This is a genomic window from Maridesulfovibrio sp. (genome assembly GCF_965230075.1).
In the GTDB taxonomy this organism is placed as follows: Bacteria; Desulfobacterota; Desulfovibrionia; order Desulfovibrionales; family Desulfovibrionaceae; genus Maridesulfovibrio.
On the sequence record NZ_OZ245945.1, the window covers coordinates 4,461,702 to 4,518,263 of the forward strand.

General features: G+C 48.8%; 54 protein-coding genes, 2 tRNA genes and 3 pseudogenes (1 of these 59 cut by a window edge). 35 read left to right on the forward strand and 24 right to left on the reverse strand.

Annotated elements, in window-relative coordinates; genetic code table 11:
• Positions 1–13, forward strand: the end of a protein-coding gene (locus tag ACO05Z_RS20100) for an NAD-dependent epimerase (RefSeq protein ID WP_421903972.1). It extends 995 nt beyond the left edge of the window; 13 of the gene's 1,008 nt are visible here — the last part of the coding sequence; the start codon falls outside the window, past its left edge; it ends in the stop codon at positions 11–13.
• Between the two features lie 288 nt (positions 14–301).
• Positions 302–1,072: a ParA family protein gene (locus tag ACO05Z_RS20105; protein ID WP_421903973.1), complete on the forward strand. Its 771-nt coding sequence runs from the start codon at positions 302–304 to the stop codon at positions 1,070–1,072.
• Positions 1,073–1,131: 59 nt separating this feature from the next.
• Here the strand turns inward: ACO05Z_RS20105 and ACO05Z_RS20110 are convergent, their stop codons facing one another.
• Positions 1,132–1,557: a hypothetical protein gene (locus ACO05Z_RS20110; RefSeq protein WP_421903974.1), complete on the reverse strand. Its 426-nt coding sequence runs from the start codon at positions 1,555–1,557 to the stop codon at positions 1,132–1,134.
• 120 nt (positions 1,558–1,677) lie between these two features.
• Here ACO05Z_RS20110 and ACO05Z_RS20115 point away from each other — a divergent pair, with 120 nt between their 5' ends.
• The 12 genes from ACO05Z_RS20115 to ACO05Z_RS20170 all read left to right on the forward strand — a co-directional run bounded on the left by ACO05Z_RS20115 (position 1,678) and on the right by ACO05Z_RS20170 (position 12,231).
• The gene (locus tag ACO05Z_RS20115; RefSeq protein ID WP_421903975.1) at positions 1,678–2,604 is read left to right on the forward strand and encodes a ParB/RepB/Spo0J family partition protein; all 927 of its coding nucleotides are present in this window, start codon (positions 1,678–1,680) and stop codon (positions 2,602–2,604) included.
• Between the two features lie 14 nt (positions 2,605–2,618).
• Positions 2,619–3,629 (forward strand): D-glycero-beta-D-manno-heptose-7-phosphate kinase, encoded by a 1,011-nt coding sequence (gene rfaE1 / locus ACO05Z_RS20120; RefSeq protein ID WP_421903976.1) that lies wholly within the window; start codon positions 2,619–2,621, stop codon positions 3,627–3,629.
• An 85-nt stretch (positions 3,630–3,714) separates the two neighbouring features.
• Positions 3,715–4,974, forward strand: a complete 1,260-nt coding sequence (locus ACO05Z_RS20125; protein WP_421903977.1) for a SpoIIE family protein phosphatase — start codon at positions 3,715–3,717, stop codon at positions 4,972–4,974.
• Positions 4,975–5,005: 31 nt separating this feature from the next.
• Entirely contained in the window at positions 5,006–5,314 is a 309-nt protein-coding gene (locus tag ACO05Z_RS20130; protein WP_421903978.1) for an STAS domain-containing protein, read from the forward strand.
• Positions 5,315–5,354: 40 nt separating this feature from the next.
• The gene (locus ACO05Z_RS20135; RefSeq protein ID WP_421903979.1) at positions 5,355–6,104 is read left to right on the forward strand and encodes an MlaE family ABC transporter permease; all 750 of its coding nucleotides are present in this window, start codon (positions 5,355–5,357) and stop codon (positions 6,102–6,104) included.
• Positions 6,105–6,110: 6 nt separating this feature from the next.
• The gene (locus tag ACO05Z_RS20140; protein WP_421903980.1) at positions 6,111–6,914 is read left to right on the forward strand and encodes an ABC transporter ATP-binding protein; all 804 of its coding nucleotides are present in this window, start codon (positions 6,111–6,113) and stop codon (positions 6,912–6,914) included.
• A 14-nt stretch (positions 6,915–6,928) separates the two neighbouring features.
• Entirely contained in the window at positions 6,929–7,891 is a 963-nt protein-coding gene (locus tag ACO05Z_RS20145; protein ID WP_421903981.1) for an MlaD family protein, read from the forward strand.
• Positions 7,884–8,510: an ABC-type transport auxiliary lipoprotein family protein gene (locus ACO05Z_RS20150; RefSeq protein WP_421903982.1), complete on the forward strand. Its 627-nt coding sequence runs from the start codon at positions 7,884–7,886 to the stop codon at positions 8,508–8,510. Before ACO05Z_RS20145 ends, ACO05Z_RS20150 begins: the two co-directional genes overlap by 8 nt.
• Positions 8,510–8,908, forward strand: coding sequence for a DnaJ family domain-containing protein (locus ACO05Z_RS20155; protein ID WP_421903983.1), 399 nt, complete (start codon positions 8,510–8,512; stop codon positions 8,906–8,908). Before ACO05Z_RS20150 ends, ACO05Z_RS20155 begins: the two co-directional genes overlap by 1 nt.
• Positions 8,905–10,278: a WD40 repeat domain-containing protein gene (locus ACO05Z_RS20160; protein ID WP_421903984.1), complete on the forward strand. Its 1,374-nt coding sequence runs from the start codon at positions 8,905–8,907 to the stop codon at positions 10,276–10,278. The genes ACO05Z_RS20155 and ACO05Z_RS20160 overlap by 4 nt, the downstream gene beginning before the upstream one ends.
• Positions 10,279–10,324: 46 nt before the next feature.
• Complete coding sequence (locus tag ACO05Z_RS20165) at positions 10,325–11,662, forward strand: ATP-dependent 6-phosphofructokinase (RefSeq protein WP_421903985.1); 1,338 nt, start codon at positions 10,325–10,327, stop codon at positions 11,660–11,662.
• Between the two features lie 59 nt (positions 11,663–11,721).
• Complete coding sequence (locus ACO05Z_RS20170; RefSeq protein WP_421903986.1) at positions 11,722–12,231, forward strand: hypothetical protein; 510 nt, start codon at positions 11,722–11,724, stop codon at positions 12,229–12,231.
• Positions 12,232–12,288: 57 nt separating this feature from the next.
• On the opposite strand, the gene ACO05Z_RS20175 is transcribed toward ACO05Z_RS20170, so the two are convergent.
• The 11 genes from ACO05Z_RS20175 to ACO05Z_RS20225 form a co-directional block, all read right to left on the reverse strand.
• Positions 12,289–13,614, reverse strand: coding sequence for an HD domain-containing protein (locus ACO05Z_RS20175; protein WP_421903987.1), 1,326 nt, complete (start codon positions 13,612–13,614; stop codon positions 12,289–12,291).
• Between the two features lie 119 nt (positions 13,615–13,733).
• Positions 13,734–15,005 (reverse strand): dihydroorotase, encoded by a 1,272-nt coding sequence (locus ACO05Z_RS20180; RefSeq protein ID WP_421903988.1) that lies wholly within the window; start codon positions 15,003–15,005, stop codon positions 13,734–13,736.
• A 12-nt stretch (positions 15,006–15,017) separates the two neighbouring features.
• A complete protein-coding gene (locus ACO05Z_RS20185; protein WP_421903989.1) occupies positions 15,018–15,941 on the reverse strand; it encodes an aspartate carbamoyltransferase catalytic subunit in 924 nt (307 codons plus the stop codon).
• Positions 15,942–15,974: 33 nt separating this feature from the next.
• The gene (locus ACO05Z_RS20190; RefSeq protein WP_421903990.1) at positions 15,975–17,117 is read right to left on the reverse strand and encodes an amidohydrolase family protein; all 1,143 of its coding nucleotides are present in this window, start codon (positions 17,115–17,117) and stop codon (positions 15,975–15,977) included.
• A gap of 41 nt (positions 17,118–17,158) precedes the next feature.
• The gene (locus ACO05Z_RS20195; RefSeq protein WP_421903991.1) at positions 17,159–17,518 is read right to left on the reverse strand and encodes a hypothetical protein; all 360 of its coding nucleotides are present in this window, start codon (positions 17,516–17,518) and stop codon (positions 17,159–17,161) included.
• A 90-nt stretch (positions 17,519–17,608) separates the two neighbouring features.
• Positions 17,609–18,577, reverse strand: coding sequence for a signal peptide peptidase SppA (gene sppA, locus ACO05Z_RS20200; RefSeq protein ID WP_421903992.1), 969 nt, complete (start codon positions 18,575–18,577; stop codon positions 17,609–17,611).
• 129 nt (positions 18,578–18,706) lie between these two features.
• A complete protein-coding gene (locus ACO05Z_RS20205; protein WP_421903993.1) occupies positions 18,707–19,186 on the reverse strand; it encodes a hypothetical protein in 480 nt (159 codons plus the stop codon).
• A gap of 150 nt (positions 19,187–19,336) precedes the next feature.
• Positions 19,337–19,972: a LysE family translocator gene (locus ACO05Z_RS20210; protein WP_421903994.1), complete on the reverse strand. Its 636-nt coding sequence runs from the start codon at positions 19,970–19,972 to the stop codon at positions 19,337–19,339.
• Between the two features lie 284 nt (positions 19,973–20,256).
• Entirely contained in the window at positions 20,257–20,508 is a 252-nt protein-coding gene (locus ACO05Z_RS20215) for a hypothetical protein (protein ID WP_421903995.1), read from the reverse strand.
• A gap of 672 nt (positions 20,509–21,180) precedes the next feature.
• Positions 21,181–22,107 (reverse strand): zinc dependent phospholipase C family protein, encoded by a 927-nt coding sequence (locus ACO05Z_RS20220; protein ID WP_421903996.1) that lies wholly within the window; start codon positions 22,105–22,107, stop codon positions 21,181–21,183.
• A gap of 45 nt (positions 22,108–22,152) precedes the next feature.
• Positions 22,153–23,538, reverse strand: coding sequence for a phospholipase D-like domain-containing protein (locus ACO05Z_RS20225; protein ID WP_421903997.1), 1,386 nt, complete (start codon positions 23,536–23,538; stop codon positions 22,153–22,155).
• 350 nt (positions 23,539–23,888) lie between these two features.
• On the opposite strand from ACO05Z_RS20225, the gene ACO05Z_RS20230 reads away from it, so the two are divergent.
• From ACO05Z_RS20230 to ACO05Z_RS20240, 3 genes are read left to right on the forward strand one after another with little or no spacing between them, the layout of a single operon-like run.
• Positions 23,889–25,058 (forward strand): cyclic nucleotide-binding domain-containing protein, encoded by a 1,170-nt coding sequence (locus ACO05Z_RS20230; RefSeq protein ID WP_421903998.1) that lies wholly within the window; start codon positions 23,889–23,891, stop codon positions 25,056–25,058.
• On the forward strand, positions 25,055–25,831 hold the full coding sequence (locus tag ACO05Z_RS20235; RefSeq protein WP_421903999.1) for a motility protein A: 777 nt from the start codon (positions 25,055–25,057) through the stop codon (positions 25,829–25,831). The genes ACO05Z_RS20230 and ACO05Z_RS20235 overlap by 4 nt, the downstream gene beginning before the upstream one ends.
• A 12-nt stretch (positions 25,832–25,843) precedes the next feature.
• A complete protein-coding gene (locus tag ACO05Z_RS20240) occupies positions 25,844–26,569 on the forward strand; it encodes an OmpA/MotB family protein (RefSeq protein ID WP_421904000.1) in 726 nt (241 codons plus the stop codon).
• Between the two features lie 32 nt (positions 26,570–26,601).
• Here the strand turns inward: ACO05Z_RS20240 and ACO05Z_RS20245 are convergent, their stop codons facing one another.
• From ACO05Z_RS20245 to ACO05Z_RS20260, 4 genes are all read right to left on the reverse strand, one after another.
• A complete protein-coding gene (locus ACO05Z_RS20245; RefSeq protein WP_421904001.1) occupies positions 26,602–27,573 on the reverse strand; it encodes a glycosyltransferase in 972 nt (323 codons plus the stop codon).
• The gene (locus ACO05Z_RS20250) at positions 27,573–28,439 is read right to left on the reverse strand and encodes a ChbG/HpnK family deacetylase (protein WP_421904002.1); all 867 of its coding nucleotides are present in this window, start codon (positions 28,437–28,439) and stop codon (positions 27,573–27,575) included. The genes ACO05Z_RS20245 and ACO05Z_RS20250 overlap by 1 nt, the downstream gene beginning before the upstream one ends.
• A gap of 80 nt (positions 28,440–28,519) precedes the next feature.
• A complete protein-coding gene (locus ACO05Z_RS20255) occupies positions 28,520–28,738 on the reverse strand; it encodes a hypothetical protein (RefSeq protein WP_421904003.1) in 219 nt (72 codons plus the stop codon).
• A 261-nt stretch (positions 28,739–28,999) separates the two neighbouring features.
• Positions 29,000–31,885, reverse strand: a complete 2,886-nt coding sequence (locus ACO05Z_RS20260; protein WP_421904004.1) for an insulinase family protein — start codon at positions 31,883–31,885, stop codon at positions 29,000–29,002.
• A gap of 242 nt (positions 31,886–32,127) precedes the next feature.
• Between ACO05Z_RS20260 and ACO05Z_RS20265 the strand changes: the two genes are divergently transcribed.
• From ACO05Z_RS20265 to ACO05Z_RS20275, 3 genes are all read left to right on the forward strand, one after another.
• Entirely contained in the window at positions 32,128–32,760 is a 633-nt protein-coding gene (locus tag ACO05Z_RS20265; RefSeq protein ID WP_421904006.1) for a peroxiredoxin, read from the forward strand.
• Positions 32,761–33,040: 280 nt separating this feature from the next.
• Positions 33,041–33,829 carry a class I SAM-dependent methyltransferase gene (locus ACO05Z_RS20270; RefSeq protein WP_421904007.1) on the forward strand — a complete coding sequence of 263 codons (789 nt, stop codon included), beginning with the start codon at positions 33,041–33,043 and terminating at the stop codon, positions 33,827–33,829.
• Positions 33,830–33,850: 21 nt separating this feature from the next.
• Positions 33,851–34,282: an RT0821/Lpp0805 family surface protein gene (locus ACO05Z_RS20275; protein WP_421904008.1), complete on the forward strand. Its 432-nt coding sequence runs from the start codon at positions 33,851–33,853 to the stop codon at positions 34,280–34,282.
• A gap of 74 nt (positions 34,283–34,356) precedes the next feature.
• Here ACO05Z_RS20275 and ACO05Z_RS20280 read toward each other — a convergent pair whose 3' ends face one another.
• The 3 genes from ACO05Z_RS20280 to ACO05Z_RS20290 form a co-directional block, all read right to left on the reverse strand.
• Entirely contained in the window at positions 34,357–36,459 is a 2,103-nt protein-coding gene (locus tag ACO05Z_RS20280) for a HAMP domain-containing methyl-accepting chemotaxis protein (RefSeq protein WP_421904009.1), read from the reverse strand.
• Between the two features lie 292 nt (positions 36,460–36,751).
• A complete protein-coding gene (locus ACO05Z_RS20285) occupies positions 36,752–38,125 on the reverse strand; it encodes a glycerate kinase type-2 family protein (protein WP_421904010.1) in 1,374 nt (457 codons plus the stop codon).
• A 120-nt stretch (positions 38,126–38,245) separates the two neighbouring features.
• On the reverse strand, positions 38,246–38,947 hold the full coding sequence (locus ACO05Z_RS20290) for a FadR/GntR family transcriptional regulator (RefSeq protein ID WP_421904011.1): 702 nt from the start codon (positions 38,945–38,947) through the stop codon (positions 38,246–38,248).
• Positions 38,948–39,214: 267 nt separating this feature from the next.
• Between ACO05Z_RS20290 and ACO05Z_RS20295 the strand changes: the two are divergent.
• Positions 39,215–39,868, forward strand: a pseudogene (locus ACO05Z_RS20295) (CZB domain-containing protein); the annotation flags it as partial.
• 357 nt (positions 39,869–40,225) lie between these two features.
• Positions 40,226–41,089, forward strand: a pseudogene (locus ACO05Z_RS20300) (methyl-accepting chemotaxis protein); the annotation flags it as partial.
• Positions 41,090–41,212: 123 nt separating this feature from the next.
• Here ACO05Z_RS20300 and ACO05Z_RS20305 read toward each other — a convergent pair.
• The 3 genes from ACO05Z_RS20305 to ACO05Z_RS20315 all read right to left on the reverse strand — a co-directional run bounded on the left by ACO05Z_RS20305 (position 41,213) and on the right by ACO05Z_RS20315 (position 42,448).
• Positions 41,213–42,001: a methyltransferase domain-containing protein gene (locus tag ACO05Z_RS20305; protein WP_421904013.1), complete on the reverse strand. Its 789-nt coding sequence runs from the start codon at positions 41,999–42,001 to the stop codon at positions 41,213–41,215.
• 172 nt (positions 42,002–42,173) lie between these two features.
• Positions 42,174–42,249 (reverse strand) — tRNA-Lys (locus ACO05Z_RS20310).
• A gap of 123 nt (positions 42,250–42,372) precedes the next feature.
• A tRNA-Lys gene (locus ACO05Z_RS20315) sits at positions 42,373–42,448 on the reverse strand.
• A gap of 272 nt (positions 42,449–42,720) precedes the next feature.
• Here ACO05Z_RS20315 and ACO05Z_RS20320 point away from each other — a divergent pair.
• From ACO05Z_RS20320 to ACO05Z_RS20380, 13 genes and pseudogenes are all read left to right on the forward strand, one after another.
• Positions 42,721–43,986 carry a phenylacetate--CoA ligase family protein gene (locus tag ACO05Z_RS20320; protein ID WP_421904014.1) on the forward strand — a complete coding sequence of 422 codons (1,266 nt, stop codon included), beginning with the start codon at positions 42,721–42,723 and terminating at the stop codon, positions 43,984–43,986.
• 7 nt (positions 43,987–43,993) lie between these two features.
• Complete coding sequence (locus ACO05Z_RS20325) at positions 43,994–45,172, forward strand: ChaN family lipoprotein (protein WP_421904015.1); 1,179 nt, start codon at positions 43,994–43,996, stop codon at positions 45,170–45,172.
• Positions 45,173–45,192: 20 nt separating this feature from the next.
• Positions 45,193–46,017, forward strand: coding sequence for a bifunctional DNA-formamidopyrimidine glycosylase/DNA-(apurinic or apyrimidinic site) lyase (mutM, locus tag ACO05Z_RS20330; RefSeq protein WP_421904016.1), 825 nt, complete (start codon positions 45,193–45,195; stop codon positions 46,015–46,017).
• A gap of 201 nt (positions 46,018–46,218) precedes the next feature.
• Positions 46,219–47,739: a murein biosynthesis integral membrane protein MurJ gene (gene murJ / locus ACO05Z_RS20335; protein ID WP_421904017.1), complete on the forward strand. Its 1,521-nt coding sequence runs from the start codon at positions 46,219–46,221 to the stop codon at positions 47,737–47,739.
• A 205-nt stretch (positions 47,740–47,944) separates the two neighbouring features.
• Positions 47,945–48,589, forward strand: a complete 645-nt coding sequence (locus ACO05Z_RS20340) for a tRNA1(Val) (adenine(37)-N6)-methyltransferase (protein ID WP_421904018.1) — start codon at positions 47,945–47,947, stop codon at positions 48,587–48,589.
• A 27-nt stretch (positions 48,590–48,616) separates the two neighbouring features.
• Positions 48,617–49,957 carry an AAA family ATPase gene (locus ACO05Z_RS20345; RefSeq protein WP_421904019.1) on the forward strand — a complete coding sequence of 447 codons (1,341 nt, stop codon included), beginning with the start codon at positions 48,617–48,619 and terminating at the stop codon, positions 49,955–49,957.
• On the forward strand, positions 49,947–50,900 hold the full coding sequence (locus tag ACO05Z_RS20350; RefSeq protein WP_421904020.1) for a metallophosphoesterase: 954 nt from the start codon (positions 49,947–49,949) through the stop codon (positions 50,898–50,900). The genes ACO05Z_RS20345 and ACO05Z_RS20350 overlap by 11 nt, the downstream gene beginning before the upstream one ends.
• The gene (locus ACO05Z_RS20355) at positions 50,887–51,204 is read left to right on the forward strand and encodes a hypothetical protein (protein WP_421904021.1); all 318 of its coding nucleotides are present in this window, start codon (positions 50,887–50,889) and stop codon (positions 51,202–51,204) included. The genes ACO05Z_RS20350 and ACO05Z_RS20355 overlap by 14 nt, the downstream gene beginning before the upstream one ends.
• A gap of 79 nt (positions 51,205–51,283) precedes the next feature.
• Positions 51,284–51,934 carry a hypothetical protein gene (locus ACO05Z_RS20360; protein WP_421904022.1) on the forward strand — a complete coding sequence of 217 codons (651 nt, stop codon included), beginning with the start codon at positions 51,284–51,286 and terminating at the stop codon, positions 51,932–51,934.
• A gap of 113 nt (positions 51,935–52,047) precedes the next feature.
• Positions 52,048–52,302 (forward strand): annotated as a pseudogene (gene fliN / locus ACO05Z_RS20365) (flagellar motor switch protein FliN); the annotation flags it as partial.
• Between the two features lie 162 nt (positions 52,303–52,464).
• Complete coding sequence (locus ACO05Z_RS20370; protein ID WP_421904023.1) at positions 52,465–54,057, forward strand: ArnT family glycosyltransferase; 1,593 nt, start codon at positions 52,465–52,467, stop codon at positions 54,055–54,057.
• A gap of 264 nt (positions 54,058–54,321) precedes the next feature.
• Positions 54,322–54,579: a helix-turn-helix domain-containing protein gene (locus ACO05Z_RS20375; RefSeq protein ID WP_421904024.1), complete on the forward strand. Its 258-nt coding sequence runs from the start codon at positions 54,322–54,324 to the stop codon at positions 54,577–54,579.
• A gap of 22 nt (positions 54,580–54,601) precedes the next feature.
• Positions 54,602–54,985: a hypothetical protein gene (locus ACO05Z_RS20380; RefSeq protein WP_421904025.1), complete on the forward strand. Its 384-nt coding sequence runs from the start codon at positions 54,602–54,604 to the stop codon at positions 54,983–54,985.
• Positions 54,986–55,127: 142 nt separating this feature from the next.
• On the opposite strand, the gene ACO05Z_RS20385 is transcribed toward ACO05Z_RS20380, so the two are convergent.
• Together ACO05Z_RS20385 and ACO05Z_RS20390 are read right to left on the reverse strand one after the other, a co-directional pair.
• The gene (locus ACO05Z_RS20385) at positions 55,128–55,784 is read right to left on the reverse strand and encodes a DUF2959 domain-containing protein (protein WP_421904026.1); all 657 of its coding nucleotides are present in this window, start codon (positions 55,782–55,784) and stop codon (positions 55,128–55,130) included.
• A 129-nt stretch (positions 55,785–55,913) separates the two neighbouring features.
• The gene (locus tag ACO05Z_RS20390) at positions 55,914–56,498 is read right to left on the reverse strand and encodes a peptidylprolyl isomerase (RefSeq protein ID WP_421904027.1); all 585 of its coding nucleotides are present in this window, start codon (positions 56,496–56,498) and stop codon (positions 55,914–55,916) included.
• Between the last annotated feature and the right edge of the window lie 64 nt (positions 56,499–56,562).

Genomic DNA, 56,562 nt, shown 5'->3' on the forward strand with positions numbered 1-56,562 from the left:
CTACAACGTATAGTTTCTCGACCCATATCGAATTTATTAAGGCCGCTTTTTAAGCGGCCTTTTTTTGTGATGATCAATTAAATTGTATTTTTTTTAGTTTGCTGAAATATTTTATTAATTCATTTTTTGGCGGCAACAATCAGCTGATATTCCGGTTTTAACTATCCATTTTTTCCTCCCCTTTTCTTGATTTAAAGTTTTTTTCAGACTAGCTTTGGCTCTGTTGTTTTTGTGTCAACTTGGTTGAGATGTTTCACGTGAAACATGAAAAATTGAAATCTCATTAACAAGGTGGTTTCAAGTGGCAAAGAGAATTGTTGTAGCCAACCAGAAGGGTGGAGTAGGTAAAACCACTACCTCTATCAATCTTTCCGCTTCCCTTGCTGTGATGGAAAAGAAAGTCCTGCTTATTGATTGTGACCCGCAGGGGAACGGATCAAGCGGACTCGGCTTTTATCCCGGTGACTCCAGAGAAAACGTTTACTCTGTGCTTTTTGAGCCAGAGAGGGCAACGGACGCTATATATCAGACAGACATTCCCTATCTTTCACTCATGCCCGCAAGTCAGGATCTGGTCGGGGCTGAGATTGAACTCATCGATAAGATGGGGCGCGAATATTATCTAAAAGACCTCGTGGAGACAGTCGATGATGAGTACGATTATATCATTTTCGACTGCCCGCCATCGCTTGGGCTTCTGACCGTAAACGCTCTTTGTGCTGCAAAGGAGCTCTTGGTTCCGTTGCAGACAGAGTACTACGCACTTGAAGGTGTGGCTCAGCTGCTGATGACTTTTGAGCTGGTTAAGAAGAGGTTAAACCCGGATCTTTCCGTATTGGGTGTGGTTCTGACCATGTACGACAAGCGCAACAGGCTTGCCCGTCAGGTTAAAAATGAAGTGCGTAAGGCTTTTCCGGACAGTCTTTTTGAAACCATTGTTCCGCGAAATGTGCGTCTTTCTGAGGCTCCGAGTTTCGGAAAACCTGCAATATCCTATGATGCAAAATCAAATGGAGCCATGGCCTACTTAAGTCTGGCGCAGGAAGTGGTTAAGCGTCACAAAGAAGAATAGAATAAAAAAAGGCCGACATTGCTGTCGGCCTTGAATTGTGCGTATGGTGAAAAGAAAGATTAATAGCGAGCTTCAAAATTCGTATCTTTTTCTTCAACGTAAGGCGTACATTCAACGGTAATTTCATCTTTGAAATGTTTTTTGACAATGCGTGCTTGGCACTGGGTGCACTTAAATGAAACAAGTCCGCCGAGGTTACAGGACATGAGCCTGAACTTGCGGGGATCATCTTTTTCCCAGTCCTCGGTTCTACTACCGCAGAGTTCACAGTGTACATCGGTATCCACAGGGTAGGGGAAGTCCCAATACTCTTTCAAAGTTTCCCATTCACCGATGGGCTCCGGGCGTTCCGCCGGTGCTTCTTTAGGGAGTAGGTCTTTGATCATTGGTTTGACTTTTGCCCAGAGATCCGCGGTGAGCAGGGCACCAATCAGGTTGCCGTTTTTATCAAAAAGTTCGGTGAGATTATCATCGTGTTTAGACATGTAGCCTCCGACGTCATTGTTATTGATGAGTTCGGGATACAATAATCACGGTTTCGATCAAGTCAAAGGAAATATTATCAGGCTCTGCATGGCGGAGCTGAAAACATAAGGAGAAAATCCATGGCAGGTGTCACTGGCGGTTTAGGAAGGGGACTGGATGCCCTTCTCGGAGGCGGCAAGGGCGTAGATGAAAACTCAACTTCCGAAGTTTCAATAGATGCGCGGAAGATTGATATTGATATGGTTATTGCCAACCCGAACCAGCCGCGTAAGGAGTTTTCTCCTGAAGCGCTCAAGGATCTCTCCGAATCCATTCGCGCAAAAGGCGTCCTGCAGCCTATTCTGGTCCGTCCTATCGCTGGCCGCAAAGATCGTTTCGAGTTGGTTGCAGGTGAGCGCCGTCTGCGGGCATCCAAGCTGGCCGGACTAGGAGAGATTCCTGCTTTGGTTAAGGAGATGACCGATCTTGAGAGCATGGCCATTGCCCTGATCGAAAACCTGCAGCGTGAAGATCTGAACCCCATTGAAGAGGCCAAAGGTTATCAGGAATTGATCACCAAGTTCGGACTCAGTCAGGAGCAGCTCTCCGGTCAGGTGGGCAAAAGCCGTTCAGCTCTTTCCAACTCAATGCGCCTGTTGACCCTTTCCGAGCCTGTCCAAAACGCCATCGGAGATGGTAAAATCTCTGCCGGTCATGGACGGGCACTCATGGCTGTGGCTGATGATGATGCCCGTGATGAACTCTTCGACAGACTGATGAGCAGCGGTATGTCTGTGCGTCAGTGTGAAGGTGCGGCGACATATTTCAAGGAACATGGAGAGCTTCCCGAAGGTGAAGTTGTTGCCAAGCCTAAATCAAAAAGAAGCAAGAACAAGGAACCCAAAAAGGTTGATGAAAACCTTGAGCGCATCAAGGGCCGTCTTGAGTCCGCCCTTGAGACTAAAATCAGTTTCAGCGGTTCCCCCAAAAAAGGTAAAATGACCATCAGCTACGCTAATGAAGAAGAGCTTGAGCGTCTGGTGGCTATCCTCGAACTTCGTTCTTAAAGGAAAAGAAAGGAATGGATAATAAAATTTTAAGCATTCTCCCGGAATTAAAAGACCGTAAGGTGCTCATCATCGGGGACGTGATGCTTGATCATTATGTGATTGGCTCAGTTGAACGCATCTCGCCTGAAGCCCCGGTTCCAGTGGTGCAGGTTACCGAAGAAAAGTATCTGCTTGGCGGGGCCGGAAACGTGGCCCGCAATATAGCGGCTCTCGGCGGAGAACCTCATTTGACCGGATTTGTCGGCCATGACGGCGAAGGGCGGGTTTTTGAGAAGCTTTGCTACGAGTCCAATATTCCCTATTCCCTGTATGAAGCTGATGATCGCCCGACAACCAAGAAGACACGGGTCATGGCCCATAATCAGCAGATGGTCCGTGTTGACCGGGAAAAAACTGTTGATTTTGCCGATTCGCTTATGGATCAGCTTTTTGAATTTCTTGAGCGGGAAATTTGTGATTACAAGGTGGTTATCCTTTCTGATTATGGAAAGGGGCTGCTTTCGGATTCCTTCTTTGAGCGTTTCTGGAAACTTCTGGAAGAAAAGAGTCACAAGCCGCATATTCTGGTCGATCCTAAGACTGTTAACTACGATCGCTACCAGTCTGTCAGCATGCTTACCCCCAACTCCAAGGAAGCCGGGGAGGGGGCCAATATGCAGGTCAAAACCAGAGAAGATGTTCTGGAAGCAGGACGCAGGCTTTTTGACCGTATCGATCCAACCCATCTGTTGATCACCCTCGGCGGTGACGGTATGGCTCTTTTTGAATCAAGGGATGTGGTCAAGCATGTACCCACATTCGCTCGCAAGGTTTTTGATGTAACCGGTGCCGGTGATACAGTTATCGCGACTCTCGGACTCGGTCTTGCCGCAGGTTTTGATCCTCTTACTTCTGCGGTACTGGCGAACTATGCTGCCGGGATCGTTGTTGGGCAGGTTGGTGCGGCCACTGCTTCCGTTGATGAACTGGCTGAAGCTGTGCGCAATTGGCCCAAGCCGGAAGTGAATGTCTGGAACGAATAGGATTTGTATAATTTAAAAATAAGGCAAAGTAGTGTATACTGCTTTGTCTGAATTAAATTATAAAAGGATGTTTCGGGGAGGAGTTTTGAATACACAGGTTAACAGGCTAAAGAAGTTGATTCAGGCCAATGAGGTTTTGGCCAGTATAGAGTCATTGGTTGATCTGCTGCCTCAATTGCTAAGGCTGGCTCAGGATGTGACCGGTGCTGAAGCTTCCTCGATCATGCTTTACAATGAAAAAAAGAATGTCCTTGAATTCGCTTGGGCCATGAATGATGTACTCGGTGATAAGGCCATGAAGAATCTCAAAACCGGATTTGAATTGCCCATGGGGCAGGGCATTGCCGGATGGGTAGCTGATCATCGGGAAGCCCTGAATGTATTTGATGCCCAGAATGATGACCGCTTCTCCAAGGTAGCGGACAAAAAAACCGGTTTTGTTACCAAATGTATTCTCTGCACCCCCATTATTCATCAGGGTAAGCTCCTGGGGGTTGTGCAGGTCCTTAATTCAATCGATAAGGAATGTTTTGGCAAAGAAGACGAGGAGCTTCTCGAAAGCTTCGGTCATTTGGCCGGGGTTGCCCTTGTCCGCTCCGAACTCATGTTGCAGCGGTTGAATCAACAAAAGTTCGAAACACAGCTGGAGGCCGCAGCCCGTATTCAGAAACAGTTCAATCCCCGCCAGCCGGAATTGAAAGGCGAAAATCTCATTTGGGGCAGTTCCATTCCAGCCCAATTTGTTGGTGGGGATTTGTACGATTTTATACCCAATTCCGACGGAAGCTGGTATATTTATGTGGCTGACGTTTCCGGTAAGGGGTTGCCTGCGGCATTAATCATGTCCGCCCTGTGGACCAGAATCAGGGCCGAAGCGCTGGTTGAAAGGACTCCCGGTGAAATGCTCAAGGCGGTCAATGCCGGTGCCTATGAATTCATGAACGGTGAAGTCTTCGCGACCATGGTTCTTTTGCGGTACTTTCCGGAAAGTGGAAAATGTGAATTTGCTTTGGCAGGGCATCCTGCTCCCTTACTGGTGGCTGACGGTAAAGCTGAGTCTCTTGAAAGGCCTTTTGGCTTGCCGGTGGGTATTCTCGATGAAGGGGATTTCGGGACCAGCGAATTTGTGCTTGATAAAGGAGAATCCTTGATCATCGTTACAGACGGGGTTGATGAAGCCAGGGCCGGTGATGGTGAATTTTTCGGAGAAGAGCGTATGGAAAAAATTCTCAGGCAGGGGGGAACGCCCAGAGCCGGGGAGAAACTTCTTAAGGCTGTTGCTGACTGGAGAGGGGAGACTCCCCCCAATGATGACACGACCGTTGTTGAAATATATCGGGCTTAATGTTGCCTGATTGGGTAGCAAGGAGATTTTTATGGGTACAGTCTGGAAAATGGAATCCTCAGTGGAGGAAGTCCTGATCAAAATCAGCGGTGAAGTTGATTTTACCGGGACCCCTGATCTCCGGAAAAAAATGCATGACTTTGTTGAACAGACTTCCGGTGAGGTACGGGTCGACCTTTCCGAGCTGGAGTATCTGGACAGTTCCGGTTTGGCTTCATTGATTGAGCTGCGCAGAATACTGGACAAGGACAGCCGTACAGTGAAGATCATTGCCGTTACGGATCAGGTGGACAGGCTCTTAAACCTTACGCAGGTAAAGTCCTTGTTCGGAATGGACTAATTAAGCTGTTCCGGCATGGCAGGAAAGGGAGTTGTTCAGGATGAATGGATTGCAGGTTCTTGCATGGATGGTTTCCAGACTCCTTGGCAGCCTGCGCCTTTCGCCCGGAAATAAAAAATCATTTTACCGCAAAAGACTCCTTCGTGATCTTGCCTCTGTCGGGGCGGATTCCATCCCCATCGTCAGTGTTATCGCCGCCTGTACAGGCATCATTCTCGCCTTACAGTCCGCCCAGCAATTGGAAAAGGTCGGCGCCATCAGTTATGTGGCCAACCTCGTGGGCGTGACCATTATTCGTGAGCTGGGTCCTTTGCTCACCGCCATCATTGTTACCGGCCGTTCCGGAGCCGCCTTTACCGCAGAAATCGCTACCATGCAGATTTCCGAGGAAATAGATGCCCTTGAAGTTATGGGCATAGAACCAGTCCGATTCCTTGTCGTCCCCAAGATGATTGCCATGCTGATCATGGTGCCCTGCCTGACTGTTTGGGCCGATTTTGTGGGTATCTTTTCCGGTGGGGCCTTTTCCGCCATTGCCCTTGGCATTAATGAAGTCACTTACTTCAATAATTCCGTAGAATTTCTCAAATTACGCGACGTGCTGGCCGGATTGGTCAAGGCCGGGGGGTTTGCCGTGGCTATTACTATTATCGGTTGCTGGCAGGGGTTCCTTGCCCGTGAAGGGGCAGCTGATGTAGGGCGCAAGACAACCAATTCTGTCGTTATCTCCATATTTATGATAATCTTGCTGGACCTGTTCTTTACAGCACTTAACTTTATTTTCAGGTAGCAGATCATGAAATTATCAAGGGTTGCACAGGACATAACGCTGAAGAAGCTCAGCCTTGGTTATCCGGGTAAAGTGCTCATGGAGGACCTGAATGCTGTACTGCCTGCCGGAAAGATCAGCGTGATCCTAGGTGGTTCCGGGTGCGGCAAGTCGACCTTGCTGCGTCATATTCTCGGTTTGAACACTCCGGTATCCGGAGAAATATTTTTGGGGGATACGAACCTGACCGCTCTGGAGGATGAGCGGGAATACAAGCAGATACGTACTCGTATGGGCGTGCTTTTTCAGGATGGTGCCATGCTCGGTTCGCTGACTCTTGGTGAGAATGTTGCCCTGCCCTTGCAGGAGCATACTGAGCTTCCGGATACCATTATTGAGGAAGTTGTGCAGATGAAATTGCGCATGGTCGGCTTGGGGGATTTTATGCATTTCTTCCCCAGCCAGCTTTCCGGCGGCATGCGTAAGAGGGCAGGGCTGGCAAGGGCCATGGTCATGGACCCCACCACATTGCTTTGCGATGAACCGTCCTCGGGGTTGGACCCCATTACTGCCGCAGACCTTGATCAGCTGATCCTCAAGCTCAAGGAAACTTTCCATGTGACCACTGTTGTGGTGACCCATGATCTGGACAGCCTCTTCAACATTGCCGATCACGTGGTGGTTCTGCATAAGGGGCGCTGTTTATATCAGGGTGATATTGAAGGGCTGAAGCAGTCCGATGATGAATATATAATAGACTTTCTGGAACGTAGACCCACGGATCTTGATCCCAGCATGGAAAGGGCTGTTAAGTTCCGCAGCAGGTTCTGATTAGGAGATATGTGATGGTTCTCAATCCGCGCAGCTCGGCTGCCGATATGATCAAAGCTGCTTTGGCTGTTCTTGCCGGACTGACAGTCCTCGGCTTGTTCATTGTGTTTTTGGGCGGGCATGATTTCTTTTCCGACTATTCGCAGTACAAAATTCTTTTCCGCAATGTGAAAGACCTGACTCCCGGACGTCCGGTCAAGTATGCCGGCTTAAGCGTGGGCAAGGTGGACACAATCAACGTAGACGCTGAAAACCCCGGACGCATTTCCGTGATCATCAATGTGGATCGTGATTTCCCTCTCTACCGTGGTACTACGGCCATGGTTACCCAGAAGGGGTTGGTTGGTGATAACTATATCCTTTTGGAGTTGCGCGGGGATGCCGGAAGTAAGTTGTCTGAAGGCGACTCAATCCCTTCGACAGTGAAAATGAGTATGAACGAAGTGGCTGCTGAAATGGGCCGCTCGGTCGCCGCGCTTACCCCTCAGCTGGAAAAGGCCGTAAATGCCTTTGAGATGCTTTTTTCCCCTGAGAATATGTCCAACATCGGAAAAAGTCTGAAAATGGCTCCTGAGGTGCTTGCTGAAACCAATGCAACACTGGTCACTTTCCGTAATGAATGGAAAAAGTTGGCCGGAGCCGGTGCCGGGGCCATGAATAACGGTTCCAAAAATATTACCGTACTGACCAATGAGCTTATCGATACCCTGCAGAAAGTCGAAACAGCGATCGCTACCCTGCAGGGCGATATGAGTGACACCCTTGGCGGTGTCGGCAATGATGTAACGCGCGCGGTGGACGGTATCGAGGGGTTGACCGCGGACTTGCGGCGTAATGTTGAGTACGATCAGGAAGAACTGGAAATAATTTTAATGAACATCAACCGTCTTTCCCGGGAAATGAACCGCTTGGCCCGGTCACTGCGTGAACGTCCGTGGCAGGTTTTAAATCCTCCGCAGGGGGCTGAAAATGAGTAGTAGATTTTTACCCATCGCAATTTTGATTTTTGCACTATCCTGTACTGGGTGTATAGGCGGAAAATCAGTGGAATCATCCTATCTGCGGGTCGACGGTTACCGCTCTATCGGTGAATGTGAGAGGGTGAACCCGGATATGCCCCGTCTGGCCCTGAAAAGATTCAGCAGTCTGCCAGCGTTGGATCGCGAGACTGTGATCGTCGCTAAAGGGCAGGTCATGAAGCCTGATTACCGTTGGAGCTGGGAAGGAACTCCGGCGGAAATTTTCGACCTTGTGGCCGGACCTGCGCTGAATTGTATGAACAGTTACGAAGTTATTAGCCCGTATCGTCCGGGAATTGAAAAAGACCTTGTCCTTTCAGGAGTGATTACCTCATTTGAGATTCAGCGTCGCGGGGGGGATGCTTTTAAGGTCGCGGTGCGTTATTCACTCTGGGACGGAAGCAGCAAGAATCTGCTGGCCAGAAAGCTGGTAGAGGCTGAAGCCCCGGTTAAGTCCATGCGCGGTGAAGCCATTGCTCAGGCTGCGCAGGAGGCTGTTGACGGGCTCATGAAGAACACCATTCTCTGGATTGATGGACTGGGAGGGGAGATGCTCTCCCGGACCGCGGGGCGTTAATGTATTTTATTGCGGCCATAGCCGAATCACGGATTAAGGAAGCTGAGCGCAAAGGAGAATTTGAGGATCTTCCCGGCAAAGGCAAGCCCCTTGAGCTGGAAGATGACTCCATGGTTCCCCCTGAACTGCGTATGGCGTATAAGGCTTTGAAAAATGGCGGCTATCTGCCACCAGAGATGCAGCTTAGAAAAGATATTCATTCTGCGCTTGATTTGCTTGAATATATGGAAGATGAAAAGGAACGCTATACTCAGATGCAGAAGGTAAATCTGCTTTTTGAACGCATCAAGAATATGCGTGGAAAGGAAATAGCCATTGACGAGGAAGATGAATATTACAAAAGCATAGTTGAGCGCATCACCCTACAGAGCAGGATAACCAAGGAAAACGAGGGATGATTTCTAAAAATTTCAAAGTCGGGCTTACCGGTCTGGCTTTATTGTTTGTTACAGCCGGAATGCCCATGCAGGGAAATGCGGCGTCCAAAGAAAGAGTGGGGCAGTCATATATTGAGGTGCCCTCCCAGTTGCGGAAGGGGACCACAAGATCCCTGAAAAGCTATGTTTCCCAGTTGCTGAGTAAAAAATATGTTAGCGCGACCAAACTGTACGAACCGCCTTTTGAAGGGATTGAAGATAAGCTTTATATTTCTGTAAAAAGGGAAAAGGCCATGCCGATCATCGCCGGGGGAGTTTCCTCCTATGCCGGGAATGAAGAAGGACTGGCCGCTGCTCTTTATGACGGCACAGTACGGATCTGGAGCAAGCATCAATGCCGTAAAGTTCGTTTGCCCGGTGGTGGCGGTGCCCTGCAGACCGGGTACGGCCCCGGCAGCCCGACCCTTGCGGCCACAGGCCGTGACGGTGACCAGATTTATGTTTTTGATCTTGATGAGTGTTCAAGAATACCGGGTGAGATCCCTATTAAGCACGGTCCGGTCAGGATGATGGCCCTTGCCCGTACCGGGGAATGGCTCGGAGTCATCGATAGTTTCAATACCTTGCTTTGCGGTCCTGTTTCCGGACCGCTTCAGGAAATATCGGTTCTCGAAGGAACCCCGCTTTACCTCGGCTACACACCGGGGCAGGGTGTTCTGGTAGCTGTGGAAGCTTCCGGCAGGATCATCAAGCAGGGGATGAAGACGCAGACCCGTATGGATTCTGATGAAGTCCCCGGAGGGCCCTTTGTAGACGCCCGCATGGCCGGATATGTGGTCTGCTTGACCCGTGATAACGGCAGCGAGGTCTTCTGGGACCTGAGTAAAAGGGCAACAGTCAAGAAATCTGAAGCCCTGCAACAGGAACCGGCCTGGATATATAAACGCAACGGCGGGTTGGTTTATTCCACAGGTGTGGACCGCTGGAAAATTACTGAGCATCTGGGCATGCCCATGTTCATTGTTTCCTATTCTGCCACTGAAAAGTTACTCAGGGTTCGTGACCTCGACCGCGAAACCCGTTACTATAGTGTATTGGATGGTAAGGAAATTACCGGATCTGTCGCTGAAGACTGGAAATTGATTTCACCGAGCAAAGGCGTATATACGATAGGTGGAAAGCAATTTCGTCTCTATGATATAGTCTGCCAGAAAGGAACAATGCGTCTTTACGGCAGGCATATTGAGGATAAGGGGTTTTATCTTTGGTGGGAAAATGTCGGGGCTCCGAAGAATTTGAATCCCCATCCCATGGAATTGCCCGTACGTGAATCTATGTTGGCTGATAAGCCGGTCATGTGGGTACCCCTTGTTGAAGGTGAAGTAAGATAACTGCTATTCTCTACTGGCGGTCCATTAGGTCCGCAGGAGGTTTGAAATGGTTAAAAAAGCTAACAAAGCAGAGCAGATAGATACTGAAATTCCGGTACTGGGCAAGGCCAAGATACCTTCTCCGCTTAAGCGGTGTGTCTTTATCGAAGATAAGGAACGGACCTTGGTCAACCTTGCAGAAGAGGAGATGGATTCATCTGCCGGCAATGATGTTTATCAGGAATTCGAAAAAGCCGGACCAAGGGCTTTTACCTATTTCGATCCTTCAAAGACCAAATGTGCAGTGGTGACCTGCGGTGGCCTTTGTCCCGGCTTGAACGATGTTATCCGTTCCATCGTTCTTGAGGCTCACTACCTGTATAAAGTTCCGTCCGTGCTGGGTATCAAGTTCGGTTTGCAGGGATTTATCCCCAAGTATGGACATGATGTTGTAGAACTTACAGCCGATACAGTAGCAAATATTCATCAGTTCGGCGGAACCATCCTTGGTTCTTCCCGTGGTCCGCAGGACCCGGAAGAGGTAGTTGATGCCCTTGAACGGATGAATATTTCAGTGCTGTTCATGATCGGCGGTGACGGTACCATGCGGGCTGCCCAGAAGATTGTGGAAGAGATTGAGAAAAGGAAGATCAGGATTTCCGTTATCGGTGTTCCCAAGACCATTGATAATGACATCAGCTTTGTCACCAAGTCCTTCGGCTTCGACACTGCTGTAGATAAGGCCACCGAAGCTATTCAGTCCGCACATGTTGAATCCGTGGGTGTGGTCAACGGTATTGGGCTGGTTAAGCTTATGGGCCGTGAGTCCGGCTTTATTGCCGCTCAGGCCACCTTGGCACTCAAGGATGTGAACTTTGTGCTCGTTCCCGAGCACCCCTTTGAATTTGACGGGGAGTACGGTTTGCTCCGTTCCCTTGAAAAGCGTCTGGATGAACGCCAGCATGCAGTTATTGTCTGCGCTGAGGGAGCCGGTCAGGAACAATGCGAATACACCGGGGAAAAGGATGCATCCGGTAACCCGGTGCTCTGCGATGTCTGCACCCTGATCATCCGCCGTATCAAGGACTACTTCAAGGATGTGGGCAAGGACATTACCCTTAAATTTATCGATCCCAGTTACATAATCCGTTCTGTTCCGGCTAATGCCAACGACTGCGTTTATTGCGGTTTCTTGGGTCAGCATGCGGTCCACGCGGCCATGGCCGGGAAGACCGGAATGGTTGTCAGCCGCTTGCAGGCCCGCTACGTGCATCTGCCGCTGAATCTGGTAACCATCAAGCGCAAGAAGTTGAACATCAAGTCCGACTATTGGCGTGCCGTCCTTGAATCCACCGGTCAGGGACATCTGCGCAATGACATGGAGAAGGATATTTGTGAAGTATAGTTCACTTTTTAAGTTATTAAATTTGATCCGACCTGAGTAATCAGGTCGGATTTTTTATTGTGTATGTTCCAGAAAGAAAACGCAGTCTTGTTCTGTTAAATCTTCTTAAGGATAAATCTTATGGATTTAAATCTGAATGTATTAATCAGTTTTTAAATTCAGACTCAGAGTTAAGTGTGTATGGATGTGACCCTGATAATGTAAAAAAATTACTAGATGTTAAAACTTTCAGAGTGTTCTTTAAGGAGCCATTTGATAGCTCTCGGTCGAGATGGGATGTTGTTTTTGGTTCTTTTTATGGGGATAGCTCTCGTAGGGAGCAACTTGCAATAGAGATTAGTTACTTCTTAAAAGAAATCGAATTTGCTTTGGTTAAGTTAGATTTTGACGAAGACAAGGAGTTAATTTTTTTTAAGAATGTATATGAAAATTTGAATCGGTATCGCTATGGGGTAGAGGATGAACTAAATACATTGTTTAGCCTTTTGTGGGGATTGTTTGCCGCATGGTCGTGGATAGACGGCTATTCAGATGATGACTTCGTCTGTAAGAGAATTGATTCGTGTTAATGAAAGCCTCTGGAACATATTATTCCAGAGGCTTTCATTAATTGTAGAAGCTAAGCTTTAGGCGTTCTTAGCCTGATCAATAACGTACTCAATGGCTTCTTCCATGTTTGTTACGTCACCGGCAATCTGGGCCTTGAGCAGTGATTCGCGGATGATACCGACACCGGGACCGGGTTTGAGTCCGGTGTGCTGCATGATCTCGTTACCGTTAAGGAAGGGATCAAGTGCTTCTTCGGGGATATCAGCACGCTCAAGCATTTTGATGTTGTGGTTGAATTCCTTGTAGGTGGTATCGCGGGCTTTGATGTCAGCGCGAACCATCTCGATGAGACGGGGATATTCATCCAGAGCCTTGAACTTGCGGATACCCTTGTCAGTGAGCATGAAGTGAAAACGCATGTGGTTGCGTACCAGATCGCAGATCAGGTCCACATCTTCTTGAGGGAAGTTGAGGCGGGTCAGGATTTTTCTGGTCACTTTTGCGCCAACGCGGTGGTGCTGCAGGAACTGCCAGCGTCCGTCCACTTCTTCTGCGGTGTAAAGTTTACCCACATCGTGGAACATGCAGGCTACCACGCCGAACCAGTCATAAGGAAGTTCTTCGGGGTAGAGGCGCATGACGTCGAGGGTGTGGGTGAAAACGTCTTCAGTCTCACCGGTCTTGCTGTTCTTAACCTGAGTCAGGCGGGAGAGAGCGGCAAGTTCGGGAATCAGGCCGTGCAGGAGCATGGTTTCAAAGAGCAGGGAAACGAAAACGTACATGTTTTCAGCTTCGACCTTGCGCCATTCGTCCATGATTTCAGGCACGGGCACGTAATCGAGAATACGCTTGCAGGAGCGGATAATCGCGATTTTAGTATTGGTTTCAATGGGCAGGTTGTAGTTCGCTGCAAAACGCAACGCCCTGATACCCATGAGGTAATCTTTTTTGAGGGTCTGGTCCGGGATACCCAGAAGGCGGACTTCACCGCTGCTGAGTTCAGCGAATCCTTCATAGGGGTCCTGCGCCTTGGGGATGTAAGGGCAGGCAGCGGACATGGGGATCTGGTGCTGTTTTTCCAGAGCCTTGAGCAGCCTTGGAGTCATGCGGGATACGCATTCTTCAGGATGCGAAGAGTTGCTGGTTTCAGAAGTGTAGAAATAAAAGGTGTTGCCACCTTCTTTCAGTACTGCAGTGACACCTTGCTGTTCTGTTGTCTGAACGTTGGGAAAAAGCTTGGCCAGCCTTTTGAAATCAAGCTCGGTGGAAATATCCAGTTCAATTTCTTCGCCTTTATCTTCGATGGTCAGCTTCTGAAGTCTTTCATTAATAATGTAAGCATCATAGCCGTTACGCATGATGGTTTTACAAATCCCCACCGCGTCCTTGAAAGGTTCGCTCATTAAAATCTCCTTATCAAAAATAAACCGTCTGTTGTCTTAGCAGCAGATGCAGATCAACTATATAAAATTATTAGTTTTTACCTTTGCACAACAGACTTATTCACTGTCTGTTAAAGAGGTCATACTATTTTTTTGCCACTAAGGAAATGGCTTATAACCCGTCCTTTCAAGGTTTGTCCGCGGAAAGGAGTGTTTTTACCTTTGGAGTGCATTGTGCTGGAATCCAGCACCCATTCCTCGCTGGGATCAAAGAGGAAAAAGTCAGCGGGATCACCTTCCTTGAAGCTGTTCAAGGGCAGGTCGAAAGTCTCGCAGGGGGCGGTGGTCCACATGCGGATGAAATCATCAAAGGTGATTTTTCCAGAGGCTACCAGCGACCAGGTCAGGGCAAGGGCGGAATCCAAGCCTGAGATACCGCAGGGCGCGTGCATGAATTCCACTTCCTTTTCATGGGCCGCGTGAGGCGCATGGTCGGTGGCAAACATATCGATGGTTCCGTCTTTGATGCCTGCCAGCAGGGCTTCCACATCATCTGCAGTGCGCAGGGGCGGGTTAACCTTGGTGTCCGAGCTGTAGCCGTGCAGGGCATCTTCGGTGAGCAGCAGGTAGTGGGGGCAGGTTTCAGCGGTGACGTTGACTCCGCGTTTTTTGGCCCAGGCAATGAGGTCCACGGATTTACGGCAGGAGATATGGGCCAGATGAATGTGCAAATCAAGATATTCAGCCATGAGCAGGTCCCGGGCCACCTGTGATGCCTCGGCAACATCAGGCTGTCCGGCAAGGCCGAGCACGGATGAAACTTCACCTTCATTCACCCCGGCAGCAGGTGCAAGGTAGGGATCTTCGCAATGGTCGATGATGGGCTTTCCGGTGTCGGAAGCATATTCCATAGCCCTGCGGAAAAGCTCACTGCTTTTGACTGGAAGACCGTCATTGGAAAAAGCTGCACATCCGGCCTCAGCCATCTCATGCATGGGAGTAAGTTCTTTGCCTTCCAGCCCTTTGGTCAGAGCACCGATGGGAAAGAGACGCGGTCCGCCTTCAGGAAAAGCGGCTTTGGCTTTACGCAGCATTTCATCGGTAACAACAGCGTTATCGTTGACCGGATCGGTATTCGCCATGCACATGATATTGGAAAAACCGCCGTGCACGGCAGCTTTCAGACCGGAAGCGATGTCTTCCTTGTATTCAAAACCCGGTTCACGCAGATGGACATGGACATCGGTCATGGAAGGCATGAGCAGCAACCCTTTAGCTGCTACAACTTCCGCACCCTCGTACATGGTATCGGAAGAGGGGATTACATCTAAAATTTTACCGTCAGCAACAAGGAGATCGACTTCTTCGCCTTTCCATACTGCCTTGCGGATGACAAGTTCAGGATGAGTCATGTTTAATTCTCCTTATTTTTTACGGGTGAGGTAGAGGAAGAGCAGAGCCATGCGTGTGGCGACGCCGGATGCGACCTGATCAAGCACGAGGCTGGCTTCGCAGTCGGCAAGCTCGGAGTTGATTTCAACCCCACGGTTCATGGGGCCGGGGTGCATGATCTTTACTTCCGGCTTGGCCAGTTCGATCTGCTTGTGTCCCAGACCGAAGTAATTGGAGTATTCGCGGAGGTCAGGCAGCAGGCCGTCCTGCTGGCGTTCCAGCTGGAGGCGCAGGCACATGATGGCATCCACGCCTTTGCATGCTTCGTTGATGTCGGTGTAGACCTCGGCATCCCATTTTTTGATGGAAGGCGGCAGCAGGGTCCGCGGACCGCAGAAGCGGATCTTGGCGCCCATTTTGTTCATCAGGATCAGGTTGGAACGGGCTACACGGCTGTGAGCAATGTCGCCAAGGATGAGTATAGTTTTGCCTTCAAGGGAACCCCATTCCTGATAGAGGGTGAAGCCGTCCAGCAGGGCCTGAGTAGGGTGGGCGTGGCGGCCGTCACCTGCGTTGATGATGCTGCAATCGAGGCGCTCGGCCAGAAATTGTGCGGCACCGCTGGCCCAATGTCGGATGACAATGCCGTCTGGATTCATGGCCTGCAGGGTCAGGGCAGTATCCTTCAGAGTTTCGCCTTTGGTCAGGCTGCTCCCGCTTTTGGCAAGGGAGAAGGTGTCGCAGGAAAGACGTTTCCCGGCCATGTCAAAGGAGGTCTTGGTTCTGGTGCTCGCTTCGGCAAAAAAAAGGACCACACTATGGCCTTTTAAAGTCGGTACCTTTTTTACCGGACGGGAGTTGATTTCCTGAAAGTAGGTAGCAGTTTCAAAAACGTGCTGCACTTCCTCTTTGCTAAGCTGGCTTACGTCCAGCAAGTCCTTATGTCGCCATTCCATAGGATTTCCTCTCGGTTGTGGTGCGAAAAAATATTAAAACAAAAGATCTTTAAGATGGGCGGGAACCGTTGCGTAAACGGCCCGTTTACCCTTTTCCAAAGATCCGTATGAGTCATCTATCTTCAGGGCCTTGGCGCTGTTTGTGGTCACAATGGCCAGCGCTTCAGCCGAGGATAAGGAAATTTCAATGTTTTTAAGCAGGTATTCCAGCTCGTTCCACATGGATAAGTCATAGTTGGAAGCGATACTGTCCGTACCCAGACAGGTGTTTATACCAGATTTCAGGATCTTTTCCCACGGTGCACGGCCTTCACCGATGTATGTATTGGAGCGGGGGCAAAGGCAGACATTGACCCTGCGTTCAGCAAGGGTGTTGATGTCATTTTCATCAACCCGAACACAATGAACCGCAAGGGTAGATTCATCAAGCAGACCGAGGAAGTCGGCGTATTCAACTGGGCGTAATCCCTTGTTACCGCAGTCGGCCAGCAATCCGGCTCCTTTGAGCATTTCGGCAAATTCACCAGTGCCGGAGGCTACGATTTCATCTTCTTCCGCGTTTTCTGCAAGGTGGATGGGGTAGGGCAGTCCGGCTTCGTCGTTAGCTTTCTTTACTGCCTGTATAAGTTCAGCCCCGGTGGAATAGAGAGAATGCCCGGACCCGGCAGCGCGACCGTAGGTGAATTCTTTTTGCGGGAAGAATTTGGCTCCTTCTTTAGGATTTTGCGTCCCGATGGCCTCGCAGCAGGCATAAAACCCCATGGACAGCTCATCCATAATCCCAGCAACCTGTGCGCAATTGCGGGTGGAAATGTCCACGCAAAAAGCGGTGCCGTCTGCACGCATTTGTTGCACTGCGTCGCGAACAGCTTCCGTTTCAAGGTCATAGAGGGGATTGGAAAGCAGGGATTTGATCCAGTTGGTGAATCCCTGCTCCTGCACGGTCCTGCCTTTCAGGTGGGAAAGTTCAAGGTGGACGTGCGCGTTGATCAGGCCAGGGACGATGGTCACATCGCCAAGGTCTTCAACTTCACCTGAAAAATCATCTTTAAGCGCAGACCATGTTCCTGTTTCCAGAATCCGGTCTCCGTTGTGGATGAGGGCGAAATCTTCTATAGTCGAATTTTCACCGTGGGCCATTGTTACGGCTCTAGCCGCTCTTATGCATTTGTTCATGGGCAAAAAAATGCCGGACCATTATGGCCCGGCAGGAATAGTTATTTTTTAGCTTTGGGGTCTTCAAAGAAGACGTAATTGGTAGCGTAGTCGCTGAATTCAAAATAGACCTTGTTTTCACCGGGGTCTGCTTTGCCATTCAGGTTGGCATCAAGAACGCCGTAACCGAATCGGTAAGGGCGTTGTACTCGCTCCTTGGTGCCTGCGGCAGTGGAAAGCTTGTCGATTTTTACAAATCTTTTAATCAGCTTGCCGCCGGAATAGATTTCAAGAACACCGTTTACCCCGGTCCAGTTCTGGATAGAACGACCGATGCGGTTCTGGGTTTCCTGAGTGCATGCGCTGAAAACAGCGAGAGAAAAAAGCAGGATGAATGTAAGGATCAGGCTGTTCTTTTTCATTTGGTTCTCCGTTTAAGAGGTTGCTGTCATCAGGTCAAACGGGCAGTTCATACATGTTTTTTTCTGGAATGCAAAGCAGTGCGACTATAATCATTCCGAAGCCGGGAGCCAGAGGTAATGGAATCCGGCTTTGGGCGGAATGAGGTTTCCGGCATCAATGTTGATCAGGGCCGGAGATAAAGCCTGAGATGATGCAGAGTTATAAAGGGTGTCGTTGGGATAGCTCTTGCGCTTGTATGTTATTACCCGTGAATTTTCGTCAATTCCGGCCAGTTTGCAGGCCTCTTTCACCGCATCAGGAAGGTAGCCGAGGCTGTCTACCAGTCCTGCTTTCTTGGCTCCCTGTGCGCTGAACACCTGTGCAGTAAAGATGGTTTTCAACTGATCATCAGAGATGGAGCGGTGTTTCTTGACCAATCCCTGAAAGCGGTCTGCGTAATCTTTGATAATATCGTCGATGATTTTCTTCTGTTCCGGGGTGTCCGGCTTGAAGGGGAAGCCCATATCCTTGTTGCGTCCAGATTTGGAGACCTCCACGGAGACACCTATTTTATCCATGAGTCCGTCTACTTTGGGGCGGATAAAGATAACACCGATGGACCCGGTCAGAGTGGTCGGATGGGCCATGATGTGGTCTGCTGGAAGGCTGACGTAATAGCCTCCGGAAGCCGCTACATCCATCATATTAACAACAACCTTAGCTCCGGTCTCTTTTTTGAAGCGCAGGATTTCATTGTAAAGGATATCGCTGGCGGTGACTGAGCCGCCGGGAGAATTTACTTTGATCACCAGTGCTTTGATGTCTTCGTCCTCGGTAGCAAGTTTAAGCCGTGAGGAAACTTCCTGCACCAGACTGGGGGAACTGCCCAGCAGTCCGCGCTTGCCTTCATCGGATATGGTGCCGTCAATGGAGATTACAAGAACCTTGTCTTCTCCTTCGCCCTGCAATTTTTTTTCAAGCAGGGGATCAGTTCCGTCCGGGAACAGGTTCATCCGTGGCTGGCAGCCGCAAAGAGCGATTGATGCAAGAATGAATATGGTCAGAAATATTTTTTTCATGGGTAACTCCTTTGGTTACCCGGAAAGTAGCAGATGGGGATGTTTAAATAAAGGGTGCGTTGAGCACCCTTTATTTAACTTTATTTTGTCTTTGTGGATTTGAAATGAAAAAATGTATTGTTCAAAATATTATTCTCGCAACACATCGACTTTAACTTGAATTGCACCAAGGTGGTAGGCTGTGTGAGCGAGAACTCCGGCTGCACCCCATGCGGCTTTTTGATCATAAGCTGATTTATGGGTAATGGCTTCTTTCAGTTGCTTAAATCCCTCATCCAATTTCTGTATTAGTTCCTGCCATTCCTTTTCAGTCACTTCAGATTTAGCCCAACTTTTATTCCAATCATATTCAATGTCACGCTCTCCGTTTATCCATTCTATGAAAGCGTTAAGGGCGAACTCTACATGCAGAGCATGGGTTGCCACAGATGTTCCGGCAGCAGGAGTGGATGCATTTTCTGATGAAAGAGATCGCAAAAGATCGAGTAGGCCAGTGGGGCCAGGTTCCAGAAAGGCGCCATTTTGAGATGCTCCGGTGAAGCACTCACAAATAATCTTTAGTGTTTCATTAATTATCGTAGTTGCGGGGAGTTGTTGATTGTTATTCATCGAGTAATTACCTCATGTTTGAGATGATTCCTATTAATATCAAAGTTCTTGATTAGCAGCAAAAGGAAGTAATAATTAATCGATTTTTGCATATAAAAAACGTCCGGCACTAATTAGTGCCGGACGTTTTTGTGCATTTATTAATGCTGATTATCTCTCATACATCGCCAGCTTAACCCCAAAGACTACAAATACCGACCCTAATGCACGGTCCAGCCATCTTTGCAGCTTCTGGCTTTCACGTAATTTTCCGGTGATGCGGTCTCCCGCATAGATTAGCGGCGGTTCCACAAATGCTGCGGTAACGATGATCAGTGTGCCGTGAAGCATGAGCTGGGCCCAGACCGGTCCGGCACCTTCAACTACGAATTGCGGCAGGAAGGCGATAAAGAATGTCGCAACCTTAGGATTGAGCAGGTGGATAAACATGCCTTGCTTGAATATGGCGGAAGGGGCTAATTGATTAGAGTTTTTGCTGATATCCAGCGGGCTGCCTTTGGAGCTGAAAGCACCTATGGCCAGCCAGAAAAGATAGCCTACCCCGACCCATTTTACGATGGAAAAAGCGGTGGCTGATGCGGCAATAATGGCGGCAAGCCCCAAAGCAGTCAGAATTACATAGAGAAACGCTCCGGACCAGATTCCGAACATGGCCGCGAATCCGGCTTTTCTACCTCCGGTAACGGTATGGCTGAGTATATAAGCCATGTCCGGACCGGGTGCGATGTTGAGCAGCAGGGCGGCTAATAGAAAGGTTGTCCAGTGGGCAAGATCGTATTCAAACATGATTGAACCTCGTTGAGTTGAGAATGCAGAAAAAGCACAGCACAAAGAGTGCGTGCTGCAATAATCAAGGTTCTGTTTTTGGCGCGGGAAACAGGACTGCCATTTCAGGCGAAACGGCGGATATGTCGGTTGACGATATTTCAACCGATAGATTAGGTCAAGGTAATTGAGGGTGAATTTCAATTACGCAAAACCCGGTCCGCTTGCAATAGATCACAAGTGACCGGGTTTTAAATATGGCACCGCTTTATCTTATAAAGCAGTAAAAGATGAAAATCCGAATATTAGCGGGACATGCGTGCGAGCTGTCTGCGGTATTCGGGGGAGATTTCAAGACGCTCGATGTGGCGCAGGTCCACGAGAGAGCTTCTCATTTTTGCACGGTTGGTTTCGCGGATTGCAGCCACGGTCCAGACGGGAAGCCAGAGACCGAGGGTCGCAATGGTCAGCACTGCGTGTAAGCTGTGGTTTACTGCGCCGCCGTTGCGTGCTGCGCGGGTAGCTGCCCAAGCCTTGATGGTTCCTATTGCGTACATATTATATTCCTCCAAAAAAAATTGGTTCAATTTGCGTTGTTCACAATTCCCACCTATGCCCGAGTCCACTGCAAGTCAACAGCTGGCAATGCAAAACTTAGAAATACATAGCAAATAATGTTCACTATGTTTCTGGGTGTCATAGTTAATAAAAATCAGTGTCTTATGTTTGTTTAGACAAGCTCTGGAAGGGACTGTGTCGGGATTCAGACAGCGTTGATTTTGAAATCAATACGTTGGTGAAAAATTTCTCAAGCGTGTCTTGTGGGTACACGCTTTTACAATATTGGGATCAAGATTGAATCATTATATAATTGAAATATTGGAGATAATTTTTAAAATAATTAAAAAAATATCAATTTTGTAAAATTGCGGACAAGAAAACAAATGGTCGGGATAAAGGGGAATCTATTATCCTGTACTGTTCATTTTGATGATGTGATACAAGTGTTAATGTAGTAGTGATGTGTTGTTTATGTTGTAGAGGTTCATACAATATCAATATTAAAAAAAATACATTAGATATACATAAAAGCTGCTTTTGTTAGAAGAGAAAGCAAAAACATGTGAACTAAATTCATGTTTTTAAATAAAACGGCGATTATTTGGTGTGTTGAATGATGTTTTGCTGAATAAAATTCAGGTGATTTTGGCGGGGTGGGTAAATGATTTTTAAAAATCAAAAGCTGAACTATCAATAAGGCCCGTATTTGTCTTAAACATATCCCCAACCCCGGCAACTTTGGGCAGTCCGGTGATCTGTTTATCCACTTCAAAACGTGGGGTGAAAGGGACATTGCGCTTGAGGGCGTTTTTCCAGTTGTTTTCTCCTTTAGCAAGGGCAATGTTGTCTGCGCCGATGGGATCAAAATTCAGGGCCACGGCATTCTCTGGAGAATTGAGCATGTCCACCACAACCCTATATGAGTAGTCGATGATTGAGCGCAGGTAAGCTTGGCGGAAAGCCGGGACTACCTTTTTTGAAATTTTCAGGGATTTGCTCACAGCCTTGTATTCCAGAAGTCCTATGGTCTGGTGAAAGACCTTTTTCTTGAACAGGAAGCTGTATTTTTTGGCATCCATATGTTTGCGCAGATTGAAGTCCGCATCCTGATTGGCTTTGCGGAATAGGCGGGCTGCTTCCTGCGCTGACCAGTCAACCTGATCATCTGCCAGCATTTCTATGTAGACATGGCTCAGCCTGCCGCCGGAACGGGCCTGCTGCATGAGGTTGGGTACATAATAGTTGTGGGCGATGATATCGGCCGCCAGATGGGAAAGGTAACCAAGGGAATATGCTTTCAGGTGTTTATCATTGGATTCATTGAGCAGGTTGAACCCGGTCTGCCAGTTGTGGCTGTGCAGCCGTTTGGCCTTGCTTCCTTTGCCGATGAATATGTCCGCACTTAAGCAGCCGTAAAGGAATAAGGCTGAGTTGGAGAGCAACAGTTTAGCCACACCGTCGGAAAGGATTACGGTATTGGAAAGTACCGCATTGCCGATGGCCATATGCACACCCGGTCCCCAGGCAAAGCAACTGGCGGCAAAGCCCAAGACCAGCAGAACAGTAAAGAATAAAATCAGAGTCAGTTTTCCCATACCTATAAAATAAGCTTCGCTTCGGGGGAGGTCAATGAGTTCCGCTTAAAGCAACGGGGCGACTAACCTTGCAGCACCTTCAACGGTATCGCGGATCATTCCCACCGGAACAGTTCCTTCGCTACTGACGTCGATAAGCCCCTGAACCCAGTCACTAACAGGCTTAACATCAGCTTCGGAATAGGCAAACATGACTATTTCATAATTGAGAAACAAACTGCGCATGTCCATGTTTGCCGATCCTACAACCGCCAGCCGTTCGTCTACTACGATTACTTTGGCATGAACCATATGCGGGTATTTAACTATTCTACCGCCGCATTGCTCCAGATCGCGAAGATGGGTTCCCCGGGCAAGGTCGGCCAGTTTATGGTTTGATCTTGCCGGGACTACTACCCGGACATCCACCCCTCGCAAGGTCGCCAGACGCAGGGCCTGCGCCAGTGCTTCATCGGGTACATAGTAGGGGGTAACGATCCAAAGCCGTTTTTCAGCAGTGAAGGCCGCAGTAAGCAGGGCATCGTGTACCGGGTCACGCGGTACGTCAGGTCCGGACGGTACAACCTGCATGACCCCATCTCCGCTGATTGCCGAGCCTTTGGTGCAGGGCGGAATGATATTTACTTTTTCCCCATGGGCAAAGAGCCAGTCTGATTGGAAAACTTCGATGTAGTGGCGAACAGCCGGACCTTGCAATACAAATGAAAGGTCGGTCCAGCGATCTTCACACGGCTTGGGGCCGATGTATTCGTTGGCAATATTTGTTCCGCCGGCCAGCACAATTTTCTGGTCGGCTATGGCTATCTTGCGGTGGTTACGAAGGTTGCTGTTGCCGTGGAACGGTGCCCGGAAAAGGGGCATAAAATAAGCAACCTTGCCTCCATTATCGATAAGTTTTCTCAGGAATCGGCGGGTGGTGAACATGGAGCCGATATCATCCAGCAGCAGGCGGACGGTGACTCCTGAAGCTGCCTTGTTAGCGAGCCGCTCCACAATGTCCTTGCCTACCTCGTCACGGGAGAGGATGAAGGTTGTGATCAGGATTTGGTGCTCAGCATTTTCAATGAGCTTGACCAGTTCATTGTAGATGTCGATACCCGTGGGGCAGAGTCGGACCTTGTTACCGCTGGTTGCACCGGGAATTCCGTATTCACGCAGCATGGCGTCGATGGGGTCGGCTTCTTCAGCGGGAACGGTTTCCTGTACTTCAAGGTGGATGTCTTCTTTGGTGTGGGCGTCCCGTTTGAGCTTACGGCCTCCGAAAATGAGGTAAAAGGGAACACCTACGTAGGGTACAAAGAAAATTGCCAGCAGCCATGCAAAGGCTGCCGAAGAGGTGCGCTGCTTGCGCAGGATGGACATAACCAGAATTGCTGCCAGCAGAAAACCGCCTACCACCGCGAGGTGACCAAATAAGAGATTCCATTCCATGTCAGTTCCTGAAGATGGTTTAGTCATTTATTACCGAGTCTTGATCAAGTCTGATAACAACTTAGCAGTATTTCAATTGCAAGGTAAACAATTAAACGGGGCCGGAATATGAGTCGTTTCCGGATGTGCAAATGTTTGTGTCATTAATGCTTTCTTTTTGGTATCCTTAAAGATAAATCCTTGGTGTATTGTTCTTTATACTGATCTAATATATGATTATATGTGTTGTTGCTGATTTTATTGCCGCAGGGGAAGTTGATTTTCCGATGGTAGCAGGCGTCAGTTTCTGAGTTGTTTTTGTGAGTTTTTATTTCTCGCCCGGAAAAGGGTAATATTGAGGGAGTTTCTTAATGGGGTCCAGCAGTCCTAACATCAAGTCCTTTTATAAGGGGCAGGAAATTTTCAAGGAAGGACAGGAGAGTTCTGTCGCCTATATGATCAAAAAAGGCGCAGTGAATATCTACAAAGTCCAGAATAATGAAAAGATCATTCTTGCCCGTCTCGGGGAAGGTGAAATCTTCGGTGAAATGGGCATTATCTCCAAGGGATCCCGTTCTGCAAATGCCGAAGCCGCCGAGTACTGCGATCTCGTCATCCTTACCGATCAGATCATTCTCAAGCTTCTGGACCAGTGTCCGCGTACAGTCCAGTATATGACCCGCCTGCTGGTTAAGCGGCTGGCCCGGACCGGTGAAATGATTTCAGCCAAGGGGCATCGCAGTAATTTTACCAGTATCTGCAACATCCTTGATCTTGCCTACCGTACCCATATCAGCATGGACCGGGAACAGGCCCGCAAGGAACGAAACCATGATCTCGGGCTTGATTACACCAAGCTCTGCAAGATCATCCGCAGTATCATTCTTGTTTCCCAGAGCGAAATTGATGCCGTAATCAGCAAGCTTAAGAGCTTGAAGATTATCGATGCCATTGATCTGCGTACCGGAAAAGCCTTTCCTGACCGCTTTATCCAGATTTCCGACCCTGACAATTTTCTGGAAGTCGCCAATAACCTTTTCAAGGAATTGCAGCAGACCGCTTACACTCCCACATCTGAATTGCAGATTGTGGACATCTATGAAATTTCTGAAATGCTGGAGAGTGATCCTAAGATCATATACAAAAAGATCTCACAGGAAGATTTTCCGGAAACCATGTTCATGTTCGATCGTAATAAGGTCAGTGACTGGGCGTCTGAAAAAGAGCCGGATTACTTCAGCAAGGTTAAGAAAAAGAAGAAGTCCATCGAAGAGCTGGAGGACATCGAAGACATCGTCTACGTGGACAATGCCACTCTCAAGGAAGTGTTCACCCGTCTTGGCTACCATAAGCTAGGCGTGCTGATGAGCATTGCCGAGGATGACGCCCGTAAGAAGATTCTGGCTAACCTCGCCAAGAAGATCGCCAAGATCGTGCAAGATGAAGTCCGTGAAAATGTGGATGAGACTGAGGCCGAAGATGTACTCACCGAACTTTTTGAAATGGTTCGGGAAATTAAAGGAGGAGGGGATAAGAAGTGAATATAGCCACCATAATCGGTATATTCTGCGGTATCGCCATCCTCATGGTCGCCACTTATACCTCTACTGATTCAGTGGGTGTGTTTATCAATATTCCCGGTATCGCCATTGTTGGCGGGGGAACTATTGCCTCCACTTTTATCTGTTACCCTCTGCGTGAAGTAATGCGCGTGCTCGGGGTTTTCATGATGGCTATGGGGGCAGATGAGCTTCCCCTTGAAAACTACATCAAAGTTATTGTGGGACTTTCCAAGGATGTTTCCTCCAAAGGCGAGGAGCACCTTGAAGGCAGTCTCAAGAATATTGAGAACGATTTTTTGCGTGAAGGGTTGCAGATGCTTGTGGACGGTTATTCCAAGGAAGAGATCAAAGAGATTCTCGATAACCGTATCCAGCAGTATCACGAGCAGGAATACAGTGCTGCCGGGATTTACCGGACCATGTCCACGCTCTCTCCGGCCTTCGGTATTATCGGAACCCTGATCGGTCTCATCGCCATGATGCAGGGCATGGGCGCAGATATTGCCGCTATCGGTCCGGCCATGGCGACAGCCTTGACCACCACCCTTTACGGTGCGCTTTTCGCCAACATGCTTTTTATGCCTATCGCCATTAAGGTTGAGAAGCGAATTGATGAGATTACCCTGCTCATGCGGGTTATCCGCGACGGCATCCTGTTCATCAAAGATAAGACCCCGTCTGCTATCGTTATGGATAAGCTCAAGGGTTACTTGCCCCCGCGTAAGTGGGCTACCGTTAAGGCTAAGAAGTAGGCGGAAAAATTTATGTCGGATGATTTTAGTCTGAAAAAGCCTGCACAGGGCGGAGAAGAGGGCGGCTGGGCCCTGACTTTGGCAGATATGATGACTCTGCTGCTCTGTTTCTTCGTGCTTTTGCTGGCTATCGCCGATGTGGACCAGAAAAAGTACAAGGATGTTTCCGATTCCCTTGCTTCGGCCATGGGCGTTGATGTGCCCCCTAAAGGCGCGAATGATACTTATGAAGGCGCTCCGGTTGCCCGCAGGGTGATCAGCGACGAGCAACGTAATATTTTTGAAATGCAGCTGGAAATGGCTCGGTTGGTGGGCCGTGAATCCGATGCGTTGAAAATTAAGATGCGTCCTGATTCCGTAGCCATTGTGCTCAAGGGCGGTTTCTTTTTTCCCAGCGGTAAGGCTGACCTGACCAAGGGGGCCAAAAGGGTGTTGGCTAAGATTGCACCCACTCTTGCCAAATCACCTTATGACGTAGTGGTCGAAGGTCATTCCGATAACATTCCCATGCGTTCAAGACAGTTTCCATCAAACTGGGAGCTTTCATCCGCGCGGGCCAGTGCCGTTGCCCGCTATCTTCTCAATGCCGGGTTCAGCAAGGACCGCATCAAGGTGCTGGGTATGGCTGATACTGCTCCTGCCTATCCCAACATAGATGAGAATGGCAAAGCCATTCCTGCCAACCAGAAGCGCAACCGTCGGGTTGTCTTGTTGGTTTATCCGCCTAAGAATAAATAAAAAAGGGGATCGGTAACCGATCCCCTTTTTCTTTACTTTTTCTCTACAATTTCCCGTATCTGATACGTCTTGGTCCCCATGACAGCATCATATGTGTTGGCCAGCGATTCAAGGATGAATCCTGTGGACATGAAGCCCAGTGAACTCAGGTAGAGCAGAATACAGCCCATGAACGGGGGACGGGTTCCCATGTGCACTCCGAAGAAAACTTTTTCGTAGAGCAGCCAGACCATGACCAGCGAAGCAAGCATGAACATGAGCAGGCTGATGCGTCCGAAAAGATAGATGGGGCGCTGCTTGAATGAGGACTGGAACCAGAGCATGACGATGTCGAAAAGAACATCGATAGATCTGGATAAACCGTAGTGGCTTTCCCCGGCAAAGCGCGGAGGAGCGGAAATGGGTACTTCGGAAGTGGAGCCGCCCATAGCGTAGACCAGTGCGGGGATGAGTCTGTGCTGGCCTTCGCGCAGGGTCATGGAGCGGGCCAGCTTGCCCTTGAGTACGGAAAGTCCGCCCATATCTTTTACCTGACAGCCACTGGTTGCGCGCATGAGGTAGTTGGCGATCTTGCTGGGCAGTTTGCGTTTGATCATGGATTCGCCACGGTTGGTGCGGCAGCCGGAAACAAGGTCGTAACCCTTGCGTATCTCTTCGATTAGAGACGGCACTTCCTCTGGCTTGTGTTGCAGATCTCCGTCCATGATAACTACGTAGCATCCTTGGCTTTCCTGTATCCCTGCGTAGATTGCGGTACATTGTCCACGGTTGCGGGCGAGCATAATTCCCCTGAGATTGGGGTCGTCTGCAGCCAGTTCGCGGATGATGGATTCTGTGCTGTCGGTGGAGCCGTCGTTAACCAGCAGGATTTCATAGGTGGTGTTCATTCCCTGCAGGGCGGTTGTAATGCGTTTGTGGAATTCACGCACGCAGCCTTCTTCATTGTGCATGGGAGTGACAATGCTGATTTCAATTTCTCTTTTACATTCTTCAGCTTGCAACATTATTTAATCTCTCCGCTACGGGGATCAATCTGCCCGTAGTTGACCGGGGTGGCCCCCAGTTCTTTAAATATTTCCAGCCATTCCTTATGCAGCAGGGATTCGGATTCTTCCTTCCACTGCGCTTCCACCCGCATGGGACCGAATTCGGACGGCAAGGGGCCGTCTCCTTCCTGCGGGAGGCCGGGATGGCAGACGATTTCAACTATTTCAGGTCGATAAGTCTCGACGTATTTCTTAAAAAGATACGGGTCCAGATTTTCATTCTGGTCACCGATTCCCCAGACACAATCAGCCGTGAGCGGTTTTGTGCCGGGAAAGCTTGCCCCGAGGCAGAGTTGTAAAAATCTAGTGCGCAACATGCCTTTGTCAAGGCGATTCAGGGGCGTGTGCTCGAACGGGCGGCGTATCCACTTGATCCTGTATCTATTGGCAATTTTGCCAGCCAGATTGTAAAGTCCGGGCCAGGCATGGATATGTTTTTCGCTGTCAAAATGGGTCAGGCGGACCTTGTGGTCGAGCAGGTATTCCACCTGTGCGGACCATTCCTTTTCCACTTCGGAAAGTTTGATCCGTCCGCTTATGTAGCGCAGAAGCAGGGATGTGTAGTTGCCGAAAAGCAGTCCGTCATCATCCACAAGACTGGGGATGTGGTCCGGATTGGAAATGGGTTTGCCGCGCAGCAGATTAAGGTGCGCACCAAGTCCCAGCCCTTCATGCTTATCCTGCAAGAGAACGGATTCGGATAAATCCGGTCCGTTGGCAAGGGTGGTGGACGAGGTAACAACCCCGGCCTCGGCAAGCTGGTCCACTGCCCGGCGCACAGCCGGATGCAGTCCGAGATCATCCACATTTATTACAACTAGCATCATACCTCCGGTTTCAGACCCGGCAGTTTAAATGCATGTGGTGTGAAGGTAAAGTGAAAATAGTGCGGCAATGCGCGAGATCAGCCAAAACCGCTGATTTTGGCTTCAGAGCGGACCAGATTGATGGCGATTTCCCCGATGGCAGGGCGATAGGTCCCGGCCCGGATCTGGTCGCGGAGTTTGCTTAGCTTTTCTCGCCGTTCAGAAGAATCTTCCTCATTAAATGAGGTGGCCTGCTTTTCTGGCGTAAGCGTACAGGACAGCATAATGCCGTCTATATCAGTCTTGTCGAAAGTCATCTCCCCTCCCGGAGTGTTTTCCAACTATACTGTGTATGGTTTTTGTGCGTGGTTATTAATCCTATCGTCCGTTTGCCGGGGATATTTAGTGCTTGAAAAATAAAAAGAGCGAATCCATAAGTAGTTGGATTCGCTCTTTATTATATCTTTGTGATGGTCTATGTTCAGCTAACAGTCTAAAACTATTAAAAGTTTTAGAAGAGTCCAGAGGACCATTTTTCAAAAGGGTTCTTTGGTCCGCGAAGGGCCGCCGGAGGCATCTTACAATACATCCATCAAATCCAGATCAAGTCCGGATTCTTCCATGGCCTTCTTGCTCCCGAGGACTACGATATCTCCGTGCTCGGCTACAGATTGGGCTGCTGCTCCGAAATTACGGAAATCCTGCTCGCTGCAATTCAGCACCTGCTCGCGGATATCCTGCCTGAAAGCAGCATCTTCGCCGCTTAGGTGACGAACCATGGAGGTGTAGCCCTTGGCATCGGGCAGCATGTAGTTGTCGATTTCTCCGATTCCGCCGAGAATGGCCTTTTCCAGCTCATCGTTGTTCATTTCAAGATTGTTCAGGTACTCGGCAACACCGTCGTAAGTATCGAGAGTTCGGGTCAGGTTCGGGTCGCGGTAGGAGACGAAGCTTAGGCTGCCGGAAGCTCGGTCAAACATGGAGAATGAACCGTAAGCGCCGCCCTGTACGCGGACTTTATCCCAGAGATACCCAGTGCGCAGGTAACGGCTGATGACATGCGCTGCGCCGGAATATTTATAACCGTGCTCGTAAACATCGGCCCCCTTGGCAACGTAGTTGACCTGCGCGGGAATGCACAGACCTTCAGCTTTGGAAAAGGCTGTGCGGTTGCGGGTAGCAGTGGACTTGCTTCCGGCAGGCAGACTGCCGACCAGATCAGCAATGGAATTTTCAACTGCACCGAAAGTTTTGCCGTCCAAAGTCACGTTGGTCAGCAGGTTGGCCTGATTAAGGATGGCCGCACGGATCGCTTCAAGGTCGGCAACCACGGAATCAAAGTCGTTATCTACACGGTCTGCCAATTCACGCAGGAACTCAAGACCGGAAATACCGTTCATGAGTTCGTTTATGTATCCGGCTTCATTGAAACGGGCTTTCATGCGGGTAGCAGCCATGATGTGGCCGGAAGGAACAAGAGCCTGTTCCTTGCGGGCCTTGGATTCAAGCACCAGCTGGCGGATACGTTCCTTGTTGTCCAGAGAAGCTTCGCGGAGCAGTTCATCCATAATGGAAAGCAGGTCCGAACTGCGTTCGGCTGTGGCCTTACCGCGCAGTACAAAGCGGGTGTAGCTTTCGTCCACGCCATGCTTAGAATTGACGATAGAAGTGGGGGAAATTCCGCCGGTCTTGGCAGCCATGCGTCTGGTCATGGTTACGAAGTCGGTGGATTTAGTTCCGGTCTGAACCAGTGCCCGTCCGAAGAGAGGCAGGTAGGGCAGAAGTCTGTCTTCCAAGCCTGCGAAGTCGAAAGCAAGATCAAGGTAGACTATTCCGTTGGTGTCCAGATCGTGGAAAAGCATTTCACCTTTCTCTTCGCAGACGATTTCCTTTCCTTCTTTGTCGAGGTCGGAAACCTTGAGTCGGGGGATGGTAGCCAATGCTTCAGGTGCGTCGTGGGCTTCCTGTTCCTTCTGGAGCTCTTCAGCCTTGGCGACAACAGCTTTGTACTCAGTGTCGTCCATGTCCGCACGGGCGGTAGCAAGCTTGGCCTTTTCGCGTTCTTCGCGCTTAGGACCGACTTTGCTGTCAGGTTCGAGAAGCACGGAAGTGCGGTAGTTGTTGTCCAGGAAAATTTCCTCAATGAGCGGTTCGAAAATCTTTTCGCTTTTTTCAATGCGGGCTTTGAGATCAGCTAAAGGCTGTTCATAACGCACATACTCAAGGGGATGTTCATCATAAAGCCATGAAGTCATGGCGGTGATCATTACAGAAAGGCCGCGTGGATAGGAACCGGTGTTGTTCTCGCGCAGGGAGAATTCAATGGTATTCAGGGCCGCATCAATGTCCTCACGGGCGATTCCGGTTGCTGCAAGTTCTTTCAGAGTAGAGAAAACCAGTTCTTCAACCTTGGGAGCATCTTCGGCTTCAATACCTTTGAGCCCGGTGGAGAAATAGAGTTGGCGCAGTTCATTTTCCAAACCAACCCCGGCCATATCCTCGCCCAGCCCGGAATCATTGAGAGCTTTGCGGAGAGGGGAGGAGGGTAGTCCGATGAGGACCTGCTCCAGCACACTCAGTTCAAGATCGGACATGGAATCACGCTCACGGCTGATACCGAAGTTGACGGTGAACATGGCCTTCTGGTTACCGTCGTCAGAAGCAGCGTATTTCTTTTCCACTGCCACGGGCTTTTCAAAAGGAACCTGAACACCGATCTCGGATTTGGGGTCGATCTTTTCAAACTGGGAAAAGTACTCGTCAAGCATAGCCAGACGATGCTGTGGATCATCATCCCCGTAGAAAAATGCATAGGCATTGGAGGGGTGGTAGTATTTACCATGGAAATCCATGAACTCGTCAAAGGTCAGTTCGGGGATGACTTCCGGATCACCGCCGGAATCAAGACCGTAGGTGACGTCCGGGAACAGGGAATTCTGGGTGGCTTCGTAAAGCAGGCTGTCCGGGGAGGAGTAGGCTCCCTTCATTTCATTGAATACAACACCCTTGTAGCTTAGAGATCCGTCTTCTTCGGGGACATAGTGCCAGCCTTCCTGCATGAGGGTGTTGGGGGTCAGGTTGGGGAAAAATACCGCATCAAGATAAACGCCCACAAGGTTGCGGAAATCCTGTTCATTGGGGCTTGCTACCGGGTAAACGGTTTTATCCGGGTAGGTCATGGCGTTGAGGAAGGTCTGCAGGGAGCACTTCAAAAGTTCTACAAAAGGTTCTTTGACCGGATATTTTTTTGAACCGCAAAGCACGGAATGTTCGAGGATATGCGGCAGCCCGGTGCTGTTCTCCGGGGGAGTACGGAAGCTGATGCCGAAGGTCTTGTTTTCATCATTATTAATAACGGACAGAACCCGTCCGCCGGTTTTCTCATGTTCATAGATAACGGCCTCGCCGTTTAGTTCGCTAAGATATTCTCGTGATATTTCTTTGAAGCCATGTGAGTTGGTCATTTATATCTCCATATTTTTGATGATGACCGGAAATTACCTAAAATAATTTTTCTTGGCAATGAACTAAACATTAAAACAAGCTTGTCTAGACCCCATGAAATCAGGCTTTTGAATGCTTAACAGTAAAGACTATGATTACTGTTGACACATGAAAAAGATTTTCATACTCTGCTTTCAACGGATGAGAAAAAAATGTTATTGAAATATTGATTTTGAATTTAAAACACACAGGAGATAGAAAAATGAGTTGCACCGAAGTTTACGAAGAAGTTCTCTCTACAGCATCAATCGGCGAAACCGTTCCTGACTTTGTCATGGAAGCATATGATCCAGAGGATTGCGGTTTTACTGAAGTAAATTTTGAAGAAGTCCGCAAAGCGGGTAAGTGGCTGGTACTGTTTTTTTACCCTGCTGACTTCACCTTTGTTTGCCCGACCGAGCTTGCTGACCTCGCAGATAAGCATGCAGAACTGGAAAAACTGGGCTGCGAAGTGGTTTCCGTTTCTACCGACACCAAGTTCACCCACTTGGCATGGAAGAATGACGAAAGACTGCTTCAGAATGTGAAGTACAAAATGGCAGCAGACCCCACCGGTGAAGTTTCCGACTTCTTCGGTGTATATGACCACAACACCGGTCTGGCCCTGCGCGGAACATTCGTAATCAATCCTGACGGCATGCTGGTTTCATCTGAAATCAACTTCTACAACGTCGGCCGCAACGCTGAAGAGCTGCTGCGCAAGATTGAAGCAAATGTATATCTCAAGGATCACCCGGAAGAAGCATGCCCCGCAAAGTGGACTCCCGGTGAAAAGACCCTGACTCCCAGTGAGAAACTGGTCGGTAAGGTCTACGAAGAGCTCAACGGAGAATAGAACAGGGACTTTCCTAGTTGTCCCCCTTCTATGAATAAGCAAAGTTAACCAATTACAGTCTACCCACGGTTAACATGATATAAACACTACACCTCCTCTCCTCAAAACTACGACAGCAGGTCCGGAATCCCCCATGTTCCGGACCTGCTTATTTTTATGTGCCGGTACTGTTTTCATAATTCCCTGAGATCGATGCTACTTGTTTTTTGCTTTACCGCACTTCACTTGAAGTTTATCCTGAAAGTCTGGGTGGAATTATTCTACAAAATTTGAGGTAAGTATGGTTTGGGACGGGATTGACGTAGAAAAATTTGAGACATGGTTCAAAACCCCTGCAGGGCAGTTTGCACTTGAGCAGGAGGTAAGGCTTATGGATCATCTTATTTCCGGCTGGCCCCGTCGCAAAAGGAAGCTCTTGGAAGTGGGATGCGGTACCGGTCTTTTTCTTGATCATTTGTACCGTTGCGGTTTTGATGTCAGTGGGGTGGATCATTCTCCAGTGATGCTCGAAGCTGCCCACAAGCGGCTGGGCAACCGTGCTTCCCTTTATCTCTGCAATGGGGAACATCTTCCTTTCACAGACAATGAGTTTGATTTCACCGTGCTCTGGACCGTGCTGGAATTTTGTTCCGAACCCGAAGAAATGCTGCGTGAAGCCGCACGGGTTTCCGCCGGGGGAGTGCTCATCGGCTTTTTGAACCGCCACTCAATTTATTTTTTCACCCATGGCAGGATGTGGCCTTGGGCCTCGCCATCAACCCTGCGTCAGGCTCATTGGTTCTCGCCTTCGGAAATGCGCAGGGCGGTTAAGAAAACCAGTGGTTACAGCCCGGTCATGACCCGTTCTGTTCTGCCCGGTCCCATGTGGAGTTGGAAGAACAGGACCCCGCTTAAGCAGCTGAATGGGATTATCTACCCCCCGTACTTTGGTGCCTTCACCGGATGCCGGGTTGATTTCCGTAACCGTAGGCCCATGAATCCGCTGCATGCATGGAAGCACATGCCTTCTGCTGTGACTTCCACCAAAAGAAAAACCCTGAAACCGGAATGCTTCCGGGATTCAAAGTAAATTTGCTAAGGAGATTTTCAGATGAAAAAAATGGTTCCGCTGCTGATTGTTTGTATTCTTTTTGTTGCTTCCGGTTGCGCCAATAAAGCCCAGTCAGGTGCCGGTATCGGTGCTCTGGCCGGGGCGACCATCGGTGCCTTGACCTTTAAAAACAAGGCTTCCGGTGCGGCAATCGGTGCCGGTATCGGTGCGCTCATGGGGTACGTGGTCGGTAATGAGTGGGATAAAAAAGACGAAGCGCAGGTCTCAAAGACCTTGGAGAACAACCATTCCGGCCAGACTTCCAGCTGGACTAACCCGGATACCGGAAAATCATACAGCGCCACTCCTTCCCCGGCTTACGTAAATCAGGGCAAGGTCTGTCGTGATGTGACTATTACCGAGGATGGTGGTGAGAAAATCATGGCTAAAGCCTGCCGCGGTGATGACGGCGTCTGGCGTTTGAAGCAGTAGTTAATCTTTTGTTTAAAAAGAGAGGCCGCTCCCTTGTTAAGGGGGCGGCCTTTTTTATTTGGTGCGGTAATTTTTTAAGAAACCATGGCTTGAATCAGTTCATCAAGTTCTTTAGTCATTTCAGCAATTTCATCAACTGAATGTGCTGCTTGGCGCATTGAGCTGCTGGTTTCTTGTGAAATGCGGTCAACTTCTTCACTGGCTCTGGTGATCTGTTCGGCAGTGGAAGACTGTTCTTCGGAAGCTGACGCAATAGATTGTACCCGTTCAGAAGAGTCGTCGGAATAGGTCACAATTTCCTTAAGTACTTCCCCGGCCTTATCTGCAAGTTCAGTACTTGTATCGACGGATTTTACCGCAGCTTCAGTGGAGGAGATGTTTTTACGACTTGAGGTTTGAATAGCGGTAATGGCGTTGTTTACTTCTGTGGTTGCGGTCATTGTCTTTTCCGCAAGCTTGCGTACTTCGTCTGCTACTACGGCAAACCCGCGTCCGGCTTCCCCTGCACGGGCAGCCTCAATGGCGGCGTTGAGTGCCAAGAGGTTGGTCTGGTCGGCAATATCACTGATCACTTCAATGATGCTGCTGATTCCTTCTGCCTGATTGCCCATCTCTATTGTGTCTTTTCGTAAGCCTTCGGCTTGCTTTTGAATATCTCCAATAGCAACCATAACCTTGCCTACTACTGTTGCTCCGTCTTCGGCTTTTGTTTTGGCAAGGTTGGTGTTTTCAGCTGCTTCTGCGGCATTACGGGCAACTTCCACAACTGTGGCATTCATCTGTTCCATGGCAGTAGCTGTCTCGGCTGTCCGTTCACTTTGAATTGCTGCCCCCCGGCTGGCTTCATCAACCTGTTGGTTCAGTATTTCTGATGAAGATGCCAATCTTTCAGAAATAGTTGAAGCCTGCTCGGCAAGTGCTGCTACTTTTTGTTGCATACCGATAACTTCAGTCTGATCTACAATAATTTCAAAGACCCCGGTCAGACTTCCTTGACTATCGGTTATGGGGATCCCTGTATAAGACACAGTGGTATCGGGGTTTGTTCCTGCTTGGAGATTAAGGTTTTCAGCATTCAGAATATTTTCATAGTGTCCGCTATGAGGGTTTTTGTTTAGTTGCTCAATGCACTTCCTTCTGCTTTCAGTGGTAGGAATGAGTCCGGCTGATTGGGCGGCCTTGTTGCTGAACAAAACGTTCTGGCCTTTGCTTATGCAGATGATGGGGTTGGCTATATCGTCAAGATAATCCACAAGTGAGTCTGCAAGGGTGTTGGCATTATTCATTATTCCGGCAAAGAAACCGGAGAGGGTGCTGCTGTCGGCCCTGAAGCGCAGATCGCCAAGTTTAATTTTTTCCACTGTCTCTTCAAGCTCTGTTGAAATTGAAGTCAGGCTATCATTAATTTCCAGCATGGCAAGGCTGACGCCTCTTGCTTTTGACAGTTCGATTTCATTGGCGGCATCAAGGTCGCCGGAAGCTATTCTGGTAGCAATTCGTTGTATTGTTTGGGGTTCTCCACCAAGCTGGGACATGATGGAGCGCCCAATCAGGATAGTTATCGCAATTGATACAAATATGGCAGCAAAGATGATCGCGATCATTGTGTTTTGCCCTGCAGCGTATTCTGATTCAGCCTGATGGTAGACCTCTTCAGCAACTACAAGCTGAACATCGATAAGCTTTGCAATGACTTCGGTTACCGGATCGATGACCGGATAAAGCTCCTGCTGTATATAGCTGGTAAGCCGTTGCCCGTCATTTGATTGTAAAATAGAGCGCAACTTGGCTATGGATTTATCAGCCCGCTCTAATTTGGGTCTAAGCTCTGTGACCAATTTTTCTTCAGCCGGAACAAGCTCTGTCCCAAGATAGGCATCCAATTCTTTTTTGATATGTGTCTGGGCGGTGTCGAGATTATTAATTCCCTGGTCCCAGGTCAGGGCGGTGCTGCGAACTTTGTGGGAAGTGTCTACGATGTTGACTGCGTATTCGTCGGAAATGATTTTAAGCTGTTTCAGCGGAATAACCCGGTCAAGGTAGACAGTTTTTAATCCGTCGTTGGAATTCGCCGTTAGTTTTAATCCTAAGACAGCAGAGAATACCATCATCAGCACTAAGACAGCTGCAAGCAGCCCTATCCTAATACTGATGCGCATGTTGTTGAGAATATTCATGATACCCCTCCATGAATTTGTGATCTATTAATAGTCACTACAGATATTACCATAGATATGGTTCAGGGAGGAGGTTATTGTTAAAAAACTGGCAGTGCTGAATTTGTAACAATTATTTAAAGGGCGGGATATGCGAGAAAAAAGTGAGTACTGATTATAATAGGTAGAATAGGTTGCACTCAGGTTAAATGGCAGCTAAAGGAAGTGCTTGCTCCTATGCGTTGGAAAAAAGACCGCTACCTGGGGAAGTGGAAGAATGGAAGCGGTCTTTTTTTCAGCGGAATCCCGCCAACTACTTAACGATCAGCAATTGGACGTCGCAGACGTTAGTGTTGGTGGGGCCTGTTTTAAACAAGGCTCCTACCGTTTGAAGGAAGTGGTAGGAGTCGTTGTTTTTTAAATATTCAGCAATGGAAATGCCCATTTCGCGGGATTTTTCCAGCACTGCGGTGTCGGCAAAGCCGCCGGCTGCGTCAGTGGGGCCGTCGTTGCCGTCAGTTGATGCAGCGAGAAAGTGGATGGATTCGCCATTTAGCTCATCCTGTCCCAGCCGCATGAGAAATTGCAGGGCCATTTCCTGATTACGGCCGCCCTTGCCGTTGCCCTTCAGAGTCACCACTGTTTCACCGCCTACAATTATACAGGCCGGTTTCTTTTCCAGCAGTTCCCATTCGCGTTCATCCTGAGCCACTGCCCAGAGCATATCCGCTGCATCTGCTGCTTCTCCCTGTAAGCGGGAGGTCAGCATGCGTACGTTATAGCCCAGTTCTTCGGCCTTATCTTTTGCCCCGAGCAGGGCAATGCGATTGGTACCGATGAGGATGTTCTCGGCCCGGATTTCACTGAACTCATCTTTTTTCAAAGTTTCCAGCAGCTTTCCTGTGTTGCCCAGTTCTAAGGCGCGGACCACGTTGGCCGGGATCTTGTCACGCAGTTCGTAATTATCAATGATGGACATGGCATCACAATAAGTAGAGCGATCGTAACTGGTTAGCCCGGAGGCGATGGTGTCGAGATTGTCGCCTACAACATCTGAAAGAATAAAGTTGAGGCTTCTTGCCGGCCGCAGGCAGCGCAGAAGCCGTCCGCCCTTGAGGGATGAAAGATGTTTGCGGATACAGTTGATCTCGCTGATGTCAGCACCGCAGGCCAGCAGGGTCTTGGTGGTGTTCTGTTTGTCCTCAAGGGTTACTTCGATTATCTCTCCGTCCACTTCAGCATGCATGGGGCTGGAGAGAAGGGCGGAACCGCCACCGGAAACAAGGTTGATAACCAGAGTTTTGTCGGTGGTAGAACAGGCCAGTTCTTCAATTTCACGGGCTGCGCGGACGCTGTTGTTGTCCGGTACCGGGTGAGCTGCTTCAATGGTCCGGATATATTTGAGTTCTTCGGTATGTCCGTATTTTACGGAGATAAGACCAGACTCAATTCGGGTTCCTAAAATTTCTTCAATGGCGAGGGCCATTTTCGCGGTGGCCTTGCCCGCACCGATAACTACGATGCGTTCGAATTCCTGAAGATCAACAACCACATCACCTTCGTCCATGGCGACGGTCAGGATTTCTCCCTCAAGGGTAACCCTGTTGGTGATGATTTTATATGGATCAACGCGGTCCAGTGCTTCGGCAAAAATCTGCCGGAGATGTTCCTGTTCGCTGGTCATCATAATGTGGTCCTCAGTTCGTTTTTGCAAAGAAGGCAATGCGTGTCTCCGCCTATATACAACCTTGCCGCATGCAGGGTTGCAACACCTTCCGGCAGAGAATGCCCGCTAGCCGCGCATTGCCTATTTATTCAAACCGGCATCGCCCAGAGCTTTCAGGGCTTCTCTTAAATGCGAAGTCATGAGCTGTGCGGCCAGTTCGCCATCTCTGTTTTTGATCGCGGCAAGAATTTCTTCATGCTCTTTCAGGCTTTTGTTGGGCTGTCCCGGAATCTTAAGGGGTGCCTTCCAGCCTTCGATCATTGATTTGTAAAGAGCATCCATAATGGATGAAAGAACCTTGTTGCCCGTGGCCTTGCCGATGAGGCGGTGAAATTCCGCATCGACCATGATCGCCCGGGGCAGGTCCTCTTCTTCTACGGTTTTCTTGAATTCTTCGTGGGTCTTTAAAAGTTCCTCAAAGTCTTCATCGGAAATCCGTTCAGAAGCCATGCGGGCCGTGCTGGGTTCCAGCAGGGAGCGCACTTCGAAAAAATGGCGCAGAGCTTCGTAATTGTCAGTCAGCCAGGTGGAAAGGGGGCTGAAAATATCCCCTTCGTAACTTTTTACAAAAGCGCCGATTCCGGGCTGCGTTTCAATGAATCCCTTAATTTCAAGTATTCGCAGTGCTTCACGGATAGACCCGCGTCCCACTTGTAATTCCTTCATGAGCTGGCGTTCGGAAGGGAGCGGTTCGCCTTCAACAAAAGTCTTGTTCTGAATCAGCTCTTCCAGTTGCTTGGCCGCTGTTTCCGAAACCCTGACTTTTTTGATGGGTTTAAACATTTTCGCGCACATATAATAATTCTGACCCCTTACATCGTTGAGGCCGGGATTCCTTTTTGGGTTGGTCTGACATCTTACTGTCTACTGGTCCTACCAGTATAACTGAGAGAGAAAATAGTCAAGCAAAGCCTAAGTTCAGGGGTATGAAATAGGGAAAATATATTTAGGGTGTTCCTTTAGATAGTTCAATGTGTTAGTTTAATAAGAATGTAGGGGTAAGTATTTACAGTGTGGTGTGTCGTTTAGGTAATATAAGGAGAGAGTGTTATGAGCTGGAAAGATTTAAGACTGGCCTATAAATTTACAATAGGCTTCGGGTCTGTGTTGTTGCTGTTGGTCCTGCTAGGAGGTTGGTCCATATCCGGAATCGGAACAATTGTCGGGGATGCCGAAGAAGTTATCGCGGGTAATAAACTTCGCGGTGATTTTGTGCAGAAGATTGTGGACCATCTTAACTGGGCTAATGAAGTTAACAAGTTGTTAACTGATAAAAATGTCAATACAATTGATGTACAGACTGATCCGCATAAATGCGGTTTCGGTAAATGGTATTACAGCGAAGATCGCAAGAAAGCGGAAGAACTTGTGCCGGCAATTAAGCCTTTGCTGGCTAAAATCGAATCTCATCACAACAAGTTGCATAAATCAGCTATTGAGATTGAAGAAAAGTATGAAGCGGTAGATCCCGGGCTGGGAAGCTTTCTGCGGGAAAAGAAGCTGGACCATCTGTCGTGGATGATTTCAGCCTTGAAGCAGCTTATGGATCCGCAGTCTCAGAAGATTATTGTTCAGGCTGATCCCCGGCGTTGTGGGCTTGGCAAATGGTTATATTCTGCGGATGTAAAGGAGATGTCTAATAGTGATCCTGAGTTCGGCTCGCTCGTAGCGAAAATATATGAACCGCACACCAAGTTACATGAAACAGTTAATGAGCTGAATGCTTACCTTGCCCGGGGGGACAGGGCCGGGGCACAAAAATATTTTTCCGAGCATGTAGAAAAATATGCTGAAGAGACTCTGGCGAGAATTGATGCCCTGCTTGACTGGCATGGACGTAAGCTCCAGCATCTTGACGAAGCCACGAATATTTATGCCACTGTGACCGTGCCTGCTCTTAAGTCTGTGCAGGGTATCCTTACTGAAGTCCGGCAGACTGTGGCCGATAACATCATGACTGATCAGGAGATGCTTGATGCTGCCGCAGCCACAAGACAGGTCATTATCAGTGTAAGCATTGTTGCTGTGATTCTCGGCATACTCATGGCTTGGATTATCGCTAAGGGCATTCTCGGTCCTTTGAATAAGGGTCTTGATTTCGTAGCAGAGGTCAGTGAAGGGGATCTTTCCGCAGATGTGGATCTGGATCGTAATGATGAACTTGGCCATCTTGCAAACGGCATGCGCAATATGGTTGGCAGATTGCGCAATGTTGTAGGTGATGTAAACAGCGCTTCCGAAAATGTTGCCAGTGGCAGTGAGGAGCTTTCCGCTTCAGCTGAAAGTCTCTCGCAGGGAGCTACCGAGCAGGCTGCATCCATTGAGGAAGTTTCATCTTCCATGGAAGAGATGGCTGCCAATATTAAACAGAATGCTGAAAATGCTGTTCAGACCGAAGGCGTGGCTGAGAAGTCTCAGCAGCAGGCTTCCCAGAGTGCTGATGCTGTGGGTGAGGCTGTACTGGCTATGAAGAGCATCGCCGAGAAGATTATGATTATTGAAGAGATCGCCCGCCAGACCAATTTACTGGCACTCAACGCAGCCATCGAGGCCGCAAGGGCAGGGGAGCATGGTAAGGGCTTCGCAGTTGTAGCCGCAGAAGTTCGCAAGCTTGCTGAACGAAGTGGTATTGCTGCCGCCGAGATCAGCGAACTTTCCTCTTCTTCTGTTGTTGTCGCGGAAAAGGCGGGGGGTATGCTTCAGGAATTAGTACCCAGTATCAGCAAAACAGCCGAATTAGTTCAGGAAATTGCTGCAGCCAGCAATGAGCAGAACACCGGGGTAAGCCAGATTAATAAGGCTATCCAGCAGCTGGATACTGTCATTCAGCAGAATGCTTCGGCTTCAGAAGAAATGGCCTCAACCTCCGAAGAGCTTTCCCGTCAGGGGCAGCTGTTACAGCAGGCTATGTCTTTCTTTAAGTTGAGCAGTGGGCCTGCTCCTATGCTTCCTGCGGGTAGTTCCTCTCCTGAGGATGATGGTTTTGACAGGTTTTAGGTCTAATCAGTAATTAAATGAAAAGGCGCATCCTTTTGGGTGCGCCTTTTTTTATTTCTTGGTGGCCTTGATTACGATGTCCTTACCGCAAAGAACCGGAGTGGAGAGCAGGACGTTGCGGACAAAGGTATTTATCCTGCGTTGTTCCGGGGTGTTCTTTTCGTATCCTTCGCGGTTTTTCTTGTAGAAGAGAATGAAAAATGTTGTGGCCAGCCAGATGAGCGGCTTGAAAATGAGCCATGCCTTATCGCTGTTTCTGATTTCAGAAGTGGTGACTTCGTCGATTTTATATCCGGTTTTACGCAGGAAGTAGTCCATCTCTGGATAGCCGATCAGGTTGATGTGCTCTTCACCCATGATTAGTTCCGGGTTGATGGGGGAGGGCATGCCCCGGTAAAATCCGGTCAGGAAATGGTAAAATCTGGAGCGCAGGCAAAGGCGGTTGGGGAAGGTCAGGATAAGGGTGCCGCCCGGGGTAAGGTGTTTGTGGAACATTCTTAATGTATGGGGCACGCTTTCGATGTGTTCAATTACTTCCCTGCAGATGATGGCGTCAAAAGGGGAGTTGTCTATTTCATAGTCCGCCGCATTCAGGTCCACCTTAATTTCATGAAGTCCTTCAGCGCCTTCCTGTACAAAGTTGGTGATTGTGAGATCGTGACCCTCAGCTTTAAGTTCCAGTGCCAGAATTCCTTCGCCGGCACTTGTCTCGAGGATTTTGGAAGGTTTCTTGGAGGGGAGCATTTTTTTGATGATATCGTCTTTGGCAATATCCCTGATGTGCTTAAGAATTTTTTTGCCTGCGATTTCGATTGTTATGCGATTGCTTTTTTTGCCCATCAGATGCTCCTTGCTGTGTTTGCATGAAAGGGTATTGTTTATGGTATGCGAAGAAACGCTTAGTATTTATAGAACCGCATCTTGATAGATATTAAGGAGAAGGGTGTCAATAAGGAGTTATAAACGAAAAAAGGCATTTCATCTGAAGATGAAATGCCTTTTTCTTTTAAAATGGTGGGTCGTGCTGGGCTCGAACCAGCGACTCTCTGCTTAAAAGGCAGATACTCTACCAACTGAGTTAACGACCCATATATTTTAAAGCGCGTCTATCAAGATTATTGTAAAGCCTGAGCCTTGTCAAGCTTTTTCTTACGGGTTTGATTGACCGCCATTTTGAAAGATCATTTCCGCTGTTGCGGAGGTTGTTCGGATGGTGGGTCGTGCTGGGCTCGAACCAGCGACTCTCTGCTTAAAAGGCAGATACTCTACCAACTGAGTTAACGACCCTCTCCGTGCGAACGAAGAAGCTTTTATCCAGACAGCTCTTCCCTGTCAACAAAAAAAATGAAAAAGTTTATTTTTTTTTAAATATGTGTTAGAATCTTTGCTCTTCAATATACTGCGCCGTTTTTAAGTATAGCATAAATATTGATTTATAGTACTGAAATAATTGAGTAAAATCTAAAAAAGTTGACAAATATGTTTTGTTTTCATATATTGTCTAAGCTGAATGGAGTGCCGACACCCATTTGGCAATAAATTATGGAGGAAACCTATAAATGACTCGTAAAGACCGTACCGAAGGCATCTATAGCCGTCGTGAAGTTCTTGATGAAGGCGAAAGACGCCAATATTGCGCCCTGCAGCTCAAGGAACTTTTGACCTATGCCTACCGTTATTCTGAAGACGTCAAAAAACGTTTCGACAGAGCACAGTTTCAGGTTGATAAGTTCAAAGAACTTTCCGATCTTAAACATATACCTATCTTAAAGAAGAAAGAACTTATCTTTCTCCAGTCCATGGGACCCCGTCTCGGCGGACTGCTGACCAAAGACCTCGGCGAACTGCGCCGCATCTTTCTTTCTCCCGGTCCTATCTTCGATCCCGAAGACCGTTCCGAAGATTACTGGGGATGGACTGAAGGTTTCTATGCTGCCGGTTTCCGTTCCGGCGACGTAGCACAGGTTACTTTCAACTACCATCTGGCTCCCGCCGGACTCATGTTTGAAGAACCCCTGCGCAACTTGAACTGCGCAGTTGTTCCCGCAGGTCCCGGTTCCACCAACAGCCAGCTTGAAATCATGCAGAAGCTGCGTGTTACCGGTTATGTCGGTACCCCCAGCTACCTCATGCACCTGGCTCAGAAGGCTGAAGAAGCCGGTCTGAACCTGCGTAAGGATCTGTACCTTGAAGTCGCATTTGTCACCGGGGAAAAATTCTCCGAAAAAATGCGTTCCGATCTGGAGAAGAAATTCGACCTGATCATGCGTCAGGGTTACGGAACTGCAGACGTAGGTTGTATCGGTTACGAGTGCTACCACAAGAATGGTCTGCACATCACCAACCGCGCCTTTGTTGAAATCTGCCATCCTGATACCGGTATCCCGCTCAAGGACGGTGAAGTAGGTGAAATCGTAATCACCGCTTTCAACAAGACCTACCCCCTGATCAGACTCGCCACCGGCGACTTGAGCTACATCGACCGTACTCCTTGTCCTTGCGGACGTTCCACACCGCGCCTCGGCAACATCGTAGGCCGCGTGGATACCACTGCACGAATCAAGGGTATGTTCGTTTACCCCCATCAGGTGGAGCAGGTCATGGCTCACTTCGAAGAAGTCAAACGTTGGCAGATCGAAGTTACCAACCCCGGCGGCATTGATGAAATGATCCTCAACATCGAGGTCTCCAACTTTAAGCGTGAAGATGAGCTGCTGCACATGTTCCGCGAAAAGATCAAGCTGCGCCCCATCCTCAAGGTTCTGACTCCCGGCTCTCTGCCCCCGCAGATCAGGCCTATTGAAGATAAGCGTAACTGGGATTAACCTGGGTATGGCTTTTAATACCATCAACAAGTGCGCAAGGGCCGTTCTGGTCCTTTGCGCACTTTTTTTTGTGCTTGGCGGTTGCGTGAAGAAAAACGTTCCACCTGAAATGGCTGTTTCTTTTCTGCCCTGCTCCGGGGATTACATTGATCCGGTGGGCGATCCCCTGCCGTTTGATAAGCTCATGGCCGAGGCTTCAAAAGCTGATTATGTGCTTATCGGGGAAGGGCACACTTCCATATGTGATCATAAGGCTCAGTTCGAGATTCTTGAGGGTTTGACCCGAGGACACGGAAGGGTCGCCATCGGCCTTGAAATGGTTACCGCCCAGAAGCAGGATATCCTTAATCGTTTCAATCTCGGTCAGATTTCGGTCCCGGAACTGCCCAAGGAACTTGACTGGCAGAACGGCTGGCGTTTTGATTTCAACATGTTCAAACCTATTTTTGAACTGGCGGAAAAGCGCAGGTTGACTGTTGCCGGATTGAATTTTCCCTTTCGTCTTGTCAAAGAAGTTCGCGAAAAAGGACTTGATGGCATTTCCCCGGAAGACCGGGCCATGCTGCCGGAAAAAGTTATCCCTCCCGCGCCCGAACAGGAGGAGGGGCTTAAAGAAGTCCTTGCCATGCATCAGGGCCGCGATGCCACAGACCCCAAGCAGATTGAGAAATTTTTTCTGGTCCAGTCCCTCTGGGATACGGGCATGGCTGAAAAGGCCGTTGAGCTGCGCAAAAGCTCCGGTCATCCGGTGGTCATTCTTGCCGGGGGCGGACATGTTGAGCACGGTTGGGGCATACCCCGCAGGCTGAAAGTACTTGACCCGCAGGCTAAAGTTATGACCATCATGCCTTGGCGTGGTGATGAATTTTATCCCACTGCAGCGGATTCATTCTTTTATTGTCCGCCGTCTTATGAAAGTCGCATGGGCATGACCATTGAAATGCGTCAGGGCAGGGCGGTGATCACCGCTGTTAAGCGGGACCGCAAGGGTTACAAAAATGGATTGCGCCCCGGCGATATTATTGCCAAGGCGCAGGGAATTCCCGTAACCAGCCTGACAGCCATGCATATGGCCGGGTCCAAAGCCCACAAGGAAGACAAGCCGTTGATTTTTACAATCGACCGTCGTGGTGAGCTTTTTGACCTTGATATGGGCAGACTGACCCGCATGAAGAAAGATAAATAAGATATTTCAGGAAGTGTAAAATGCCAGAATTGCCGGAAGTAGAAGTAATATCCCGTGGTCTTGCCGAATCTCTTGAGGGCAAGACAATTGAATCTGTTAAAATTCTCAACCACAGTTCTGTAAAAATGCCGTGGTATCTGTTTTCTTCTCGCGTAGCCGGGGAAAAGATTACCCGTATCCACCGTCGGGCCAAGTTGCTGATCATGGATCTCGGTGAAGATTTGCACGTAACCTTTCATCTTAAGATGACCGGACGGGTGCTGGCCCACGAAGGCCCCACCAATCCTGAGCCGCATACCCGTATAGTCTTCGGCTTGACCGACGGCGGTTCCATTGAATTTCACGATACCCGCAAGTTCGGTGAAGTGCGCGCCCTGAACAACGAAGAGTTGCAGGAATGGGATTTCTATAAGAGTCTCGGCCCTGAACCGCTGGAAGTTACAGCCGAAGAACTTGCCGAGCGCATCGTTGGCCGCAAGGCTCAGATCAAGGGCTTGTTGCTCAACCAGTCTGTTGTGGCTGGCTGCGGAAACATTTATGCTGATGAATCCCTGTTCCGGGCCGGTATTCATCCCAAAGCCAAGGCTTCTGATCTTTCCAAAGAATCTCTGGTAAAACTTTTCACTGAATTGCAGGCAGTGCTTAAGCAGGCCATTCAGGAGAACGGCAGTTCCATCCGCGACTACGTGGATGCCGGGGGAGATGCCGGGGGATTCCAGAACAGTTTCAAGGCTTACGGAAAAAAAGGGGAGGCCTGCCCTGATTGCGGTAAAGTTTTCGAAGGCGCTACTGTAGCAGGACGCTCATCTACTTTTTGCAGTAATTGTCAGAAAATGAAGGATTAGTATGCCTTCGGCGACCCTCCGGGGGGCCAAAGAAACTTTTTGTAAAAAGTTTCTCTGGACTCTTCAAAAACTTTTAGTAAGGCTTCGCCGCTGTAAATGAAAAATTTTCCATGATGAGAATTAATTAAAACTATTAAAAGTTTTTGGGATTCTTAAACCCTTTTTTCAAAAAGGGTTTAAGCCGCCGGAGGCTTTCTTCAAATGACTGCTGAATCCAGTAAAATAGTCCGCAACGCCTCGGTAGTAGCCGGGGCGACTTTGCTTTCAAGGGTCCTTGGCTTTGTCAGGGACCTTATTGTTGCGTTCGCCCTTGGCGCAGGTCTGCCGGCGGATGCATTTTTTGTGGCTTTCCGTATTCCGAACCTGCTGCGCAGGCTTTTCGGGGAAGGGTCTTTGACTATGGCCTTTGTCCCGGTTTTCAGCCGGGTGCGTAAGGAACAGGGTGAAGGCAAAGCTTTTGAAATGGCAAGATCTGCCATGCTCTGGTTGTTGCTCATTCTCGGCGTACTGACAGTGCTGGCGATAGTGGGCGCAAAATATCTGGTCCTGCTCATTGCTCCGGGATTTGGTGCCAATCCGGAATTGATGTCTCTTACGGTTGATCTGGTAAGGGTTTGTTTCCCTTATGTTATTTTTATTTGCGGTGTTGCGCTCTGTATGGGCATCCTTAATAGTATGGGGCATTTTCTGGCTCCGGCACTGGCCCCGTGCATGCTTAATGTGGCTCTGATCGGATCGGCGCTGGTTGGATATTTCACTGGGAACAGCGTGGCTTTGTTTATGGCTTGGGGCGTACTTATTGGTGGATTTTTGCAATGGGTGCTGCAACAGCCCTACTTAAAGCGCATTGGATTACATTGGCGCGGCAAGGCGGAGCTGGATAACCCCGGCGTAAAGCGCATGGGCAAGCTCATGCTGCCCACGGTTCTTGGTGCTGCGGTCTATCAAATCAACGTGGTGCTTGGTACGCTGTTGGCTTCTTTTCTTCCTGTGGGATCGGTTTCCTACCTTTATTATGCTGATCGCTTAGTGCAGTTCCCGTTGGGGGTGTTCGGAATAGCTGTTGGAACCGCGGCTTTGCCGAGTCTGGCAAAGCTGTATGTTGAAGGGCTGCATGATGACTTCGCCCAGACCCTTAAGCAGAGTGTTGGCTTAATTTTATTTATTTCCCTGCCCGCAATGGCTGGTTTGGTCTCCCTTGCCGAACCGCTCATCGGACTGCTTTTTGAGCGTGGTGCTTTTGATGCGCAGGCTGTAACCGCAACTTCACAGGCACTCATGGCTTACGGAATCGGTCTGCCGTTCATCGCCATGTCCCGTCCGCTGGTTTCTGCCTTTTATGCGCAGGAAGACACCCAGACTCCGGTCAAGGTTGCCATTCTTTGTTTGTTAGTAAATGTTGGCGTAGGTTATCTGCTCATGCAGCATATTGCTCATGTGGGGCTGGCCTTGGCGGTCTCTCTTTCGTCCATGCTTAACTGCTTGCTGCTGTCCATCATCATGGGCCGCAGGACCGGACTTTTTCCGTTGCCTTTTGGTAGTGTGTCAAAGAGTGTGTTGCTCAGTGCATTGATCGGGGCTGGTGCATGGTATTCAGCACGGTATGATATTTTATGGTTCGCACTTATCCCGGTTTGGATGGCGGTCTATGGCTTTGGTTCATTGCTGTTTAAGTCTGACGATGCGCACATGTTGATCGGGGCATTGCGAAGAAAGATTTGATGCGATTCGCGGTTAAGATGAGATGATTTTGCCTCCGGCGGCGCTTTCAGCGGGACCAAAGAAACTTTTTGGAAAAAGTTTCTCTGGACTCTTCAAAAATTTTTATTAGTTTTGGTTTGTTCTTATGCCTGAAATTTCCAGAGAATATTTCCCCCGTGGACTTGTGCAGCCTCAATCAGGTTTTAGATTTTCCACAGATTCTTTATTGATTAGCAGTTTTGCCTCGGTTCCGAGTCGGGCACGGGTGCTCGATCTTGGTACAGGAAGTGGTGTGATCCCGTTGGGCATAATGCTGAATCATATTAATAAAGGGCTGACTATCACCGGATTGGAAATCAATCCGGAAATGGTTGCGGCTGCGGAAGAGAATGTTCAGAAGTTGGGTTTTGCCGAGGAAATCGGCATTGTGCGGGGTAATGTCTGCACACCGGATTTCGCACCAGCTGGAAGTTATGATCTGGTGGTTTCCAATCCGCCTTACCGCAGCGAGGGCAGGGGCAAGGCCTGTCCGGATGGAGACCGCAACAAGGCTCGCTTCGAGGTTGATTGCGATCTTGATGCATTTGTTGCCACGGCCTCGCGCATGGTCCGTAACCGGGGCCGGGTTTGCTTTGTGTTCCTCGCTGAACGGCTGACCGAGCTGGTAAATTCTTTCACCCGCCACAAGCTGGAACCCAAGCGTATGAAATTTATTCACGGGCGCATAGATTCACCGTCAAAAGTAGTTATGCTTGAAGCTGTTAAGGGCGGTAAACCGGGGTTGATTTTGGAAGCACCTGTGATTTTATTTGAGAAAGATAATTCCCTGACTGAAGCGGCTGTGGAGTTTTGTCCTTACATTGCCAAGTAGATGATCGACAGGTAAATAATTTTTGACATGATCAAAAAAATCCTACTTAAAAATTTCTTAGCCCATGCGGAAACCGAAATTGAACTCGGCCCGGGCATGACCGTGCTGACAGGTCCCAACAACAGCGGTAAATCTTCCGTTGTCGAGGCTTTGCGCTGCATTGCTACCAATCCGCTGCCCAAGCATTTCATTCGCCACGGAGCCAAGCAGGCCCGGGTGGAATTGGAAATGGATGACGGCGTGCGGGTTGCGTGGATTCGTAAAAAGGCTACCGCATGGTACGAAGTGCTGCGTCCCGGTGAAGAGGAATGGGAAGTTTACGCTAAATTCGGTCGTAATACCCCGGAAGATATTTTGAACATTCTGCGGCTCAATCTGGTTCCGCTGGAAGGCGGAAAATCGCTGGACGTACACATCGGCAACCAGCGTAATCCCATTTTTCTGCTTGATCAGCCTTCGTCTGTTGCCGCCCAATTTTTTGCTTCATCTTCAGAAGCCTCGCATTTGCTGGCCATGCAGACCGAGCTTAAAAATCGTGTTCGTGCCGCCAAGCGTGAGAAAAAATTTCAGCAGCAGAAGCTCGATGAAATCCGTACTGAGCTGGATGAATTGCAAAATTTGCCGGATGTGAATCTGGAACTTGAAGTCGCCCGCGAACTTAAAGGGCAGATGGATGTTCTTGATAAGGAAATCCCGGTAGTTGAAGGGATTTTGCAGCGTAAGGGTGAACTAGAAAATTATAAGGCCAGTCTTGGCGCGCGGGAAAAAGAGTTAGCGGAATTACAGGAAGCACCGGAACTTTTTTCTTCCGCACCGCTTGAAAGAGCGGTGTCAGGCATGCAAAGCCTGCGCAGTCAGGGGCAGAACTTGAAAGCAAAATCAGAATCCCTTGGCGGATTGCAGGCTCCACCGGAACTTTTCCCGGAACAGCAATTGGAATCGTACCTTGCGCGTCATAATCAACTTTATTTTGCAGAAAAAAAACAAAATGATCGGCGTAAGATCTTGGAACCGCTAACGTCTCCTCCTCAGCTGGAAGATATTTCTGCACTTTCTACAACTATCAGCAATGTTTCTCGTAACCATGTTGTGCGGGAGAGAATTTTGAGCCGTGCCGCTATTCTTGAACCGTTGAATGAGCCGCCTGAACTTCATGATTTATCGGGTCTTATGCAGGTTATGAACAATCTTTCTGCTTCACGAAAAGCACAGACTGATGCGCAGGCTCGTTTGACCGAGCTGGAACAGTCCGAAGCTGAGTTCGATCAGCGCATTGAAACCCGTCTGACTGAGATCGGTAATTGTCCGCTCTGCGGCGGAGATCTGGATGCGCAAAAGCTGATCGGGGAGGAAAGTCATGAGTCTTGAAAAAGTTAAGGCTAAAGGACTTTTCCTTATCGGGGACCCGCATATTGCTTCCACCCCTCCAGGACAGCGGCTGGGTGATTTCGCAAACGATGTGTTGGATAAATTGGAAGTCTGCTTTAAGCGTGCGGAAGAATTGGGCATGATTCCGCTTATCCTTGGTGATCTTTTTCATTGGCCGCGCGATAACGGTAACTCCCTGCTGGTGGATATGATCAGAGTGTTCGGGCAGTACAAGCCGTTTGTACTTGTGGGCAACCACGATAAATATCAGGCCCGTTTTACCCCTGATGTATCCATGGCTGTGCTCGATGCCGCCGGGGTTATCCGGATGATGAGCGAGCAGGGTCCGGCTTTTGAACTGGAGACTCCGCAAGGTCTGGTGCTGGTTGGCGCTTCGCCTGATTCCACGCCCATTCCTAAGGAATTTGATCGCGAAGATGGCAAGTACCTCAAGGTACTCTGGGTGACCCATCACAATATTTCTTTTCCAAATTGTGAGAAAAAGCAGCACGCCATCAAGGAAAAGCCGGGTATCGATTGGATCATTAATGGACATATACACGGACCGCGCGATTCCATAACCAAAGGCATGACCACATGGGCCAACCCCGGCAATATCACCCGGATGGTTTTTTCCCGCTTGTCCCTTGAACGCAAGCCGAAAGCAGGGATATGGACCCCCGATTGTGAGGATCTTGATAAATGGGTAATCCCGCATCGTGATTTTTACGAAGTTTTTCCAAATCAGGAATTTTTGCCAGAAGCCGAAGATGCGGCAACAGCGGAATCAAAATTTTTACAGGGCCTTGAGCGTCTGGCATGGAAACGAACCCATGAAGGCGAGGGCTTGAAGCAGTTTTTAACAGACAATATCGACCCGGAAGAGCCGGAAAGTCCGCTCATCTGGGAACTCTATACGGAGGTTACCGATGGCAATGGGTAATGGAATGAACAACGGTGCAAATCAGCCTGTAAATGGTCTGGAGCAGGAACTTAATCTGCTTAAGGAACAGCATAAATGGCTGCATGATAAGAAAATCCGCACCGAGCAGGAGCTTGCCAGCACTACCAGCCAGCTTGCCGCACTGGAAGAAGAAGCCAAGGCTCAGTACGGAACCAGCGATCCGCAGGAACTTTCCAAGCTTCTGGAAGAGAAAAAGGCCGCAAATTCCCGCTTGGTCACTGAGTACCGCGCCCATATCATGTCGATTAAAGAGGGCTTGGATAATTTAGAGCAGGGCGATTAATGCCTTCGGCGGCTTAAATCCTTTTGCAAAAGGGTTTAAGAATCCCAAAACCTTTTAATAGTTTTGGTTTGTTTTAATTATGGAAGATAGTGCGAATGAAATTATTCCAACTCTGGAATCACTCGAACGCAGAGCAGATCGCTTAAGCGCTAAGGCTTCGTCACGTATGGATGATTGGCTGTCTTTGCGTGAAGATGGCCGCAAGATTGATGAATTTCTGGAATTGGCTCCGGGCGCGGCTGAACGTCTTGAAGAACTTTCCACCGCCTTGTTCGGGGAATTGCTGAGCGAACTTGAGACTAACCTGACTCATGCTATCCGCGAAATTTTAGGACAGGATAGGGAAGTTAAGGCTGTTGCCTCCATCCGCGATAAGAAATTGCAGGTGGATTTTCAGATTCTGAATCAGGGCGGCGAAGAAGATATCATGGTCGGACAGGGTGGTTCGGTTTGTAATATTTTGTCCGTTGGACTGCGCTTGATTGCCTTGTCTAGGCTCAATCCTGAAGCGCACAGGCCGTTTCTGGTGCTTGACGAACAGGATTGCTGGCTGCGCCCTGACCTTGTGCCCCGGTTTATGGAATTGATCGGAACCATTGCTGAGCGGCTTGGGTTTCAGGTGCTGGTCATCAGTCACCATCCTTTGGATTTGTTTTCTGAAAGTGCAGGTGCAATTCTTGCTTTGCAACCGCAGAAAGAGGGTGGGCCCTCTGTGGAGAGGGTTAAGTAAGGGGCTGAAATTAAAGAGCTGGTCTTTTGCTGGTTGTTTGCGGATTTTTGCTGTATCCTGCCTCCAGTTAATTTAGTTTTTTAGCGGAGTTTATATAAATGGCAGAGCAAAGTCTGAAACGCATTCTGGACATCCCCCTTGAAGTTAAAGTTGAAATGGGGCGGACCAAGCTTCTGGTCAACGAAATTATCCAGTTCGGTCAGGGTACGGTTATCGAGTTGCATAAGCTGGCTGGTGAACCATTGGATATGTATGTTGAAGGGCGGTTGGTTGCGCGTGGTGAACTTGTTGTAATCAATGAAAATTTTGGTTTCAGGGTTACCGAGATCATCAAACCTGAGGACAGGATCAAGAAGCTGGGACTTTAACCGGGGCCAGCCGGAATCCGGGAAAATAATTTTTGAATGCTCCGCCCCCTGCCAACGGGGGCTTTGTTTTTGGACTTTTCTGCCAAAGGGCAGCCTAAAACAGGCTGTTGTTTTCTTATGCAGCCTCGGATAAGAAGTTTCCTCGCAAGGAGGTCACATTAAGTGTCATCATTAAATGATTCGTTTAAAAGCAAGCCCGTAATCTGGGCTGTAGCCATAATTTTTATCAGTACTTTTGCCCGTCTCTGGTTCCTTGGAACCGGACAGCTCAACCTTGTGCAGGATGAATCCCAGTACTGGGACTGGACCCGGCACATGCAGCTTACCTATTATTCCAAAGGCCCGCTCATTGCTTGGATTATCAAGCTTTGGACAACTGTTTTCGGCAATACCGAATTCGGAGTCCGTTTTGGATCGGTGGTTGGTTCGCTGTTGACCCAGATTGTGCTTTTCTGGGGCATTGCCCGGATGTGGAAAAGGCCCATTGCCGCGGTCTGGACCCTGATCATCTTTAATTCCATGCCTGTCTATCTGGCTCTTGGAATCCTGATGACCACGGACAATCCTTTTATCCTGTGCTGGAGCTGCGCGCTTTTTGCTTTGTACAAAGCTTCAATACCGCATCCTCCGGGGCTGGAACGGGATTCCAATGAATCTCAGACTAAACCTTTTTTTCTGATCAGTATCTTCTTTGGGATTGGAATTCTGGCTAAGTATACCATGCTTGGTTTTGCCGGACTTTCGGTCATGTACGGGCTGTTGCTCATGCGTAGGGAAAGATTGCCGCGTGGTTTCTGGCGCAAATTGTTCCTTTCGCTGGGCGGAGGACTGTTCCTCGGCTTCCTGCCGACCCTGATCTGGAACATGCAGAACGACTTTGTCGGTTATAAGCATGTCCTGCATCTGATCGGTGCTTCCGGTGAAAAAGCTTCGCATCTGCTGCGGTTCGACCGTTTTCTGCCCTTTTTGGGTGAACAGGTCGGTATGGCGACGCCGTGGTGGCTCATTTTTATGTTCATCGGCGGTTTTTCTGCCTTGTTTTTTGTTCTTAAAGGGAGAGGGCGCAACCTGATGAACCTGAATCACAGGCAGAGCGCACTGCTTTCAGTCTTTTTTCTCCCGGTCTGGATTTTCTTTTTCCTCTGGAGTTTTCACGCCAAAGTGCTCGGTAACTGGGCTGTGATTTCCTATGTTTCCGGGGTAATGATTGCCGGATTTGCTTTTGAAAGTTTCTGGGGTCGCAGGGGGCGTTTCCGTTCCTTATGGATGTCCTTGAGCATTATTATTTTTGTAGTTCTGCATTTCCAGAACTTGGTGCCGCTGCCGGATCATCTTAACCCGACTCACCGTCTTAAAGGCTGGACCGATCTTGGGCAGCAGGTTGTTGAGCTGGAACAAAGTCAGTTCAAAGATCCGTCCAAAGTATTTGTCATGAGCGACGAGTACGATATGACTGCAGCCTTGGCTTTTTATGTGCCCGGGCAGCCACGTACTTATTGCGCATGGACAGACCGTCGCATGAATCAATATGACCTTTGGCCCGGTCCGGAAGATAAAGTCGGTTGGGATTGTGTGTATGTAATCAAGAAATTCCATACCGATACTAATGAAGAGTTAAAGAAGATGTTTAAGCGAGTCAGCTCGCCCATCCATCTTCAGACAACTTTCCGCGGCAAACCGTCCAGAAAGTTTACCGTCTATCTTTGCTATGACTATAACGGCTACTGGCCGCGTGATCCTCGTTTGAGATTTTAGGACATTCCTGAATAGATCCATTTTAAGCCCTTTCGGTTCTGCCGGAAGGGCTTTTTTGCGTTTTTTTTAGAAAATAGAAAAATTTTTTTTGGATATCTGGTTGTAGATGGTTCTCAAGTGAAAGTGGTTTTCTGGTTATTTTCTTTGTAATTTCGGTTGATTTAATGCTTGTTGGAGTATTGTCGCAGAAAAGAAGAGACAGAAATGCATTTCTTTGACATTTTTTGACAAATAGTGTCATAACGTCTACATCGTAGTTTAATTTTGAAAAATCAGGACAAGGCTTTGACACCCTCGCCTACGCTATACACGGTACGTGAGATTGCCGACACGCTGAGAATCCATCCAAGGACGGCCTACAGGTTGGTTCAGGAGGGGAAAATCCGCGGTATCAAGGTTGGCAGCCAGTGGCGTGTGCCGGAAAGTTCCCTGCTGGAATATATTGAGTCCGGTTTGCAGGCGTCCCCCAAGAAGGGGAAGGATGACAAGAAAGGTTCTGAGCAACTGAAACTGCCCATTTGAGAAACATCGGTGGACAAGGATCATGAAAAAGTCAGCTGCCCTTAAAAGGGTGACTCTGGAAAATGATTTTGGCGGCCAGATTTCCTTTGTCGGAAAACTTGAAAATGAATCCCTCAACTACAATGAGGACAGCGGGGAGCTGGTATCTGAAAAGATTTACAGTACCGAGAAGGGGCGCACTGGCTATTCCATTGCAACCAGAAATGGTGAAGAGCGAGACAAACGGGCGTATCTGATGGAAGATCAGGGTGAGACCTGCATTGTTTCCAACGGTTCCATTCTGCTGGGATTGGATACAGACGTGATGCTTACTTTCTGCGCTCAGGCTCTAGCTGAGCAGGCTGCAACCAAATCTGAAGGCGAACTGGAATTTGTAAAAAAACAGCTGCAGGTGGTTAACGGCTAGGCCGTTTTTTCGCTGCATCAGATTAACAAGCGCGAAAAGAAATCCCCGGAGTGATTATACTCCGGGGATTTTTTGTTTTTAAAAGCTTAGTTGCGATTAGTCATATACAGAGGCGAAGCCTTATTAAAGGTTTTTGGGATTCTTAATTCTTTTTCAATTCCTTGATAAAAGCATCAGCCTCATCAATTGAGCGCTGCATCTCTTTGATCAGCCTGCCGATGTCTGCTTCAAGGGTGTTGAGTTCTGATTTGAGTGAGGCAATGGCCTGCGCGTTCAGATTATGCTTAAGGTAAAGCACCTGATCGCGGAAAACATTGAGTACCGGATCGATTTTCTTTTCAGCCTTGCGCATGGCGGAAAGCAAGCGTTTGAACTTGCTTTTGGTCTTGGAAAGTTTGACTCGGCTTTCATTACGCAGCTTTCTGCTGGTGTACTGGTCAAGTTCAGCATTCCACTCATCAAAAAGATCGTTCCCGACTTCTTCTACCGCATCAATTCTTTTGCGTACTTCCAATGCCGCAGCTTCGCTGTTTTCGTATTCATCGTTGAGGCGTTCGTATGTTTCCTGAAGATCTCCGCCATGGAAGCCGGTCAGGGCACTGAATTTATCCAGCGCACTTTTGAATTGTTCACTGGCTTCTTCCTGTGATTCACGGGCCTTTTCAACGTTGGAAACAAGGATATCCCGCTTATGGTAGCCGAAACTTTCCATTGTCTTGTAATAAGCTGATTGGCAACCGGCCAGCCCGAGTGTCAGGGCGATTATGAGTGAAAGGGCGATTTTATTATTCAGGTGCATGAAATTTCCTCCGGGAATGATTTTAGACGCTTGCAGTATGGACTTACATAAAAGCTCAAAGTTGGGTTGTCAAAAAAAATACCCCGCCACATGGTGGCAGGGTATTATTAAATCAAACAGAAAAGCAGTTTACTGCTTAAGCTCTTCAGCCTTGATGATGGTGATGGGTTTCACCGGGACATCGCCGTAGTTTCCTTTGCGGAAGGTTACTGTTTTGGCGATCTTGTCGACAACTTTTTTGCCTCCGATAACTTTACCGAAGACTGCGTAGCCCCAACCGGAGCTTGATTCGGACTTGAAGTTCAGGAAATTATTGTCTTTTACGTTTATAAAGAACTGGTCGGTGGCAGAGTGGGGATCATTGGTGCGAGCCATGGCAATGGTATATTTGTCATTGTAGAGACCGTTGCGGGCTTCGTTTTCAATGGTGGCGTGGGTGGGGCGTTTTTTCATGTTTTTATCAAAGTTGCCGCCCTGAATCATGAAGCCGTCAATTACGCGGTGAAAGATGGTGCCGTCGTAGTGGCCTTCATTCACGTAGCGCAGAAAGTTTTCCACAGTGATGGGGGCCTTGGCTTTGTCCAGTTCCAGCACGACGTTGCCCATGCTGGTTTGCAGTTTTACGTAAACTTTGGACGCGGCAGCGTTAGCGGTTCCAGCGAAAAGAGCCGCACAGAAAAGGGCACTTACCAGCAATATTTTGAAAAATTTCATTTTAATTTCCTCCTTGGAAGGGTTTATTGCGGTTTACCAGAAACAGTCTTTGCGGGCAAATTTG

Bases quoted from the DNA above. Each gene is read 5' to 3' on its own strand.
- ACO05Z_RS20355 (WP_421904021.1), top strand. From the start codon at position 50,887: ATGGCAATGGGTAATGGAATGAACAACGGTGCAAATCAGCCTGTAAAT.
- ACO05Z_RS20160 (WP_421903984.1), top strand. From the start codon at position 8,905: ATGATTTCTAAAAATTTCAAAGTCGGGCTTACCGGTCTGGCTTTATTG.
- ACO05Z_RS20135 (WP_421903979.1), top strand. From the start codon at position 5,355: ATGAATGGATTGCAGGTTCTTGCATGGATGGTTTCCAGACTCCTTGGC.
- ACO05Z_RS20110 (WP_421903974.1), bottom strand. From the start codon at position 1,557: ATGTCTAAACACGATGATAATCTCACCGAACTTTTTGATAAAAACGGC.
- ACO05Z_RS20140 (WP_421903980.1), top strand. From the start codon at position 6,111: ATGAAATTATCAAGGGTTGCACAGGACATAACGCTGAAGAAGCTCAGC.
- ACO05Z_RS20130 (WP_421903978.1), top strand. From the start codon at position 5,006: ATGGGTACAGTCTGGAAAATGGAATCCTCAGTGGAGGAAGTCCTGATC.
- murJ (WP_421904017.1), top strand. From the start codon at position 46,219: ATGACTGCTGAATCCAGTAAAATAGTCCGCAACGCCTCGGTAGTAGCC.
- ACO05Z_RS20220 (WP_421903996.1), bottom strand. From the start codon at position 22,107: ATGGGAAAACTGACTCTGATTTTATTCTTTACTGTTCTGCTGGTCTTG.
- ACO05Z_RS20240 (WP_421904000.1), top strand. From the start codon at position 25,844: ATGTCGGATGATTTTAGTCTGAAAAAGCCTGCACAGGGCGGAGAAGAG.
- ACO05Z_RS20350 (WP_421904020.1), top strand. From the start codon at position 49,947: ATGAGTCTTGAAAAAGTTAAGGCTAAAGGACTTTTCCTTATCGGGGAC.
- ACO05Z_RS20210 (WP_421903994.1), bottom strand. From the start codon at position 19,972: ATGTTTGAATACGATCTTGCCCACTGGACAACCTTTCTATTAGCCGCC.
- ACO05Z_RS20255 (WP_421904003.1), bottom strand. From the start codon at position 28,738: ATGACTTTCGACAAGACTGATATAGACGGCATTATGCTGTCCTGTACG.
- ACO05Z_RS20180 (WP_421903988.1), bottom strand. From the start codon at position 15,005: ATGACTCATCCTGAACTTGTCATCCGCAAGGCAGTATGGAAAGGCGAA.
- ACO05Z_RS20320 (WP_421904014.1), top strand. From the start codon at position 42,721: ATGACTCGTAAAGACCGTACCGAAGGCATCTATAGCCGTCGTGAAGTT.
- ACO05Z_RS20385 (WP_421904026.1), bottom strand. From the start codon at position 55,784: ATGCACCTGAATAATAAAATCGCCCTTTCACTCATAATCGCCCTGACA.
- ACO05Z_RS20145 (WP_421903981.1), top strand. From the start codon at position 6,929: ATGGTTCTCAATCCGCGCAGCTCGGCTGCCGATATGATCAAAGCTGCT.
- ACO05Z_RS20155 (WP_421903983.1), top strand. From the start codon at position 8,510: ATGTATTTTATTGCGGCCATAGCCGAATCACGGATTAAGGAAGCTGAG.
- ACO05Z_RS20195 (WP_421903991.1), bottom strand. From the start codon at position 17,518: ATGAAAAAGAACAGCCTGATCCTTACATTCATCCTGCTTTTTTCTCTC.
- ACO05Z_RS20205 (WP_421903993.1), bottom strand. From the start codon at position 19,186: ATGAATAACAATCAACAACTCCCCGCAACTACGATAATTAATGAAACA.
- ACO05Z_RS20280 (WP_421904009.1), bottom strand. From the start codon at position 36,459: ATGAATATTCTCAACAACATGCGCATCAGTATTAGGATAGGGCTGCTT.
- ACO05Z_RS20380 (WP_421904025.1), top strand. From the start codon at position 54,602: ATGAAAAAGTCAGCTGCCCTTAAAAGGGTGACTCTGGAAAATGATTTT.
- ACO05Z_RS20165 (WP_421903985.1), top strand. From the start codon at position 10,325: ATGGTTAAAAAAGCTAACAAAGCAGAGCAGATAGATACTGAAATTCCG.
- ACO05Z_RS20360 (WP_421904022.1), top strand. From the start codon at position 51,284: ATGGAAGATAGTGCGAATGAAATTATTCCAACTCTGGAATCACTCGAA.
- ACO05Z_RS20290 (WP_421904011.1), bottom strand. From the start codon at position 38,947: ATGTTTAAACCCATCAAAAAAGTCAGGGTTTCGGAAACAGCGGCCAAG.
- sppA (WP_421903992.1), bottom strand. From the start codon at position 18,577: ATGAAAAAAATATTTCTGACCATATTCATTCTTGCATCAATCGCTCTT.
- ACO05Z_RS20260 (WP_421904004.1), bottom strand. From the start codon at position 31,885: ATGACCAACTCACATGGCTTCAAAGAAATATCACGAGAATATCTTAGC.
- mutM (WP_421904016.1), top strand. From the start codon at position 45,193: ATGCCAGAATTGCCGGAAGTAGAAGTAATATCCCGTGGTCTTGCCGAA.
- ACO05Z_RS20275 (WP_421904008.1), top strand. From the start codon at position 33,851: ATGAAAAAAATGGTTCCGCTGCTGATTGTTTGTATTCTTTTTGTTGCT.
- ACO05Z_RS20230 (WP_421903998.1), top strand. From the start codon at position 23,889: ATGGGGTCCAGCAGTCCTAACATCAAGTCCTTTTATAAGGGGCAGGAA.
- ACO05Z_RS20150 (WP_421903982.1), top strand. From the start codon at position 7,884: ATGAGTAGTAGATTTTTACCCATCGCAATTTTGATTTTTGCACTATCC.
- ACO05Z_RS20245 (WP_421904001.1), bottom strand. From the start codon at position 27,573: ATGTTGCAAGCTGAAGAATGTAAAAGAGAAATTGAAATCAGCATTGTC.
- rfaE1 (WP_421903976.1), top strand. From the start codon at position 2,619: ATGGATAATAAAATTTTAAGCATTCTCCCGGAATTAAAAGACCGTAAG.
- ACO05Z_RS20345 (WP_421904019.1), top strand. From the start codon at position 48,617: ATGATCAAAAAAATCCTACTTAAAAATTTCTTAGCCCATGCGGAAACC.
- ACO05Z_RS20190 (WP_421903990.1), bottom strand. From the start codon at position 17,117: ATGAACAAATGCATAAGAGCGGCTAGAGCCGTAACAATGGCCCACGGT.
- ACO05Z_RS20185 (WP_421903989.1), bottom strand. From the start codon at position 15,941: ATGGAATGGCGACATAAGGACTTGCTGGACGTAAGCCAGCTTAGCAAA.
- ACO05Z_RS20285 (WP_421904010.1), bottom strand. From the start codon at position 38,125: ATGATGACCAGCGAACAGGAACATCTCCGGCAGATTTTTGCCGAAGCA.
- ACO05Z_RS20115 (WP_421903975.1), top strand. From the start codon at position 1,678: ATGGCAGGTGTCACTGGCGGTTTAGGAAGGGGACTGGATGCCCTTCTC.
- ACO05Z_RS20250 (WP_421904002.1), bottom strand. From the start codon at position 28,439: ATGCTAGTTGTAATAAATGTGGATGATCTCGGACTGCATCCGGCTGTG.
- ACO05Z_RS20305 (WP_421904013.1), bottom strand. From the start codon at position 42,001: ATGGGCAAAAAAAGCAATCGCATAACAATCGAAATCGCAGGCAAAAAA.
- ACO05Z_RS20215 (WP_421903995.1), bottom strand. From the start codon at position 20,508: ATGTACGCAATAGGAACCATCAAGGCTTGGGCAGCTACCCGCGCAGCA.
- ACO05Z_RS20175 (WP_421903987.1), bottom strand. From the start codon at position 13,614: ATGAGCGAACCTTTCAAGGACGCGGTGGGGATTTGTAAAACCATCATG.
- ACO05Z_RS20390 (WP_421904027.1), bottom strand. From the start codon at position 56,498: ATGAAATTTTTCAAAATATTGCTGGTAAGTGCCCTTTTCTGTGCGGCT.
- ACO05Z_RS20225 (WP_421903997.1), bottom strand. From the start codon at position 23,538: ATGGAATGGAATCTCTTATTTGGTCACCTCGCGGTGGTAGGCGGTTTT.
- ACO05Z_RS20325 (WP_421904015.1), top strand. From the start codon at position 43,994: ATGGCTTTTAATACCATCAACAAGTGCGCAAGGGCCGTTCTGGTCCTT.
- ACO05Z_RS20265 (WP_421904006.1), top strand. From the start codon at position 32,128: ATGAGTTGCACCGAAGTTTACGAAGAAGTTCTCTCTACAGCATCAATC.
- ACO05Z_RS20270 (WP_421904007.1), top strand. From the start codon at position 33,041: ATGGTTTGGGACGGGATTGACGTAGAAAAATTTGAGACATGGTTCAAA.